The sequence below is a fragment of the Streptomyces cinnamoneus genome (assembly GCF_002939475.1).
GTDB classification, from domain to species: domain Bacteria; phylum Actinomycetota; class Actinomycetes; order Streptomycetales; family Streptomycetaceae; genus Streptomyces; species Streptomyces cinnamoneus_A.
The window spans coordinates 166,329-223,029 of sequence record NZ_PKFQ01000001.1 but is presented as its reverse complement, the minus strand read 5'-3'; the positions used below and the strand labels follow the sequence as shown (position 1 = coordinate 223,029).

At 71.7% G+C, this 56,701-nt stretch carries 50 protein-coding genes and 2 pseudogenes (2 of these 52 only partly in view); 31 read left to right on the top strand and 21 right to left on the bottom strand.

Annotated elements, in window-relative coordinates:
• Both CYQ11_RS01185 and CYQ11_RS01180 read left to right on the top strand, forming a co-directional pair.
• Positions 1–862 carry the 3' portion of an outer membrane protein assembly factor BamB family protein gene (locus tag CYQ11_RS01185; RefSeq protein WP_099199220.1) on the top strand. The gene continues 458 nt to the left of window position 1, outside the view, so only the last 862 of its 1,320 coding nucleotides appear in the window; the start codon falls outside the window, past its left edge; the stop codon is at positions 860–862.
• A gap of 147 nt (positions 863–1,009) precedes the next feature.
• Positions 1,010–2,173 carry an AAA family ATPase gene (locus CYQ11_RS01180; protein ID WP_099199219.1) on the top strand — a complete coding sequence of 388 codons (1,164 nt, stop codon included), beginning with the start codon at positions 1,010–1,012 and terminating at the stop codon, positions 2,171–2,173.
• Between the two features lie 96 nt (positions 2,174–2,269).
• Here CYQ11_RS01180 and CYQ11_RS01175 read toward each other — a convergent pair whose 3' ends face one another.
• The 5 genes from CYQ11_RS01175 to CYQ11_RS01160 form a co-directional block, all read right to left on the bottom strand.
• On the bottom strand, positions 2,270–3,496 hold the full coding sequence (locus CYQ11_RS01175; protein WP_099199218.1) for a cytochrome P450: 1,227 nt from the start codon (positions 3,494–3,496) through the stop codon (positions 2,270–2,272).
• Positions 3,493–3,615, bottom strand: a complete 123-nt coding sequence (locus tag CYQ11_RS30585) for a hypothetical protein (RefSeq protein ID WP_275666391.1) — start codon at positions 3,613–3,615, stop codon at positions 3,493–3,495. Before CYQ11_RS30585 ends, CYQ11_RS01175 begins: the two co-directional genes overlap by 4 nt.
• A complete protein-coding gene (locus CYQ11_RS01170) occupies positions 3,612–4,826 on the bottom strand; it encodes a cytochrome P450 family protein (RefSeq protein WP_099199217.1) in 1,215 nt (404 codons plus the stop codon). The genes CYQ11_RS30585 and CYQ11_RS01170 overlap by 4 nt, the downstream gene beginning before the upstream one ends.
• The gene (locus tag CYQ11_RS01165) at positions 4,823–8,017 is read right to left on the bottom strand and encodes an amino acid adenylation domain-containing protein (protein ID WP_099199216.1); all 3,195 of its coding nucleotides are present in this window, start codon (positions 8,015–8,017) and stop codon (positions 4,823–4,825) included. The genes CYQ11_RS01170 and CYQ11_RS01165 overlap by 4 nt, the downstream gene beginning before the upstream one ends.
• A 72-nt stretch (positions 8,018–8,089) precedes the next feature.
• Positions 8,090–8,578: a pyridoxamine 5'-phosphate oxidase family protein gene (locus CYQ11_RS01160; RefSeq protein WP_099199215.1), complete on the bottom strand. Its 489-nt coding sequence runs from the start codon at positions 8,576–8,578 to the stop codon at positions 8,090–8,092.
• Between the two features lie 346 nt (positions 8,579–8,924).
• Between CYQ11_RS01160 and CYQ11_RS01155 the strand changes: the two genes are divergently transcribed.
• Positions 8,925–10,751, top strand: a complete 1,827-nt coding sequence (locus tag CYQ11_RS01155; RefSeq protein WP_099199214.1) for a hypothetical protein — start codon at positions 8,925–8,927, stop codon at positions 10,749–10,751.
• 259 nt (positions 10,752–11,010) lie between these two features.
• Positions 11,011–11,850 (top strand): class I SAM-dependent methyltransferase, encoded by an 840-nt coding sequence (locus CYQ11_RS01150; RefSeq protein ID WP_240003396.1) that lies wholly within the window; start codon positions 11,011–11,013, stop codon positions 11,848–11,850.
• Positions 11,851–11,982: 132 nt separating this feature from the next.
• Here CYQ11_RS01150 and CYQ11_RS01145 read toward each other — a convergent pair whose 3' ends face one another.
• Positions 11,983–12,993: a DUF4232 domain-containing protein gene (locus CYQ11_RS01145; RefSeq protein ID WP_099199213.1), complete on the bottom strand. Its 1,011-nt coding sequence runs from the start codon at positions 12,991–12,993 to the stop codon at positions 11,983–11,985.
• Between the two features lie 182 nt (positions 12,994–13,175).
• Positions 13,176–14,300 (bottom strand): alkene reductase, encoded by a 1,125-nt coding sequence (locus CYQ11_RS01140; RefSeq protein ID WP_099199212.1) that lies wholly within the window; start codon positions 14,298–14,300, stop codon positions 13,176–13,178.
• A gap of 85 nt (positions 14,301–14,385) precedes the next feature.
• On the opposite strand from CYQ11_RS01140, the gene CYQ11_RS01135 reads away from it, so the two are divergent.
• On the top strand, positions 14,386–14,766 hold the full coding sequence (locus tag CYQ11_RS01135) for a MerR family transcriptional regulator (protein WP_099199211.1): 381 nt from the start codon (positions 14,386–14,388) through the stop codon (positions 14,764–14,766).
• Between the two features lie 158 nt (positions 14,767–14,924).
• On the opposite strand, the gene CYQ11_RS01130 is transcribed toward CYQ11_RS01135, so the two are convergent.
• Complete coding sequence (locus CYQ11_RS01130) at positions 14,925–16,337, bottom strand: L-lactate permease (RefSeq protein WP_181143532.1); 1,413 nt, start codon at positions 16,335–16,337, stop codon at positions 14,925–14,927.
• A 141-nt stretch (positions 16,338–16,478) separates the two neighbouring features.
• Positions 16,479–17,315 (bottom strand): AraC family transcriptional regulator, encoded by an 837-nt coding sequence (locus CYQ11_RS01125; protein ID WP_099198187.1) that lies wholly within the window; start codon positions 17,313–17,315, stop codon positions 16,479–16,481.
• Positions 17,316–17,513: 198 nt separating this feature from the next.
• Here CYQ11_RS01125 and CYQ11_RS01120 point away from each other — a divergent pair, with 198 nt between their 5' ends.
• From CYQ11_RS01120 to CYQ11_RS01110, 3 genes are all read left to right on the top strand, one after another.
• Positions 17,514–18,461 carry a glycosyltransferase gene (locus CYQ11_RS01120; protein WP_181143531.1) on the top strand — a complete coding sequence of 316 codons (948 nt, stop codon included), beginning with the start codon at positions 17,514–17,516 and terminating at the stop codon, positions 18,459–18,461.
• 165 nt (positions 18,462–18,626) lie between these two features.
• Complete coding sequence (locus CYQ11_RS01115) at positions 18,627–19,088, top strand: SRPBCC family protein (RefSeq protein ID WP_099199208.1); 462 nt, start codon at positions 18,627–18,629, stop codon at positions 19,086–19,088.
• Positions 19,089–19,416: 328 nt separating this feature from the next.
• Positions 19,417–20,637 carry a serine hydrolase domain-containing protein gene (locus CYQ11_RS01110; protein ID WP_181143530.1) on the top strand — a complete coding sequence of 407 codons (1,221 nt, stop codon included), beginning with the start codon at positions 19,417–19,419 and terminating at the stop codon, positions 20,635–20,637.
• A gap of 131 nt (positions 20,638–20,768) precedes the next feature.
• Here CYQ11_RS01110 and CYQ11_RS01105 read toward each other — a convergent pair whose 3' ends face one another.
• Entirely contained in the window at positions 20,769–21,383 is a 615-nt protein-coding gene (locus CYQ11_RS01105; protein WP_205041805.1) for a TetR/AcrR family transcriptional regulator, read from the bottom strand.
• A 307-nt stretch (positions 21,384–21,690) separates the two neighbouring features.
• On the opposite strand from CYQ11_RS01105, the gene CYQ11_RS01100 reads away from it, so the two are divergent.
• Genes CYQ11_RS01100 through CYQ11_RS01085 form a run of 4 tightly spaced genes read left to right on the top strand, consistent with a single transcriptional unit; the run spans position 21,691 to position 26,543 of the window.
• Positions 21,691–22,248, top strand: coding sequence for a 2Fe-2S iron-sulfur cluster-binding protein (locus CYQ11_RS01100; RefSeq protein ID WP_099199206.1), 558 nt, complete (start codon positions 21,691–21,693; stop codon positions 22,246–22,248).
• Positions 22,245–23,237, top strand: coding sequence for an FAD binding domain-containing protein (locus CYQ11_RS01095; protein WP_099199205.1), 993 nt, complete (start codon positions 22,245–22,247; stop codon positions 23,235–23,237). Before CYQ11_RS01100 ends, CYQ11_RS01095 begins: the two co-directional genes overlap by 4 nt.
• Positions 23,234–25,390: a xanthine dehydrogenase family protein molybdopterin-binding subunit gene (locus tag CYQ11_RS01090; RefSeq protein ID WP_099199204.1), complete on the top strand. Its 2,157-nt coding sequence runs from the start codon at positions 23,234–23,236 to the stop codon at positions 25,388–25,390. The genes CYQ11_RS01095 and CYQ11_RS01090 overlap by 4 nt, the downstream gene beginning before the upstream one ends.
• A complete protein-coding gene (locus tag CYQ11_RS01085) occupies positions 25,374–26,543 on the top strand; it encodes an XdhC family protein (protein WP_099199203.1) in 1,170 nt (389 codons plus the stop codon). Before CYQ11_RS01090 ends, CYQ11_RS01085 begins: the two co-directional genes overlap by 17 nt.
• Here CYQ11_RS01085 and CYQ11_RS01080 read toward each other — a convergent pair.
• Entirely contained in the window at positions 26,445–27,455 is a 1,011-nt protein-coding gene (locus tag CYQ11_RS01080; protein ID WP_099199202.1) for an NAD(P)-dependent oxidoreductase, read from the bottom strand. The two genes, CYQ11_RS01085 and CYQ11_RS01080, sit on opposite strands and share 99 nt — an antisense overlap.
• Before the next feature lie 273 nt (positions 27,456–27,728).
• Here CYQ11_RS01080 and CYQ11_RS01075 point away from each other — a divergent pair, with 273 nt between their 5' ends.
• From CYQ11_RS01075 to CYQ11_RS01055, 5 genes are all read left to right on the top strand, one after another.
• Entirely contained in the window at positions 27,729–28,574 is an 846-nt protein-coding gene (locus tag CYQ11_RS01075) for an MmyB family transcriptional regulator (protein ID WP_099199201.1), read from the top strand.
• A 467-nt stretch (positions 28,575–29,041) separates the two neighbouring features.
• Entirely contained in the window at positions 29,042–30,295 is a 1,254-nt protein-coding gene (locus CYQ11_RS01070; RefSeq protein WP_240003394.1) for an MFS transporter, read from the top strand.
• A 131-nt stretch (positions 30,296–30,426) separates the two neighbouring features.
• Entirely contained in the window at positions 30,427–31,062 is a 636-nt protein-coding gene (locus tag CYQ11_RS01065; RefSeq protein WP_099199249.1) for a hypothetical protein, read from the top strand.
• Positions 31,063–31,139: 77 nt separating this feature from the next.
• Positions 31,140–31,790 (top strand): hypothetical protein, encoded by a 651-nt coding sequence (locus tag CYQ11_RS01060; protein ID WP_099199199.1) that lies wholly within the window; start codon positions 31,140–31,142, stop codon positions 31,788–31,790.
• Positions 31,791–32,014: 224 nt separating this feature from the next.
• Entirely contained in the window at positions 32,015–32,398 is a 384-nt protein-coding gene (locus CYQ11_RS01055; protein WP_099199198.1) for a hypothetical protein, read from the top strand.
• Positions 32,399–32,799: 401 nt separating this feature from the next.
• Here CYQ11_RS01055 and CYQ11_RS01050 read toward each other — a convergent pair whose 3' ends face one another.
• Complete coding sequence (locus tag CYQ11_RS01050) at positions 32,800–33,402, bottom strand: short chain dehydrogenase (RefSeq protein WP_099199197.1); 603 nt, start codon at positions 33,400–33,402, stop codon at positions 32,800–32,802.
• Positions 33,403–33,556: 154 nt separating this feature from the next.
• Between CYQ11_RS01050 and CYQ11_RS01045 the strand changes: the two genes are divergently transcribed.
• Both CYQ11_RS01045 and CYQ11_RS01040 read left to right on the top strand, forming a co-directional pair.
• Positions 33,557–34,423, top strand: coding sequence for a LysR family transcriptional regulator (locus CYQ11_RS01045; protein WP_099199196.1), 867 nt, complete (start codon positions 33,557–33,559; stop codon positions 34,421–34,423).
• A gap of 195 nt (positions 34,424–34,618) precedes the next feature.
• Positions 34,619–35,158, top strand: coding sequence for a flagellar hook-length control protein (locus tag CYQ11_RS01040; protein WP_099199195.1), 540 nt, complete (start codon positions 34,619–34,621; stop codon positions 35,156–35,158).
• 48 nt (positions 35,159–35,206) lie between these two features.
• Here CYQ11_RS01040 and CYQ11_RS01035 read toward each other — a convergent pair whose 3' ends face one another.
• Positions 35,207–36,220 (bottom strand): YdcF family protein, encoded by a 1,014-nt coding sequence (locus CYQ11_RS01035; RefSeq protein WP_099199194.1) that lies wholly within the window; start codon positions 36,218–36,220, stop codon positions 35,207–35,209.
• Between the two features lie 583 nt (positions 36,221–36,803).
• Here CYQ11_RS01035 and CYQ11_RS01030 point away from each other — a divergent pair.
• On the top strand, positions 36,804–37,901 hold the full coding sequence (locus CYQ11_RS01030) for a mechanosensitive ion channel family protein (protein ID WP_099199193.1): 1,098 nt from the start codon (positions 36,804–36,806) through the stop codon (positions 37,899–37,901).
• Positions 37,902–38,049: 148 nt separating this feature from the next.
• On the opposite strand, the gene CYQ11_RS01025 is transcribed toward CYQ11_RS01030, so the two are convergent.
• On the bottom strand, positions 38,050–38,616 hold the full coding sequence (locus CYQ11_RS01025) for a YbaK/EbsC family protein (protein WP_181143890.1): 567 nt from the start codon (positions 38,614–38,616) through the stop codon (positions 38,050–38,052).
• Between the two features lie 216 nt (positions 38,617–38,832).
• On the opposite strand from CYQ11_RS01025, the gene CYQ11_RS29325 reads away from it, so the two are divergent.
• From CYQ11_RS29325 to CYQ11_RS01010, 3 genes are all read left to right on the top strand, one after another.
• Positions 38,833–39,312, top strand: coding sequence for a contact-dependent growth inhibition system immunity protein (locus tag CYQ11_RS29325; protein WP_240003393.1), 480 nt, complete (start codon positions 38,833–38,835; stop codon positions 39,310–39,312).
• A gap of 311 nt (positions 39,313–39,623) precedes the next feature.
• Positions 39,624–40,853: a PP2C family protein-serine/threonine phosphatase gene (locus CYQ11_RS01015; RefSeq protein WP_240003392.1), complete on the top strand. Its 1,230-nt coding sequence runs from the start codon at positions 39,624–39,626 to the stop codon at positions 40,851–40,853.
• Between the two features lie 317 nt (positions 40,854–41,170).
• Positions 41,171–42,160: a phage baseplate protein gene (locus CYQ11_RS01010; RefSeq protein WP_099199191.1), complete on the top strand. Its 990-nt coding sequence runs from the start codon at positions 41,171–41,173 to the stop codon at positions 42,158–42,160.
• A 50-nt stretch (positions 42,161–42,210) separates the two neighbouring features.
• Here the strand turns inward: CYQ11_RS01010 and CYQ11_RS01005 are convergent, their stop codons facing one another.
• Together CYQ11_RS01005 and CYQ11_RS01000 are read right to left on the bottom strand one after the other, a co-directional pair.
• A complete protein-coding gene (locus tag CYQ11_RS01005) occupies positions 42,211–42,729 on the bottom strand; it encodes a hypothetical protein (protein WP_398779663.1) in 519 nt (172 codons plus the stop codon).
• Between the two features lie 180 nt (positions 42,730–42,909).
• Positions 42,910–43,125, bottom strand: a complete 216-nt coding sequence (locus CYQ11_RS01000; RefSeq protein WP_099199190.1) for a superinfection immunity protein — start codon at positions 43,123–43,125, stop codon at positions 42,910–42,912.
• Between the two features lie 448 nt (positions 43,126–43,573).
• Here CYQ11_RS01000 and rox point away from each other — a divergent pair, with 448 nt between their 5' ends.
• The 4 genes and pseudogenes from rox (at position 43,574) to CYQ11_RS00980 (ending at position 47,828) form a co-directional block, all read left to right on the top strand.
• Entirely contained in the window at positions 43,574–45,031 is a 1,458-nt protein-coding gene (gene rox / locus CYQ11_RS00995; protein ID WP_099199189.1) for a rifampin monooxygenase, read from the top strand.
• Between the two features lie 636 nt (positions 45,032–45,667).
• Positions 45,668–46,126, top strand: coding sequence for a spore-associated protein A (locus CYQ11_RS00990; protein ID WP_240003391.1), 459 nt, complete (start codon positions 45,668–45,670; stop codon positions 46,124–46,126).
• Positions 46,127–46,383: 257 nt separating this feature from the next.
• Positions 46,384–46,833 (top strand): annotated as a pseudogene (locus CYQ11_RS00985) (alcohol dehydrogenase catalytic domain-containing protein); the annotation flags it as partial.
• 2 nt (positions 46,834–46,835) lie between these two features.
• Entirely contained in the window at positions 46,836–47,828 is a 993-nt protein-coding gene (locus CYQ11_RS00980; RefSeq protein WP_099199187.1) for an alpha/beta hydrolase family protein, read from the top strand.
• A 132-nt stretch (positions 47,829–47,960) separates the two neighbouring features.
• On the opposite strand, the gene CYQ11_RS00975 is transcribed toward CYQ11_RS00980, so the two are convergent.
• Positions 47,961–48,764: an alpha/beta fold hydrolase gene (locus CYQ11_RS00975; protein WP_099199186.1), complete on the bottom strand. Its 804-nt coding sequence runs from the start codon at positions 48,762–48,764 to the stop codon at positions 47,961–47,963.
• Positions 48,765–48,901: 137 nt separating this feature from the next.
• Here CYQ11_RS00975 and CYQ11_RS00970 point away from each other — a divergent pair.
• Positions 48,902–49,761, top strand: a pseudogene (locus CYQ11_RS00970) (helix-turn-helix transcriptional regulator).
• Between the two features lie 76 nt (positions 49,762–49,837).
• Here CYQ11_RS00970 and CYQ11_RS00965 read toward each other — a convergent pair.
• Positions 49,838–50,656 carry a methyltransferase domain-containing protein gene (locus CYQ11_RS00965; protein ID WP_099199185.1) on the bottom strand — a complete coding sequence of 273 codons (819 nt, stop codon included), beginning with the start codon at positions 50,654–50,656 and terminating at the stop codon, positions 49,838–49,840.
• 301 nt (positions 50,657–50,957) lie between these two features.
• On the opposite strand from CYQ11_RS00965, the gene CYQ11_RS00960 reads away from it, so the two are divergent.
• Both CYQ11_RS00960 and CYQ11_RS00955 read left to right on the top strand, forming a co-directional pair.
• Complete coding sequence (locus tag CYQ11_RS00960; protein ID WP_099199184.1) at positions 50,958–52,256, top strand: ricin-type beta-trefoil lectin domain protein; 1,299 nt, start codon at positions 50,958–50,960, stop codon at positions 52,254–52,256.
• Between the two features lie 117 nt (positions 52,257–52,373).
• The gene (locus CYQ11_RS00955; RefSeq protein WP_146104626.1) at positions 52,374–53,222 is read left to right on the top strand and encodes an alpha/beta fold hydrolase; all 849 of its coding nucleotides are present in this window, start codon (positions 52,374–52,376) and stop codon (positions 53,220–53,222) included.
• 445 nt (positions 53,223–53,667) lie between these two features.
• On the opposite strand, the gene CYQ11_RS00950 is transcribed toward CYQ11_RS00955, so the two are convergent.
• Together CYQ11_RS00950 and CYQ11_RS00945 are read right to left on the bottom strand one after the other, a co-directional pair.
• Positions 53,668–54,096 carry a VOC family protein gene (locus CYQ11_RS00950; RefSeq protein ID WP_099199182.1) on the bottom strand — a complete coding sequence of 143 codons (429 nt, stop codon included), beginning with the start codon at positions 54,094–54,096 and terminating at the stop codon, positions 53,668–53,670.
• A gap of 321 nt (positions 54,097–54,417) precedes the next feature.
• The gene (locus tag CYQ11_RS00945) at positions 54,418–55,332 is read right to left on the bottom strand and encodes a NucA/NucB deoxyribonuclease domain-containing protein (RefSeq protein WP_099199181.1); all 915 of its coding nucleotides are present in this window, start codon (positions 55,330–55,332) and stop codon (positions 54,418–54,420) included.
• A gap of 97 nt (positions 55,333–55,429) precedes the next feature.
• Between CYQ11_RS00945 and CYQ11_RS29320 the strand changes: the two genes are divergently transcribed.
• A complete protein-coding gene (locus CYQ11_RS29320; protein ID WP_181143528.1) occupies positions 55,430–55,567 on the top strand; it encodes a hypothetical protein in 138 nt (45 codons plus the stop codon).
• A gap of 479 nt (positions 55,568–56,046) precedes the next feature.
• On the opposite strand, the gene CYQ11_RS00940 is transcribed toward CYQ11_RS29320, so the two are convergent.
• A protein-coding gene (locus CYQ11_RS00940; RefSeq protein WP_099199180.1) for an SDR family oxidoreductase crosses the window boundary here: on the bottom strand, positions 56,047–56,701 show its 3' portion. 185 nt of this gene lie beyond the right edge of the window; only the last 655 of its 840 coding nucleotides appear in the window; its start codon lies off the right edge, out of view — the gene reads right to left on this strand; the stop codon is at positions 56,047–56,049.

The window sequence follows — 56,701 nt, the reverse complement described above, 5'->3', positions numbered from 1 at the left end:
TTCCACTCTCTGCGTCCAGCTGACCCGGTACGTCGACGACGAGGGGCCCGGCAAACCAGGGGCGCTGTGCGGCCTGGACTCCGCCACCGGGCGCGTGCGCTGGACAACACCGGCCTCCGGCATCTTCCAGCCGCTGCCCGGCCGGCAGCTCCTCTTCGCCCGTACCGGCGAGCTCACCGACGAGACACACGACGCCCGCCCCGTGGGCGCCGTCAACCCGCTCACCGGGGCGGTGGCCTGGGAGGCCCCGGCCTCCGCCGACGAGGAGACCATCGGTCTCTCCCCTGACGGCGACACCGTCTACCTGCTGGACGAGGAGCACCGGCTCTGCGCCTACGCCACCGGCACCGGCGAGCGGCGGTGGCGGGTGCCCGCCATGGACGGCGTGATCACCGTCACCGAGGACGGCGGCACCGTCTACGTGTGCACCTATCGGGGCGACCTCGCGTCCTACGACGCCCGCAGCGGTGAGCGGCGCTGGCGCCGGACGGTGGCCAAGGGCTACAGCCGCCCCGCCGTCGCCCACCGCGACGGCCGCGTCTTCATCACCTCAGGCGACGGGTACGGCTTCGACTCCTTCTTCGGCATGGGCGGCGAGCGCGGCTACGTACTGGCCCTGGCCGCCGACAGCGGCAAGGAGCTGTGGCGTGTGAACCGCATGGAGCCCTGCTCGTCGCCCCCCACGGCCGTCGGCGACGACGTCATCGTGACCCACTCGGCGGACTGGTGGGCCTACGACGCGAGGACCGGCAAGCCCCGCTGGCGGCTGGCCGCCGCCTCCTCCATCACGGCCGACCCCTATGTCGCCTCAGGTGTCCTGTACGGGCTGTGCGATGACGGGATACGGGCCGCACGGCTGTGACATGAGCCCACGGGCCCCGGCCGGCGGCCGGAGCGGTGCCGCACGTCCTCGTTGTCAGACCCCCTTGGCAGACTGAGAGGAAAGATCCACCGACCCACTGATCCGCCCCGGTTCCCTCCCGAACCACCGCTCGTACCGAAGGGCGCCATGCTCACCACCCTCGCCGTCGAGAACTACCGCTCCCTGCGCCGCCTGATCGTCCCGCTGGGCCGGCTCAACGTGATCACCGGCGCCAACGGCTCGGGCAAGTCCAGCCTCTACCGGGCCCTGCGCCTGCTGGCCGACTCGGCCAGGGGCGGCGCCGTCGCTGCGCTGGCGCGCGAGGGCGGTCTGCCGTCGACCCTGTGGGCGGGGACGAAACGCGGCGCCGGCAAGTCCCCGGCCGCCAGTCTGCGGCTCGGCTTCGCCGGGGACGAGTTCGGCTACGCGGTCGACTTCGGACACCCGGTCCCCACCTCGGGCCTGGGCGGCGCGCCCTCGATGTTCGCCCGTGACCCGGAGATCAAACGGGAGTGCACCTGGGCCGGCCCCGTCCTCCGCCCGTCCGCCCTGCTCTCCGACCGCTCCGGCCCCGCCGTGCGCACCCGCACCGCCGACGGCAGCTGGCACCAGTCGGTCAACGCCCTTCGCCCCTACGACAGCATGCTCGGCGAACTCGCCGACCCCCGGCTCGCCCCCGACCTGCTGCGCCTGCGCGAGCACATGCGCTCCTGGCGCTTCTACGACCACGTGCGCACCGATGCCCAGGCCCCCGCCCGCAGCGCCCGGACCGGCACCCGCACCCCCGTGCTCGGACACGACGGCGCCGACCTGGCGGCCGCGCTGCAGACGATCCGTGAAACCGGCGACCCCGGGGCGCTGGACGCCGCCGTCGACGCGGCGTTCCCCGCCAGCAGCGTGGAGATCACCAGCGAGGCAGGCCGCTTCGAGCTCTGGCTGCGCCAGCCCGGGCTGCTGCGCCCGCTCAGCGTGGCGGAGCTGTCCGACGGCACGCTGCGCTACCTCCTGTGGAGCGCGGCCCTGCTCACTCCCCGGCCGCCGGCGCTCCTGGTCCTCAACGAGCCGGAGTCCAGCCTCCACCCCGACCTGCTTCCCCCACTCGCCGACCTGATCCTCACCGCGGCCCGGGACACCCAGATCGTGGTGGTCACGCACGCGCCGGACCTGGTCGACGCCCTCACCGGGGCGGCCCCGGACCACCGGCTCGACGTCAACGCCGTCACCCTGGTCAAGGACTCACTCGGCCAGACGGACGTCGCAGGCCGCGACAGCATGCTGGACGAGCCGCTGTGGCACTGGCCCAAGCGCTGAGCCGGCGGACACCACGGGGACAGCGGACGCACAAGGGGGGCGCGGGCCCCGCGGACCGTGAGGCCCGCGAGCCAGGACCCGCCGGGCCCGCGCATCTCACCAGGTCACGGGAATCCCGGCCGGCATGATGGCCATGCGGTTCGGGTGCCAGGGGACCTCCGCCGGCGGCACGGCCAGACGGATGCCGGGCAGGCGGTCGAGCAGGACGCGGAAGGCGACGTCGGACTGGCGGCGGACCAGGTGGGCACCGGGGCAGTGGTGACGGCCGTAACCGAAGCGCAGGTGCGGGTTGGGGGAGCGGGCAGGGTCGAAGGTCTCCGGGTCGGAGAACGCGGCGGAGTCGTAGTTGACCGCGTCCAGGGAGAGCAGGATCATGTCACCCTCCTTCACCTGGGCCGACCCCAACTCCGTCTCCTTGGTGACGAAGCGGGGGATCGCGTTGCCCAGGACGACGCTGCACCGCAGCAGCTCTTCCACGCACTGCGGCATCGTCTCCGGCCGGGCGCGCACCGCGCTCATCACCTCGGGGTGCTGGAGCAGGTTGAAGGCCGCGACGCCCAGGAAGCTCGCGAAGTCCTCGTAACCGCTGACGAAGAGGACGGACACGATGTTCGACAGCTGTTGGTCCGTCAGCCCCTGGTGGGCGGCGTTGAGATCGGCGAGGCGGTCCGCGAGCCCGCGCGGCTCGCCGGGGCGGCGGGCGGCCATGTGCTCGTCCATGTACACCCGGATCTCCTCCCAGTTGCGGGCGAGTTCCTCATGGGTGGGTGTGACCATGGTCAGGTCCAGGTCGGCCCGTACGGCGAGCCACTCCCGGTCTTCGAAGGGCAGGCCGAGGAGCCGGCACATGCACTGGGCGGCGACCCACTCCGCGAAGTGGTGCTGGAGGTCGCCGGGGCCGCCTTCCCGGACCATCGCGTCCAGGCCCTCGCCGGTGACGGCCGCGACCCAGTCGGCGGGCAGTTCGGGCTGGTCCCGGCCGAGGGCCTTGAGCACCTCCTCGCGCAGCCCGGCCTTCTGGAGGTGGTTCATGGCGTCGAGGAGTTCGGGCGCGAGGATCGGGGCGTCCTGACCCGGGCTGTCCGCCTCGGCCAGCACGGAGCGGGCGAAGGAGCGGTCCCGCAGCACGTGCTGCGTGAGCTCGTAGCCGGTCACCAGCCATGCCTGGTCGCCGGAGTTGGTGCTGACCCGGGCGACGGGGCAGCGGCTGCGCAGTTCGCCGAGCTCGGGGGCGAGCCGGTCGCCCCGGGTGCTGAAGGGGTAGTGCGGGAGGGGCTGGTCGTGCGGTGCTTCCTCGGACGCGGGTGCGTGCGGTGCGGTCACGGGATGCGGGCCTCTTTCCTGATGGGGTCGCCGATGTCGTCGGCAGGGTCGTCCGCTGTGTCGTCGGCGGGCTCGCGGACGGGCCCGCCGACGGGGTGCCGGCTGAGCGGGGGCGTCACCAGCGCACCGGGAGCCGGGCCGGTGCGCGCAGCGGAGTGGACTCGTCCCAGGGGATGGTCTTGGCCGGAACGGCCAGTTCGACGCCGGGGAGCCGCTCCAGCAGCACCTGGATCGCGATGGCGAGCTGCATGCGGGTCAGATGCCCGCCGGTGCACGCATGGGGGCCGTGCCCGAACGCGACGTGCGCGTTGGGGGTCCGGGTCAGATCGAGGCGGTCGGGCTCGGCGAACGCCTCGGGGTCGCGGTTGGCGGACGCCGGCACGGGGACGACCGCGTCGCCGGCACGGATCCGCTGCCCGTGCAGGGTGAAGTCCTCCGTCGCCACGAGAATGTTGATGGCGTTCATCAGCGGCACGTACCGCAGCAGTTCCTCCACCGCGGTGGAGGTCCTCTCGGGCGCCTCGCGCAGCGTCCGCATCTGCTCGGGGTGCGTGAGCAGTGCGAGCAGCGCGTTGCCCGTGTGCTGGATGTTGGTCTTGTAGCCGGCCATGAGCATGGTGACGACGAAGCTGACGACGTCGTCCCGGGTCAGCTCGCTGCCCGGCCGGCGGGCCTCCGCCAGCAGCAGCCGGATGTAGTCCTCGCCCTCGCCGTCCTCCTTCTCCTTGCGGGAGATGAGCTCGCCGGCGTAGTCCTGCAGCGCGTACAGGGCCGCGAGCACCTCCTCCATCGTCAGCCCGGCCGCGCCGAGGAGGGCGAGGGTGTGCGGGAGGTAGACGTCGCGGTCCTCGTACGGCAGGCCCACGGTCTCGCACAGCACCCGCAGGGGCAGCGGCTCGGCGTAGGCGGCGACGAGGTCCGCCGTGCCGTCCTCGGCCCCGGCCACCATCGCGTCGACGAGCTCACCGGCCATCGCGCGGATCCGGGGCTCCATGAACTCCAGGCGGCGCCGGCCGAACATGGGCAGGACGGTGCGGCGGACGCGCTCGTGGTGCTCGCCGGTCATCTCCAGGAAGGTCGGCAGGCACGGCGGCGGGGCGTCGTCCCCCTCGCGGGGCGGCCAGGCCGACAGCAGGGGCCGTACGAGCCGGGGGTCGGCGAACGCGGCGCGCACGTCCTCGTAGCGGCTGAGCAGCCAGCCCGTCTCGCCGTTGGGAAGCTGTGCCTTGACGACGGGTGCTTCGGCCCGCAGGCGGGCGTAGGCGCACGGCGGTCCGGCGGTGCCGGGCTCGACTTCGGGGACCGGGATGAGGGCGTCGGGGTGGCTCATGCGCTGTGCTCCGATCCTGCCGCGGGCGAGGCCGGCGCGGAGGCGGGGCGCGCGATGTAGCCGGAGGTGAAGAAGTACTCCAGGTATCGGTCCAGCAGTGCGGCGTCGACCGGTGGACAGTGCAGCCCGCTGCCGGCCAGCGCCTTCTCGGCGTTGCGCCGCCCCAGGACCGGGAAGGTGCCCTGGAGGTACATCTCCTTGACGGACATGTCGGCGTTGCGGCTGCGGTCCACGCACAGGGAGACGAACGGCGCGGTGGCGCTCGTCGGGTGCTCGGCGACGTGGCGCACCAGCTCGCCGACCCACTGGTCGTACGGCAGCGTGCGGAGGGTGAAGCCCGCCGCGCGCATCCGGTCCAGGACGTCCGTCAGCATCGCCGGGCGGGGGTTGGTGAGGTGGTAGACCCGGCCGTCGGCCGGCTGGTGCGTGGCGATGTGCACCACGGACTCGGCGAGGTGGTCGACGGGGACGAAGTCCATGGGCAGGTCGATGCCGGGGGCCAGCCCCGTCTCGGCGATCGTCTTGAACAGCGAGCAGATGGCCGTCTCGGTGTTGCACGTGCCGTGCACCCCGTCGCCCGTCACCTCGTACGGCCGGTACACGGCCACCGGAAGGCCCTGCTCGGCCGCCCGCCGCAGCACGCCTTCGGCGACCCACTTGCTCTCGGCGTACCCCATGGTCAGCCCGTCGGCGTGGGACAGCGGCAGGTCCTCGTCCACCTCACGCACCCCGGCGGTGCCGAATCCGGCGACGACGGCGACGGTCGACACGAAGTGCACCGGCACCCGGCGGGGCGCCGCGATCCGGACGACCTCGCGGGTCCCGTCGACGTTCGCCGGGCGCAACTGCTCGTAGGGGTAGAGGAAGTTGACGTGGGCGCCGTTGTGCACGACGAGGTCCAGGCGGCGGGCCAGTTCCCCGGCGTGGCCGGCGTCGAGCCCCAGGCGGGGCTGGGTCAGATCGCCGGGGAAGCACTCCACGCGCTGACAGTCGGCCTCGTCGAGCCGCAGCCCGTAACGGGCGAGCGCGGTGCGGACCCGCTGCGCGGCGTGCGCCGGGCTCGTCGCCCGTACGGGGCAGTGGACGCGGGCGGCCGTCGAGCGCAGCAGACGGTGCAGCAGGAACGCGCCGACGAACCCCGACGCGCCCGTGAGCAGGACGTCTTTCGGTTCGTGCGGGCGCGGTGCCGGGCCTTCGGCGGGCGGGAGGGCGAAGCCGAGGTCGGTCTCGCGGTCGAAGTCGACGGCGGGTTGCCCGCCGGCCGCTCCGCCGAGGCCGCCCCGCGCCTCGCGGACGGCGGCGGTGAAGCCCTCCAGCGTGGGCGCGGCCAGCAGGGCCCTGATGAGGGTGGAGCCCAGGGCGGCGTCGAGGCCGAGCACGGCGAGGGTGCGGGTGACGGCCTCCGAGGCGAGCAGGGAGTCGCCGCCGAGGAGGAAGAAGTCGTCCTGGGGCGCGGGGCGTACGCGCAGCACCCGCTGCCACACCTCGGTGAGGACCCCGAGCAGGCCCTCGGCCTTCGGCTCGTCCGCGTCCCGCGCGGCCACCGCGGCGCTGTCCGGGCCGGGCCGTGGCGCGGCGGACTTCAGGCGGGTGCGGTCGACCTTGCCGCCGCTGGTCACCGGGAAGTGGTCCAGGGGTACCAGCGTCGGGACGGCCTGCGGGGGCAGCCACTCGGCGCAGTACGCGCGCAGGGCGGGCAGGGGCAGAAGACCTCCGGGCGCGGCGGCCGTGACGTAGGCGGTCAGGGAGCCCGCATCGACCTCGACGACGGCTTCGCCGACCTCGGGGTGGGCCCGTAATCGGGCCTCCACCTCGTCGAGTTCGACGCGTGCGCCGCGCAGCTTGACCTGGCGGTCGAGGCGCCCGCGGTACTCCAGCAGGCCGTCGGCGTGCCGTACGGCCCGGTCGCCGGTCCGGTACAGCGGGCCGCCCGGCTCCACCGCGGGCAGCGGGAGGAACCGCTCGGCGGTCAGTTTCGGGTCGCCGAGGTAGCCCAGGGCCAGCCCGTCGCCGCCGACGTACAGCTCCCCTTCCTCGCCCGGCCCGGCGACCGAGCCGTCGGCCCGCAGGACGTGGCAGGTGGAGGCGCCGAAGGGACGGCCCAGGGGGACGTGCGCGGCGTCTTCGGGAAGGGGGCTCAGCACGTGGGCGGTGGAGACCACGGCGTTCTCGGTCGGACCGTAGAAGTTGACCACCGTGGTGCCGGGGCAGGCCGCGAGGACGGCGTTCGCGAGGCGCGGATCCATCGCCTCCCCGCCGGCGGAGACGAAGCGCAGCGCGGCCAGGGCCTCGGGACGGGTCCGGGCGACGAGGTGGAAGACGCTCGTCGTCAGATAGGCCACGGTGACGCCGCCGGCATGGAACAGCCCCTCGAGAGCGGTGGGCGAGAGCAGTTCCTCCCGGTCGGCGATCACCAGGCAGGCGCCGGTGAGCAGCGCGCCCCAGATCTCGATCGTCGAGGCGTCGGAGGACAGGCCATAGGCGTGCAGGACCCCGTCACCCGGCGCGGGCGAGGGAAGCTCGGGGTCGGACAGCACGAGGCTGACCACGCCCCGGTGGGGTATCGCGACCGGCTTGGGGCGGCCGGTCGTACCGGAGGTGAAGACGACGTAGGCGCAGTCGGTGGCGGAGCCGGTACGGGAGGATCCGGTACGGGCGCCGGCGGACGGTGCCGGGGCGTCACCGGCGGCCTCGGCGAGGGGCCCGTCGACGCGCCCGTCGACAGGCTCGTCGAGGGAGCCGACCGCGACCGACGCGCGTAGACCGCGCATTCGGCGCGTACTGCCCGGCAAGGTGACCGCGGCACGCAGTCCCGCGTCCTCGGCCATGGCCCGCAACCGGGCCGGTGGAAGGTCCTCGTCGAGCGGTACGTACGCGCAGCCGGCCTTGAGGATGCCGAGCAGCGCCACCAGCGCCTCCAGCGAGCGGCTGCCGCACACGCCTATCAGATCGCCCGGCCGGACGCCGTGGGCGATCAGGCGTGCCGCCAAGGCGTCGGCGTGGGCGTCGAGTCGCCCGTAGGTCACGGTGCGCTCGCCGTGCCGGGCCGCCGGGGCGTGGGGCCGTGCGGCGGCCTGGGCCTCGAACAGCTCAGGGATGAGGCCGTCCCGGGGGTACCCGGGCACGGGCGTGCCGGCGACCTGGGCCTGAGGCCGGGGCAACGGGCGTGACGGAACGTAGATGTCGGTCATCAAGTCCTTCTCGTTCTTACGACTTTCGTGTGGTGCGGTGTGGTGCGGCGGCGCGGACGCGGGAGCGGGTGCTCAGTCCGTGCCGCCGCCCTCGCCGGCGCCGCCCTCGGCGAAGTCCGCCGCGAAGGCGGCGAAGTCGGCGCTGCGCCAGTGCTGCGGCCGCATGCGGAAGACGACGTCGTCCTTGAGCTGGTCCGAGGTCGCGGCCAGATACCCGCGCGCCTCCTCGGGGTCCAGGTACCGCTGGGCCAGGGCCTCGCGCACGGCCGGGTCCACCGGGTCCTCGATCGCCGTGACGGGCCCCTCGACGCTGACGTACCGGTAGGGCCGCCCCTCGTCCTGCACGCAGAGGCTGAACCGCCCGGCGGCGCGCAGGAGCTGTGCCTTGATGGTCTCCCGGCCCATCTCGACGACGACCTCGCCGCCGGGCTCGTAGGCGTACCAGACCGGCACGATCAGGGGCGCCCGGTCGCCGCCCCTGGAGTCGGTGACGCCCAGGACTCCGACGCGCGGTTCGGCGAGGAAGCGTTCACGGTCGGGGCGCGGCATGGCGGGCAGCATGGGTGGGGCTCCTGTCTCGGGGACTGTGGCTGGAGTGGTGCTGGCGCGGTGAAGCCACCGCGATGACAATCTTGAGAGCGAGTGATCAATCCCCGGCCGAATAGCTGCTAAACACATGCTTTAGGCGGTTTTGAGCCGCTTCTTGGGGGTCTGTCCGGCCATGAAGCGTGGGCGGGGAGGGCAACGGGCGGGCAGGTAGGCCCGGGTACGCCGGACTGCGGAACGCCGCCGCACCGTGACGACCGGAAGACCGGCCGGCGTCCCACGCCGTGAATTCCTTCGACAGATCGTGACGCGACTGGCAGGCTGCGCACATGACCTACGGAATCGAGTCCCACCCCACCCGGTGACCGCGCAGGAACAGCGCGACGCGCTGACCCGCCCGCTCGCCCTCCACGACCACATCCAGCGTCGGCTGCGCGACGCCCTCGGCGAGCTCCCGCCCCGGCGCGGCCATCCCCTCCCGGCGGAGCGGGAAGAGGCGGAGACCTCGCTGCCCCAGAGCGGGGCCAGGGCCGCCGTCGAGGAGGCGCTGAGCCCGTTGCCGGACGACCCGGCCGTGCTGCTCCGCCGCTTCGCCCGCCTCGGCATCCGCTCCCATCACTGCTTCACCATCCGGTCCGTCGTCGCGGACCTGCCGCTGCCGACCCGGGAGCAGCGGGAAGCAGCCCGTTCCCTGGGCCGGCAACTGACCCGCACCGGCACCACCGTTCCAGCCGTCACCACCGGCATCGCCCTGCTCGCCCGCCTCGGAGAGCCCGAAGACGTCCCGTACCTCTCCGCCCTCGGACTCCTCCGGCCGTTCCCCCGACAGGCCGTCAGAGCTCTCGACCCCCTCGACCGGCCGGCCGCCGCCCTCGTCTGGCTCGCCGCCGGCACCCGCTGCGAGGAACTCCTGCCACTCGTGCGCGCCCTGTGGGCACGGGACCGAGCGGCCATCCGCACGGAGCTGGTCGCCCTTCCCGCCTCAGCCCTGTTCATCGGCGCCGAGAACGCCCGGCGGATCATGGAAGCCACCCGCCTGCCCGCCCTGCTCGCCGACCATCCCTCCGACACGGCGCTGCTCGCCCGGGCCGGCAGGCTGCTCGTTCAGCTGGGCGCCTCCCGCGATCAGGGGAACAACCTCCTCTCCTACCCGGACGCGCTCACCCTCTACGAACATGTCGTCACGCGGGCCGGAATCCTGCCACCGGACCTGGACGACCACGCCACCTTGCTCTCGCTCGCCCTGGATCTGCGCAGCGGTCCCGCAGCACTGCTGGACTGGCCCGCCGGCCGGCGTGCGGCGCTGCTGGAGTCCCTGGGGCGGCTGCTGGCCCAGCCCCGCTGGGCGGCGGTGGCGGACTCCACCGAGGGCGGCGCGGAGCAGCGGTTGCGGGCCGGGTGGATCCGGCGCACGGGGCGGCGGCCCTTCACCGGCCCGGCCACGAAGGGCAGGCTGCGGATCGAGGTGGTCGCCGGTGACCTCGCGGACCGTGGGCCCGTCGAGACCCGCATCCTCATCGACGGGCTCCCCGTCGTGCCGGCGTTCTTCGCCCGTGGCCCCGCCGAGACTCCCGAGCACCTTCTGGACGGCGGCCTGCTCCGGGCCCGGCCGGCCCCCCACGAGGTGCGGCTCGCGGAAGCCTCCTGCACCGAAGGATGCTGCGGCGCGCTCTACGTCACCATCCGTCGCGACGGCGAGCAGGTGGTGTGGGACGACTGGCGAAGGCCGCTCACCATGCCTGGCGGCAGGGAACCCGCCCCCGAGCCGCCTGCCTACCGGTTCGACGCCGCCGCCTACGACGCGGAGGTGGCCCGCGCCGAGGCCGATCGCTCGTGGTCCTGGCCGGCCCGCACCGTCGCCCGCCTCATCAAGGCGGAGTTGACCGCGCGGCCCGGCCTGCTGGCCCGGTGGGACGCCCTACAGGGCTGGATCAGCAGCGGCTTCGACGATCCCGACACCACGGTCGTGACGTTCTCGTACGCGCCGGGACTTGCCGCCGGGAACGCGGACGGCATCCCCCTGCAGTTCCGCTGGGTCATCCCGGACGACGGCGGTCCGCCCGAGCGACAGGCCGCCGCCGCGCTGCGCCGGCTGGCCGAGGAGGACCCGAAGACCTACGGGACGGTGTGCGGCGGCAGCCGTGAACGTGCCGAGGAACTGGGGTTCTGCTGGCCTGACGGCTCCTGAGGAACGGCAGCGGCCGGCTGGGGGCGGTGCCGGGCAGGGATTCCCGGCCCGCCCGCCTCACCGGCCGGAGGCCGAGGCCGGGGGAAGGCCGGGCCGAACACAAGCCGAACAAGCCGAACAAGTGAGACGAGCTGAATCAGCGCTCCCGAACGGAGACGGTCGGCCGCGGCGAAACGGCTGGTTCCAGCCGACGGCCCCCTGGGTACGGCTGGGTGAGCGGGCCGCCGCGCGGCTCGCTCTTCCCACGGAGGTGGCTCGGATGACGCACTGCCCGGGGGCGGCCCCGCTCCCCATGCCGCCGGCGGTCCAGGAGACGTACGGGCCGGCCGACCTCGGCGCCACGCCCCTGTTCGGCGGGGGATTCATCAACTTCGGCCACTGGCAGGGCATCGACCTGGGCCCCGTCCTGACCGAGGAAGACCGGATCCGCAGCCAGCGGGCCCTGTACCGACACGTGCTCGCCGCCTTGGCGCCCACCGAGGGGCTGCGCGCCGTGGAGGTCGGCTGCGGGCTGGGCACGGGCTGCGCCATGGCGCTTGAGGAGTACGGCTTCGCGCAGGTCACCGGGATGGACATCCACCCGCAGCAGCTCGACCGGGCACGCCGCGCCCAGGCGGCCCTGCTGGCCGATCAGGCCGATCGGCTGCGCTTCGTCCAGGGCGCGGCGGAGAGCATGCCGTACGGCGACGCCGAGTTCGACCGCGTGTACAGCGTCGAAGCCGCCCAGCACTTCCGCGACCTGGACGCGTTCGCGAGGGAGACCGCCCGCGTCCTGAAGCCCGGCGGCCGTGCCGCCGTCACCAGCTTCTTCGTGCCCGACGCCGATCCGGCCCGGCCCGGCCAGCTGGCCGCCCTGCTCCACACCTTCGCCACCGGCCTGGACGTCGCCCACAGCATCCCGGAACTGACGGGGAGCCTTGAACGGTCCGGCCTGACCGACATCCGCGTCACGTCGATCGGCGCGGCGGTGTGGCACGGCTGGGACCGCTGGCTTTCGACCATGTGGCAGCCGGGCACGTGGCCCCGCAACTTCCTGCGGGCCTACGACGACGGCATCCTCGACTACTTCACGGTCACCGCCGCCCGCCCCGGGGCCTGACCCGCCCACGCCGACGACTCGCGCCGTGTCCGGCATGACGGCGAGGATCCGCGGCGGCGTCGGGGGAGCGGGTGGGATCGCCGACCCCGGCCGGAGGGGCGCGGCCCGCACCGTTCTCGTCGAGGTGCCGTCTCAGGGTCGTACGGGCCGAGCGGACCCGGACGGCGCTTCGGGGGAGTGCGCGCCAGCCGTGCCGCCCTGGCCCGGGGCGTTCGTGTCGTCCTTCTTCCAGGGGCCGACACCGAGCTTTCCCGTCGTGCCCAGGTCCAGTTCCGGGGTCACCGTCACCGGGACGGCGTCCGGCTTCGCCCACGCCCTCACGTAGGGGGCGTGCACGGGGTCGCCGACTCCGGCTTCGACGGTGTTCCGCCAGACGAGGGTGGCGCGGGCCCGTTCGCCGGGTTGCAAGGTCAGCGGCTGGGGCACGCCGTCGGCTCCGGTGCCGGTGGCGATGGAGTCGCCGCCTTGGAGGACCTTCACGCTGTCGACGGGTCTGTGGTCCTCGTCGAGGAGCTGAAGCTGGGGGTAGCCGTCGAGCCGGTCGGCGCGGGTGCCGCAGTTCTCCAGGTGGAGCCCTACGGCGCGGAGCCCCATGGCGGCGTCGCCGTCATCGGTGTACACACGAAGTCCCGAGGGCGGGCAGGGACCTCCCGGGGAGGGCGCTTCGCTGGTGGGCACGCTCCTCACCTTGGCGATCCGCACGCGTGCTGCTCCGCCTCGCACGCTGGACGGAGGCCGGCTCATGGTGACGGTGCGTCTGAGGGTCTCACCGGGCATGACGGAGGCCACGGTCTGCCCCGGATTCTCCAGCGCTTCCCCGGAACCGGACAGGAAGGCGAAAGTGATCGTGTAGCTGAAGGGCTCGGTCTGGTGATTGGTGACCTCGAACTCGGCGCAGCTCCGGCCGCCCCGGCTCAGTCCGACGATCTTGACTCCGTCCTTCTCCAGGCCGGACGCATCCCCCGGCGGAACCGCTGCACCGGACCCGGCCGCCGCGCCGGAGGGCGACTCCTCGCAGGAGGAACCGTCGCCCTTCACTCGCGCCGGGCGGTCGCTCCGTGAGTCGGACTGCTGTGGTCCGCAGGCCGTGAGCAGCAGGACACCGACGAGGAGGACGGGAGGGGTGAGGAGGACGCTGCGCATCTTGCCAAGATGATCAGGACGGGACGGCACCGGGCTATGACGGAAGCCACGTCTCCGGTCACGGTCCTGTCACAGGCGGACCGGACACCCTCCCGGCGAGACGCCTGGCGTCGGAGAAGGGGAGCGGCGCCGGGGGACGCGGGGTTCACCCGTCCTCGCGTCCCGGCGCCCCGTGTCCCGGTTCACGCGGAAAGGGCCATCGAGCGTTCGGCGCTCAGCGTGGGGTAGTCGGTGTAGCCCGTCGGGCCGCCCACGTACATCGTGTACTGGTCCCGCATCCGGTTGAGGGGAGCGTCGGCCTCCAGGCGCTCGACCAGGTCGGGGTTGGCGATGAAGGCGCGGCCCAGCGAGATCAGGTCGGCGCCCGCGGCCAGCAGGCGTTCCCCCGCGCTCCGACCGCCGTCGGCGGGCAGCGCGGCGGGCCAGCCCAGGTTGGGGTTGGCCATCAGCGTGCCGGGCCAGCTCTGCCGGATCCGGGCGAACAGCTCCGTCGCGGGATCGGCGAACTCAAGGTGCAGATAGGCAAGGCCGACGTCCGCGAGAGCCTCAAGGAGCGCGGTGTAGATGGCCTCGGTGTCGCCCTCCTCGATGCCGTTGACGGTGTTCTCCGGCGAGATCCGCAGGCCGACCCGCTCCGGGCCGATCGCCTCGGCCACGGCCCTGGTCACCTCCACCACGAAGCGGATGCGGCTGGACGCCGGCCCGCCGTAGGCGTCGGTGCGCCGGTTGGTGTTCTCCGCCAGGAACTGGTGCAGCAACTGACCGTTGGCGGCATGGACCTCGACCCCGTCGAAGCCCGCCTCGACGGCGTTGCGGGCGGCCTGGGCGAAGTCGGCGACGGTGGTGTGGATGTCCTGGACGGTCATGGGGAGGGGCACGACGGAGGGCTGGCGGCCGGTGGGCGTGTGGATCGTCTCCGGAAGCGGAACGGGGGAGGGGGCCATCGGCGTCAGTCCGCTGTTGTCCGGGTGCCCGACCCGGCCACCGTGCTGGAGCTGGAGGAACATCCTCCCTCCCGCTGCGCGCACCGCGTCGGTCACCCGCCGCCATCCCGCTATGTGCTCCGCACCGTGGATCGCGGGAATGTTGGGATAGGTCTGTCCCACGGCGTTCGGCGTGGTGCCCTCGGCGATGATCAGGCCGGCGGAGGCCCGCTGGGCGTAGTACTCGGCCATCAGCGATCCGGGCACGCCGTCGGCTCCGGCCCGGTTTCTGGTCAGCGGTGCCATGACCAGGCGGTTGGACAGGTGCAGCGGGCCGAGGCGGGTGGGGGCGAAGAGACCGTTGTTTACGGGTGCGTTCGTCATGCCCGTACCGTAGATCCTGACACCGGTGTCAGATTCAAGGCGGATCGACGCCGGCGGCGTGGTGCCGTCGCGGACAGGGGGATGCATGCGGATCGGGGAACTGGCCGAGCGTACGGGAGTGAGCGAACGCTCGCTGCGTTACTACGAGAAGCAGGGCCTGCTGGCCGCCGAACGGACTCCCGGCGGTCACCGTGCGTACGGCGAGTGGGCGGTCGACCGGGTCATCCGGATTCAGGCCCTGTTCGCCGCGGGCCTCAACAGCGCCAAGATCGCGGTGCTGCTGCCCTGCATGCGGGACGCGGACGGCGGCCCCTCCGCGCGGGCGACGGGCCGGCTGGTGGCCGAACTCACCGAGGAACGCAGGCGGATAGACGGGTTGATCACCGATCTGCTCCTCTCCCGCGACGTTCTGGACGAAGCGATCGGAGCGGCCTCCCTGTCGCGCCGTGAGCCCGTCGGGTCGTGACGGAAGCCGCACGGCCTCAGAGGCCCGTCGGCAGGCCGAAGCGTGTCGCGGGGCACCGGCGTGGCGCTTGCCCAGTGCCGACGTCAGCCCTCCGCCGGGCCTTCCGCGCCGCGCCCCCGCCGCGCCCCGTCGCGGACCTCCGGGGTCCGGCCCGACGCTCACGCGCAGGAGACCACGACCACCGCCGTCGCCGCCAGCACGGTGTAGATCGCGGCCGCCACCCCCAGGCCGAAGCGCAGCAGGGTGTGTTCCGAGACGTCCGTGGACTTCGCGCGGTCGCCGGCCACCGCCAGGATCAGCATGATCATCGGCAGTGAGGTGAAGACGGTGTGGCCCGCCGCGCTGTTCTGCAGGGCCGCGAACCAGGTGTCGAGCCCGTCGCCGCCCGGGGCGAGGCGTTCCTGGAGCGGCATCATCATCGCGTTGCCGCCGACGTTCGAGCCGGTGAGGAAACCGCTCAACATGCCGAGCGCGGGGGCGGCCAGCGCGGTGACCAGCGAAGGCGCCCCGGCGACCGCCGCGCCCAGCTCCGCGATCATGCCGCTGTCCGCCATGAGCCTGCCGAGGGTGACGAACCCCGTCAGCGCGAGCAGTGGCCGACCGGCGCGGGCGAGCGCGGCACGGGCGTCCGGGCCGTGCGGGCGGCCGCGGTCCAGCAGAAGGGCGGCGGCCAGCAGGGGCAGCCCCGGCGAGGACAGCAGCGCGAAGCCGGCGTTGCCCGCGTGCAGTGTCAGGGAGGGGACTCCGGCGGCCGTCGCCGCCCGGGTGAGGGCGATACCGCCGAGGACGAGGCCGTACGCCTGCAGGACCGCACGCGGTGGAAGCAACCGGCCGGCGGGCTCCGCGCCGTGGCGGGACCGGCGGACGGCACAGAACGCCAGCCCGATGCCCGTGGTGAGCAACCCGGCCAGGACGCCCGCCGGCTGGACCACGCCCGCCAGGTTGAGCGCCAGCAGCCCGAGCGAGAGCGCCGCGCCCGCGGCCGCGGCCACCGCGGCGGTACGGAACCGGCGTCGCGGGCGGGCCAGGAGCGCCGCCCACGTGGTCACGAGCGGGAAGACCAGGCTGCTGGTGACCGCTGTGGCGGTGCCCAGAACGGCCACCTCCTTGCCCGTGAGCGCGGCACCGATGACGGTGGCGAGACCGAGGGTGCCCCACGGCATGATGTTCATGCCGAGCATGGCCTGCCGCAGGGCGGTCGGAGGGGGTGCCAGGGCGAGCAGCACGGGCACGGTGACCAGCAGCGACACCCCGAAGCCGGTGAGCGCCTCCACCGTGGGGGCGATGCCCGCCACCACCAGGGCGATCTTCGCGGGCCCCGGCAGCGGCAGCCCGCGTACCCACTCCCGCAGCGACCGGTGCACCTCCCGGCGGGTGAGCACCTGGCTCAGGTAGACGCCGGGGAGCATCACCGCGGCGGCGTTGAGCACCAGCAGCCCGGCTCCGCCGGCCCCGGAGGTCAGCACGTCACCCGGCAGGGTGAAGTCCGGCAGCCACCAGATCAGCACCGCCGCCAACACGGCGCCGGCGACCGCCGCCCAGTGCGCCGGCCGGCGCAACCCCGTGATCATCCCCAGGACCATGACAAGCGGGGACACCGCTAGTACCCACACCATTTGCCCAAGCCGCCTTTCGTCTCTCGCTGCACGGCTACGGCCCAGCCTGGCGGCGGGGCCCGGCGGCGGTCTTGAACGAAAGTCGGGAAGCGGCCGTCAGACCCACGACGGGCCTCGGGGACGGATGGCCCCCGGCGTGACCCCGAAGTACCGCTTGCAGACGCGGGTCAGGTGCGCCTGGTCGGCGAAGCCCGTGGCGGCCGCCACCTCGGCCGGCCGCTGCCCGGCCAGCAGCAGGCGGCGGGCCCGGTTGGCGCGCAGCCGCAGGAGATACGCGTGCGGCGGCAACCCGTACGCCCGGCGGAAGGCGGCGATGAGCGAGGACCGCGGCATGCCCGCGGCGGCGCTGAGCTCCGCGACGGTGACGGGCTCGGTCCACCGGTCGTGCAGCAGCTGACGGGCCAGCTCCGGACCGCGGCCCGCGCCGCGCGGAGCCCCGGTCGCGGACGCCCGGCCGGTACGGGCGTGCCGGCGCAGCACCGCGCCGAGACCGTCGAGCAGCAGGGACTCGGCGGTGAGGGGATCGGTGGCGTTCTCCTGCTCCTGGTGGACGCGTCGCAGCCGGGCGAACAGCCCGGCGTCTCGCACGGCCGTCTCCTGGAACCAGGTGTTCCGGACACCCAGGTGCTCGTGGGCCAGCTCGTCGACCATCGCGGTGTCGAAGTAGAACATCCGGTACCGCCAGCCGGACTCCGCGGCGGCGAATCCGGTGTGCACCTGCCCGGGGTTGAGGATCACCAGGTGCCCGGCGGGGATCACGACCTTGCCGCCGGCCACGTGCAGACCTTCCGCGCCCTGCTCGATGACGCCGACGGAGAGCTGTTCGTGGCTGTGCCGGTCGAAGGTGAAGTGCTCGAAGCGGGCAGCCAGCAGCTCCACCTGCGGGCTGCCGGCCGCGGTCCACAGCCGTGCGTGCTCGCCTGCCGTCCTCATCAGCGCATGATCACAGACTGGCGTCGGCCGGCCTATGGCTCCGCTCACAGCACCGGCCGCACAGACGGGACCCGGGGGGTGTTCGCTCGTTCGGAGTAGTCCGAGGCGCGTGGCGCCGCGGAAAGGCTCATCTTGGTCCAGGAGTCGTGGCAGTGGCACGTGTCGTGGGTGCTCGTTCGAGGACGGGAGGGCCGAGCAGTGACGATCAAGACCTTCCTCGGTTCCCCCACGGACGGCCCCCAGGAACTGGCCGCCGTGAAACGGGCCTCCACGACGCCGCTCGGCGCCCTCGCCCGCGTGTCCGTGGTCATTCCGGCCCGGAACTGCTCCCGCACGATCCAGGGCGTGGTGACGCCGGTCGTCGAGGACCTGGTGGCTGCCGGAGCGGTTGACGAAGTCGTCGTCGTCGACCACGACTCCGTGGACGACACCGCTTCCCTGGCGGCCGGGGCCGGGGCGCGCGTGATCCGCTTCTCGGCCGCAGGGCCGATCGGGGAGATCCCGGACTCCGGCAAGGGCGCCGTCATGTGGAAGGGCATATGGGCCAGCGACGGTGACATCGTCGTGTTCGTCGACGGAGACCACCTGCGGTTCGACTCGTCGAAGGTCTCCCGGCTGGTCGGTCCCCTGCTGCGGGACCCCGCCCTGCACCACGTGCGCGCCTTCTACGACCAGTACGAAGGCGGCCGGACCACCGAGGCCATGGCCCGGCCTGTGCTCTCCCTGCTCCATCCGGAGCTCGCCGGACTGCGCCAGCCGCTCAGCGGTGAGCACGCCAGCCGGCGCGTCACTCTGGCGGGGCTCGTCTTCCCCGTCGGGTGGGGGACCGAATTCAGCATCCTCGACCAGATCAGCCGTCGTCACGGCGCCTCCGCCATCGGTCAGGTGGACCTCCAGTACAAGCAGCACACCAAGGGGGACTGGGCTCACATCTCCCTGCAGGCCTTCGAACTGCTCTATGTGGCTCTGCGCACGGAACTGCGGTCTCAGGGCCGGGAGCTTCCCGAACACTGGGGCAACGTGGTCATGACGCCGGGTGAACGCCCCGGCGAGGTCGTCCAGCGGGCCGCCCGGACGGCCGAGCTGCCGCCGTTGACGAGCCTGCCGGAATGGGCGGACCGAGAACGCGAACGCCTCCGGTCCTGAAGGCCCGCGCCGATCTCCCGGAACGACATGGAGGACATAGGGAGGGAATAGACGAAGTCTATGGTCGGGCTCGCGCGTAATCGAGCGTGATCGGGTACCCGTAGGGGTGTGCCGAGTGCGGCGGGTACGCCGTCGTGCTGCCGTCACGAGAGCAAGGAGTCCCTGATGAGTACGGTGAAAGAGGCTGTAGAGGTCGACGTGCCCCTCCACACCGCCTACAACCAGTGGACGCAGTTCGAGGAATTCCCGAACTTCATGGAGGGCGTCGAGGAGGTCCGACAGGTCGACGACCGCCATAACCACTGGACCACCAAGATCGGTGGTGTGCGACGGGAATTCGACACCGAGATCGTGGACCAGCTGCCCGACGAGCGGATCACTTGGCGGACTGTCGACGGTGAGACGAAACAGAAGGGCACGGTCAGTTTCCACCGCGTGGACGACATGCACACGCGCGTGGAACTGGTGATGAACGTCGAACCGGGCGGGGTCGCGGAGAAGGCCGCCGACCTGACCGGAACGATCGGCCGACGTGTCAAGGGTGACATGCACCGGTTCAAGGACTACATCGAACACCGCGGCGGTGAGACGGGGGCCTGGCGCGGTCGGATCAGCCCTGGCGGCTGACGCCGGCAAGCACAGCCGTCCCACTCGGGAGTCGAGCCGGGTCGGGTAGCCGTCAGCGCGCCCGACTCCTCTGCCCGCCCGGGGTGCCTGCGCACAGCGGGTTCACCCCGGGCGCTGCTGTGCGCGTACGAAGGACTCGCTGAGGGGAGGACCGTGGACCGGCCGGAAACCGTACGGCCGGCGCGCCCGGCTGGGGCATTTCCACCCTGCATTCGATCTTGACTGTGGATAGGTTCGGCAGTGGCCTGTCGTCACGGTGAATGCGAGGGAACGCATGAGCAGACGAAGGAACTTACGCGACACGTCCGGTGTCCGATGGATGGGACCGGTGGCTGTCGCGGCGGTCATGACGCTGGTCGCCGGGGCGGCCACCGCGGCATCCGCCGAGCCGGCGCCGGCCGTGCCGGACGCGTCGGGCGTGCGCGCCGCCCTCCAGCGGACCATGGAGGCAGGGGCACCGGGTGCGTTCGCGGTGATCAGGAACCATGACGGCCGGGGCGGCGACCAGACGGTGGCCCTGGGCGCCGCAGACCTGGACGGCAGACCCATGGACGCCGGCCTGCGGTTCCGAGTGGGCAGCAACAGCAAGGCGTTCGCCTCGGTCCTCGTGATGCGCCTGGCTGAGCAAGGCCGCATCGACCTGGACGAGCCACTGCGCGATTTCCTGCCGGAGGGGACGCTGCCGCTCGACTGGCAGATGACCGGACGTCAGGTCATGCAGCACCGGGCGGGAGTCTACGACCACACCGACGACCTCCTCGAGCACACGGGGGAGGAGACCACGGCCGCCTTCGAGCAACGCATCCGCGACAACGTCTACGAGCCCGCCGACCTCGTGGCGATGTCCGTCAAGCACGGCCCGCAGTCCACGCCCGGGGCGCGGTACGCGTACTCCAACACCGACTACGTCCTCATGGGCCTGGCGGTCGAGCACCTGACCGGACGCCCGTACGCCGACGTGCTGCGCGAGTGGATCATCGAGCCGCTGCGACTGCGTCAGACGTCCTTCGTCGTACCGCGGAAAGCCATCGACGGCCCGCACGCCACCGGCTACCTGACCAACGACGACCGCTCCAAGCCCCTGCTGGACTCCACCGAGCAGACCGCGTCGTGGATCTGGAGCGCGGGAGCGGTCATCTCCACGGCCGAGGACCTCGACCGCTTCCTGACCGCCCTGCTCGCCGGAAGCGCCGGCGGCCTGGTCTCCGACGGCTCACTGCGGCAGATGCCCCGCGTGCTGCCGACTCCGACAGCGAAGATCAGCTACGGGCTGGGCGTCCGGGAGATCTCCCTTTCCTGCGGCAAGGTGCTCGGCCACGGCGGAATCGTCCAGGGCTACCAGACCCAGTCGTTCTCCACGCCGCACGGCGAGCGGACAGTGGTCGTCTTCGCCAACGCCTCCAACAACGGAGCCGTCACCCAGGGCCTGATGGGCGCGCTGGAACCCGCCTTCTGCGGCAAGCACACCCGTGGCCCGGGCCGGCCGTTCACCGAGGACACGGACAGGAACGACACCACGGTCCCCGTCGTGGAGGACACCCGTGTCTGACGCACCGCGCCTCGCGCGATGACGAACTCAGGGGCGACGCGGCTGCCGTGGAGCGCGTCGCCCGCTGGTTCCCCGCACCAGGGAGCCCAGCGGCCTGGCCGCCACACGCCGGCGCAGGCCGCCGCGCGAGGTCAGCCGTTCTCGTCGTGACGGGCTCCGGGGGCTCCTGCCCGCAGCCCGTCCGTGACGAGGTCGAACAGGCGCTGGGCGCGCTCGTGCGCGTCGTCGCGCGTGCCGATCTGCCACAGTCCGGCGATGGCGAGCAGGAAGTCGTCGGGGGTCACCCCGGGGCGGATGGTGCCGGCCTCCTCGTTGGCCTCCAGGAGGAGTTCGATGGCGGCTGTGACCGGTGCGTGGCCCCACCGTGCCGGCGTGGCGGGTGCGCGGGTGGCCTCGCGCATCGCGTCGGCCAGTCCGGCCTTGGCCGACGCGTACTGGGCGAGGCGGTCCAGCCACTCCCGCAGGGCCTGCTCGGGCGGCCGGACGTCGATCAGGTGGCGGGCGGCCTCGAAGACCTGCTGGACCTCGAAGCGGTAGACCTCCAGGATGAGCGACTCCCGGTCGGGGAAGTTCCGGTAGAAGGTCCCCTGTCCGACGCCCGCCTTCTTCGCGATCGTGCTGAGCGCGACGGCGGGCGAGTGCGTCAGCTCCGCCAGCGCCACTTCCAGGATGCGCTCGCGGTTGCGCCGGGCGTCCGAGCGCCGGGTCGGGGGCTCGTCGTCCTGCTGGGGCACCCTCGTCTGCACTGCGTCCTCGCCCTCTGGCCGTTCCCGGTACCCGGCACCCTTGCTAAGCGGACAACTGTCCGATAGGTTCAGGGTATCCGGACAACTGTCCGGTGTCTTTCCGGACAGCTATCCGTTTATAGCTCACTCTCACTGGCAGCCGGGACCACGAGGACGGCCGACGGTGAACCGGGGCCGGCCGTCACCCCGCTTCCCGTCGTTCCCCCGGCAACTGCCCGATAACCAGCAGCACCTTGCCAACCGCCTGTGGAGCACGCCCAGTCAGGCGCCGCCGCAGTGCGAAACCGTCATGCCGAAGAGGGCCATCATGACCACATCGACGTCCAGCGTCGTCACCTTGAAGATCAACGGAGAATCGCACACCCTCACCGTCGACCACCGCACCACCCTGCTCGACGCGCTGCGCGAGCGTCTCGACCTGACCGGCACCAAGAAGGGCTGCGACCAGGGCCAGTGCGGCGCCTGCACCGTGTTGCTCGACGGCCGCCGCGCCGTGGCCTGCTTACAACTCGCGGTCGCGGCCGAGGGGCGCGCGATCACCACCATCGAAGGTGTCGCCGAGGGCGACCGGCTGCATCCGGTGCAGCAGGCGTTCCTCGAACTCGACGGCTATCAGTGCGGCTACTGCACCCCGGGACAGATCTGCTCGGCCCTCGCGGTCCTTGAGGAGCACGCGGCGGGCTGGCCGAGCGCCGCCACCGCCGACGTCCGCCCCGAGGCGGGCGCGCCCGCCCTCACCGACGAGGAGATCCGGGAGCGGATGAGCGGCAACCTGTGCCGCTGCGGCGCGTACACGGCGATCGTCCGAGCCGTCGCGCGGGCCGCGGGGGAGCAGTCCGGGGAGTCCGGGACGGTGGCGGCGTGAGGGAGTTCCGCTACCACCGCGCCGCGGACATGGCCGGCGCGCTCGCCCTGCTCGAAACCGACCCCGACGCCCGCCCGCTGGGCGGCGGCACCAACCTGGTCGACCTGATGAAGACCGGCGTCGAGCGGCCCGCGCTCCTGGTCGACCTGCGGGACCTTCCCCTCGACCGGATCGAGACCACCACCGACGGCGGACTGCGCATCGGCGCGACGGTCACCAACAGCGATCTGGCCGCCCACCCCCATGTGCGCCGCCACTTCCCGGCGTTGGCGCAGGCCGTCCTGGCCGGCGCCTCGGGGCAGCTGCGCAACATGGCCACAGTCGGCGGGAACCTGCTGCAGCGCACCCGTTGCGGCTATTTCACCGGAGCGGTCGCGCCGTGCAACAAGCGTGCCCCGGGCAGCGGCTGCGCCGCGCTCACGGGTGAGCACCGCAACCACGCCGTCCTCGGTGCCTCCCCGCACTGCGTGGCCGTACATCCCTCCGACATGGCGGTGGCCCTGGCCGCCTTCGACGCGATCGTCACGTACGAAACCGTGGACGGGCCGGGTGAGTTGCCGCTCGCCGAGTTCTACCGGCCGGTGGGAAACGCCCCACAGCTGGAGACCGCGTTGCCGCAAGGGGCGCTGATCACCGGCGTCCGTCTGCCGCCGGCGCCGATCGCCGCCGCCTCCCGCTACCGCAAGGTGCGCGAGCGCGCGTCGTACGCCTTCGCGATCGGCTCGCTCGCAGCCGCTCTCGACGTCCAGGAAGGCGTCGTGCGCGAGGTGCGTCTCGCGTTCGGCGCGGTCGCCTCCCGTCCGTGGCGGGCCCGGCTGGCCGAGCGCGCGCTGACCGGGCAGCCGGCCGACGCCGCGGCGTTCGCGGCCGCCGCCGACGCCGAACTGGCCGCCGCCCGGCCCCTGCCGCACAACGGCTACAAGCTGCCGTTGATGCGCAACCTGGTCGCCGACGTCCTGACCGAACTCGCCGAGGAGGCCACCCGATGACCACGGCAACGACCACCGGACCCGTGACCAGCGCCGTCGGCACCTCGTACGTCCGGCTGGAAGGCCGCGACAAGGTCACCGGCACTGCCCGCTACGCGGCCGACTTCCCCGCCGGCGCACTCGCCCACGGCTGGATCGTGGTGTCCACGGTGGCCCGCGGCCGCATCCGCTCCGTGGACGACGGCCCCGTCCTGAAGATGCCCGGCGTGCTCGCGGTCCTGCATCACGGCAACGCCCCCCGCCTGCAGGAGGACTTCTCCGGCACCTTCGGGCCCGACGCCACCACACAGGTCCTCCAGCACGACCGCGTGCCCTACGCGGGATGGCCGGTCGCCTTCGTCGTGGCCGAGACCCCCGAACAGGCCAGAGAGGCCGCGCAGGCGCTCGTCGTCACCTACGACACCGAACCGCACGACGTGGGCTTCCGCTTCGGGCACCCCGAGGCATACACCCCGGAGTCGACGGCCGTAGGGCCGGCGCGCACGGACAAGGGCGACGTGGAGGCCGAACTCGCCGCTTCCGAGGTGGTCGTCGACTCCCGGTACAGCACCGCCGAGGAGCACCACAACCCGATGGAGCCGCACGCGGCCATGGCGCGCTGGCACGCCGGGCGGCTCGAAGTCGTCGACTCCACCCAGGGCGCGTACGCGACCGCGCGGGACCTGGCCCGGCTCTTCGGCCTCGACCCCGCCTCGGTGCACCTGCGGTCGGAGCACGTCGGCGGCGGCTTCGGCTGCAAGGCCCAGGTCCGCCCGCACCTCATCCTCGCCGTCATGGCCACGACGCTGCTCGGACGGCCCGTCCGCGTCGCGCTCACCCGGCCCCAGATGTTCTCGCTCATCGGCCACCGCAGCGCGACCGCCCAGCGCGTCCGGCTGGGCGCCGACGCCGACGGCAGGCTGCGCGCCCTGGAACACACGGCACTCAGCGCCACCTCCACGGTCCGCGAGTTCGTCGAACCCAGTGCCGCGTACGCGCGTTCCATGTACGACGCGAGCGGCCACCGCACCGTCAACAACGTGGTACGTCTCGACGTCCCCGCTCCGACCTACATGCGCGCGCCGGGCGAGGCCCCCGGATCGTTCGCGGTGGAGTGCGCGCTCGACGAACTGGCCGAGCGGTGCGGTCTTGACCCCATCGCCCTGCGCGCCCGCAACGAACCCGCCGCCGGCCCCGTCTCCGGGCTTCCCTTCGCCGGACGCCGCCTGCTCGACTGCTTCACCGAAGGGGCCCGCAGGTTCGGGTGGGCCGGCCGTGATCCGCGGCCCGGCGTGCGCCGCGACGGCCGTTGGCTCGTCGGCACCGGCACGGCGGCGTCCACCTTCTTCACGGGCACCTTCCCGGCGACCTCCGCCGTGACGGCGTGCGCGGACGGCACGTTCACGGTGCGCATCACCGCGGCGGACATCGGGACGGGGGCGCGCACCGCCCTGACCCAGCTGGCCGCGGACGCCCTCGACGTGACGTTGGACCGGGTGCGGGTGCTCATCGCCGACAGCGACTTCGGCAACGCCTGGCTGGCCGGCGGGTCCATGGGCACCCGCTCCTGGGGCTGGGCGGTCACGCTCGCGGCACGCGAGCTGCGCGAGCGCCTCGCCCTCGGCGCCGTCGTCCCGCCGGACGGCATCACCGTGCGTTCCGACACGCAGCAGGCGGTCAGCTCCCTCACCGCGTACGAACGCCACGCGTACGGCGCGCAGTTCGCCGAGGTCGCCGTCGACCCGGGCACCGGCGAGATCCGCGTACGGCGCATGCTCGGCGTCTTCGCCGCCGGCCGGATCATCAATCCGCTGACCGCCCGCAGCCAGCTGACCGGCGGCATGATCTGGGGCCTGTCCATGGCCCTGCACGAGGAAGCCGTCCGGGACGCCGCCTCGGGCGGCCTGGCCAACGCCGACTTCGCGGGCTATCACATCGCGGCCCACGCGGACGTGCCCGCCATCGAGGCGGACTGGCTGGACGACCCGGACCCGGACGACCCGGTCGGGATCAAGGGCATCGGTGAGATCGGCGGGGTGGGGTCCGCGGCTGCGGTCGCCAACGCCGTCTGGCACGCGACCGGCGTACGCCACCGGGACCTGCCGATCCGGCCCGACCGCGTCCTGACGTCCACCGCCGCACCCATGGAGCGGGATCATGCTGGACATCGCTGAGGAACTGGCCCGGTGGGCCGCGCAGGGACGGGACTTCGCCGTCGCCACCGTCGTGGCCGTCAGCGGCAGCGCCCCGCGCGGCCCCGGCGCCGCCCTGGCCGTGGACGGCAGCGGCCAGGTCGTCGGATCAGTCTCCGGGGGCTGTGTGGAGGCGGCGGTGTACGACCTGTGCGTCGAGGCGCTCCAGGACGGGAAGGCGCGCAGGGAACGGTTCGGCTACAGCGACGACGACGCCTTCGCGGTGGGGTTGACCTGCGGCGGCACCATCGAGGTCGTGGCCGCTGCGTTTCCCGCGGCCGCACCGGGCCGGGAGGTGCTCGCCCAGGCGCTGACGGCTGCCGCCGACGGCGAGGCGGTGGCCCTGGCCCGGGTCGTGCGGGGCCCGGACGAACTGCTGGACGGGATCCTGCTCGTCCGGCCCGACGGGTCTCACGAGGGAGGCCTCGGCGGCCGGCCGGAGCTGGACCGCACGGCCGTGGCCGAGGCGCATGCGCTGCTCGGCGCGGGCCACACCGGCACCGTCGAGCTGTCGCAGGACGGAGCGCACTGCCCCGGCGGGGTGACGCTCCTGGTCGAGTCGGGCCTTGAGCCCCCACGGATGATCGTCTTCGGGGCGGTCGACTTCACGGCGGCGCTGGTGCGGGTCGGCAAGTTCCTCGGCTACCACGTCACCGTCTGCGACGCGCGCCCCGTCTTCGCCACGGCGGCCCGCTTCCCCGAGGCGGACGCCGTCGTGGCCGACTGGCCGGACCGCTACCTGCGCCACACCGCCACCGACGCGCGGACCGTGCTGTGCGTCCTCACCCACGACGCCAAGTTCGACGTGCCGCTGCTGCGGGTCGCCCTACGCCTTCCCGTCGCGTTCGTCGGCGCCATGGGCTCGCGCCGCACCCATGACGACCGCGTCCGGCGGTTGCGCGAAGCCGGCGTCAGCGACGTCGAACTGACCCGGCTGCGCGCCCCCATCGGCCTCGACCTGGGCGGCCGCACCCCACAGGAGACGGCCCTGTCCATCGCGGCGGAGATCGTCGCCGCACGGCACGGCGCCACGGGCCTACCGCTCACCGCGACCCGCACGGCGATCCACCACCCCGCCCCGGACACCCCGGCACGCGCAGGACGGAGGCTCACCTGCCCCGCCGTCGGCGGGTGAGCGCGCGGAGGAGGAGAGTGCCGCGTCCGGCCGGGACTCCGTCCGGACGAACTCCACCAGACGCGCGTAGCTGTCGGCGCCGTGGCCGGCCGCGACCGCCCGCTCGGTCAGCGCCGTGAAGAGTTCCGGGAGGCCGGTGTCCGCTCCCCGGAGCTCACTGGCGTCGGAGAGGATCCGCATGAGCATGCGGTGGAGGTCCAGCGGGAAGTCGCCACCGGGACACTGCCCCGAGTCGACCTGCCGCGCGTACGCGCTCATGAAGAACCGCACGGTGTCCATCCACCGGTTGGCGACCTCGGTGTACGTCGTCGCCGTGACACCACCGCCGGGTCCGTCGGCACCGACCAGTACGACGCTGTGCAGCCAGCCGGTGAGGGTGGCCCACATCTGGCACAGCAACGCCGTGTCGTACACCGAGGGCAGCGAGGGGTCGGTGCCGAGGTAGACGGGGTCCCCGAGAGCGGCGAGCGTGGCCCGGTGCGCGTCGAAGACCTCCGGCGGCCCGGCGTAGAGCTGCAGGAAGCCGGGGCTGCCGACGGCGGACGGAGTCGTCAGGATCACCCCGTCGAGATAGGCGGCGCCGCCGCGCTGCGCCCAGGCGGCCGTCTCCCGGGCGCACGGCGGCGACCCCGAGGTGAGATTGACCAGAGTGCGGCCCGCCAGCCCGTCGGCCAGGGGGTGGAGTACTTCCTGGACGGCCTCGTGGGTCGAGAGGACGACGACGGTCAGCGGACTCGCCGCCAGGGCCTCGCCGGCCGACGCTGCTTGCACGGCCCCCTTGGCGACCAGCGCGTCCGCCTTGCCGGGTGTGCGGTTCCACACGGTCGTCCGGCAGCCGGCGGCCACGAAGGCGTCTGCCAAAGCTGAGCCCATCGGTCCCAGACCGAGGACGGTCACATCAACGGACACCATTCCCCCCGGATTCATGGGGGCAGGAACTTACCACCCACGGTCTTATGTTTCTTCCGCTATGGGAATCTTCCAGTCATTTCGTGCGAGATGGTGGTGATGCCCTGGCTGATGTGCGGCACGGAATCAGGACCGGCGTGCGGGTTACCCTTGTGGAGGGAGCTGACCTGCGCTGATCGTTGCGACCACGCAGGCGCCGCCGTCGTTGCGGGCCCCACGCCGACCGCTCCCGCCCGAGCCGCGGCACAAGGAAGCAGCCGGAGCAGAGGTCCTTGCATGCAGCGCGCCAGTTCCACGGACCGGACCGTTCTCGGGCCGCTGCCGGACGAAGCGCTGGGGCTCGCGGTGCTCCTGAGGGCCTGGCGGGCGCGAGTGGGCCACCGGCTGGGCCTCGGCAAGCCGCTCCCGCAGGTGGAGGTCGCGGCGGGGATCGGCATGAGCGAGCGCTGGTACCGGGACCTCGAACGCGGGGCCGTGCCCCGGATGGACGCGCGAACCCTGGCCGCGCTGGCGGACGCGCTGCGGCTGTGCGCGGACGAACGGGCGACCCTCTTCCTCTACGCCGCCGGTGGCGAGCTCTTCCCCGCCGTGTCGCCCGACGACGTCGACCTGGCGCCGCTGCGGCGCCTTGTCGATCTACAGCCGACGCGGCCCGCCTATCTCACCGACAACGCGTGGAACGTGCTCGCCCACAACGAGGCCATGGCCGAGTGGTTCCCCTGGGTGCGGCTCCCCGGCGCGAACCTGATCCGCTGGGGGTTGACCGACCCCGAGGCCCGGGAGCAGATGGGCGACTGGCCGCGGCACGGTCGGGCGTACCTCGCGATGCTGCGCTACGCCATGGCGCAGTACCCGGGACATCCCGAACTCGGCGAGATCCTGCGGACGGCACTCGCCGACCCCGCATGCCGGCGGATCTGGGACGACGGCCCGGTCGTCATCGCCCACCGGGACGGACACACGTTTCACCTGACCATCCCTCGCTTCGCCCCGCACACCGTCGACGTGGTCGCCCAGGTGCTCAACCCTGTCGGCTATCCCGGACTCCGCCTCACCTTCCTCGACGTGCTGAGGGAGCCCTGCGCGGACGCGGGTCGCCCCCACCGGCCGTTGGACGGTTGAGCCCTCAACGCTTGCTGGTGCCGACGGCGCGTTCAACAGCCGTCGGCGGCAGAGAATTCCAGGTTCCAGCGACCGGCAGATTCCTGCCGGTCTGCATTCCGGCGGCCTGCCTTCTTCCGCGCTCACGCGACCGGCAGAACATTGCCGGTTGAATCCGTTGACATGCGCTGCGTGCAGTTGCGAATCTCTTGATCACCGGGCCCGTGGAAAGTCCTCCTGCTCGCGGAGCACACGGTGATGGACGATGGTCACACCCGTCTGTCCCGTTCCGCTTCGGTTACAGGCTCGGAACTCGAACCGACCGCGCATGACTTCGGGAGCGGCTGTGCATTCCTGCGTGAACATCAAGGGGACGACAGGGCTACGTAACGCCATTGCGTCGTACCCGCACCCCGGACCGGACTCTCGTCCGGCGAGAACGGGCATGGAGAACGCCGCCCGCCCGACCCATGTCCTGGGGAGCCAGAATGACTGACCAGACACTTTCTCCTTCCGGCGAGAAAAAGGCGACGGAAGAAGAGGAGGTCGCCATTCGTCGGGTCAACCGGCGCATCATGGCGCTCTCCTGTCTCTTGGTGTTCATGGCCCAGATGGCGACCACCATTTACCTGCCGTCGTTGCCCGTCGTAGCGGAGGACTTCGGAATGCCCCGCAGCTATGCGGCGCTGTCCATTTCGGTGTTCGTGATCGGCGCCGCGGCTCCGGTGGTCGTGTGGGGCGTGGCCGCGGACCGGTACGGCCGCCGGGGTCCGCTGCTGGCCTCGCTGGCGCTGTTCGTGCTCACCAGCGCTCTGACCGCCCTCATCCGGTCTCCTGAGGGGCTGCTGGTGCTGCGTGCGCTCCAGGGAGTCGGCGCCGGTGGCAGCGCGATCATCGCCCGCATACTGGTGCGTGACCGCTGGAGCGGTGATGAGCTGGCCCGTCGCCTTTCGGTGCTGTCGATCGCGTTCATCACGGCGATGGGCGGTGGCCAGTTCCTCGGCGGTCTCATCGGCAGGTACGCGCACTGGGAGACCGGCTTCGTCGTCCTCGCAGTGATCGGCGGGGCCGCGGCGGCGCTGACCTTCACGGTGCCGTTCGAGTCGAGCCGTGCCGTGCAGCGGCCGTCGGAGGTGCTGCGGACCTGCCTCACCATCAGCAGGCAGCGCGGGTTCCTGCTGCCGGCCCTGGCGGGCGGCGCGGGGTTCGCCACGATCGTGCTGCTGCAAGAGGTCGGCCCGTTCGTCTTCCAGCAGCACTTCGGGCTCGCCATGGACCAGTACGGAAGCCTCGGGCTGCTCCTCGGCGCGGCCTACTTCGCCGGGGCGCTGACCGTCAACCGCCTGGTGTCCACGGTGGGTTCCGGTCGGCTGATGACCGCCGGGGCGATCGTGATGACCGCGGCCGGCATCGCGATGATCGTGCTGTGGTCGGTGCCGGGCCTGCCGGACGGCGGCGCCCTGGTGGTCTTCGTCGCGCTGTACTGCGTGACCACGTTCGGGCAGTCGGTGCTGTTCCCCAACAGCATGGCCACCGCGGTGAGCAGCCAGCACCGCCACGGCGCCTCCGCGGTCTCCCTCTGCGGCTTCCTCCAGCAGTCCATGGCGGGCGTGGCCGCCGCCACCGCCGCGCTGCTGCACGCCGACCTCGCCTGGGCCACGGTGGTCGCCGCGCTGGGGGCCGCGGCCTGGCTCATGACCCGGATCACCGTCCCCTCGGCAGTCCCCGGGAAAGGGAAGTGACAAGGCGATGGTGCGTGCCCGCAACGAGGTGTCGCGGCACGGCGGTGGCGTGGGGGGAACGCGGGCGGGTCGGAGCGTCACGGCGCCGGCCGGGTCCGGCGCGGACCACTCCCTCGGTTAGGGTGACGGCCGTGAAGAGCAAGATCGTGTCAGTGCTGATAGCCGGTTCGATGTGCCTGGTGGCCACGGGATGCGGGGGCGGGAAGTCCAGCGGGGGCGGTGGCGGCGCCAAGCCCAAGCCGGCCGGCACCGTGCTGCCGCAAAGGCTGGACAAGCCGCCGACCATGCCGGACGGAGAGCTCAAGCCGTCCCCGGCCGCCGGTGCCTCGTTCAGCGAGAACCTCGCGTACGAGTTGCGCCGCAAGACCCAGGACATGGCCGGCGCACCGGGCGAGATCACCGCCGAGTGCCCCACCGACGTGGGCTCGAAGAGCGGAACCAAGGTGACCTGCAAGACCACCTACGAGGGCCTGGAGGTGGAGTGGGACGTGAGCATCGGCGACAAGTCCGCGTTCTCCGACAACCTGGTCCAGTACAAGGCCACGCCGCGCCAGGGGATCCTCACCCGCGACGGTGTCGCCCGCCTGCTCTACGGCAACTACCGCGACAGCATCGACTACGCCCTGTGCAACGACATCCCGAAGGCCGTGCTGGCGCCGCTGGGCACCCAGTCCACGTACGCCTGCGAAGTCGTTTTCAAGGGGCAGAAGCCGGTGGGCTTCCCCCAGCCCGTGCGGGCCACCGACTCGGGACCGCGGTACTACTGACCCATGCCTGGCTGACCTAGCGGGGTGCGTACCCGTCGCGGGTGCTGCCCGGCGGAGCGGCTGCGCAAGCAGCTAGGGTGCGGCTCGTCGGCATGCGTACTGTCTCGGGGATCGGGGTGGTGGAGCGCGATGAGGAAGAGACGTTTCTCTCAGAGGTTGTTCCGGTCCACGGCGCGCCCCTCGTTCTCGTAGCCCGGGGCAACGGGCCTCGTACGCCCGACGAGATGCTGGTGCTGGCCTCCGGGAGTGGGCAGGTGACCGCCCGGATACCCCTCGACGGTCCGCACGGAGATCTCGCCTTGTTCCCCTACGACTACGGGCCGGCGGACGACCGGCCCGTGACGGCCGTGGCGGATGTCCTGGTCGCTCGTACCCGCCTCTGGAGCATCTCGGCCGACCACCTGACCGCCTTCGCTCTCGACGGCGAAGGCATCCGGTGGACGTGGCGGTCGAAGGGAACCGTCGTCGGTGTCTTCCGGCACGACACGGATGTGGTCGCCGTGAGCAAGTACGTGGCGCCGGATGATGCGGGGTCAGGGCCTGACGGCACGGTTCACGTACACCTGCTGGAAGGCTCCACCGGGGCCGTGCGGGCGGTGCGGCGACTGCGCGGCTACCAAGCCGGCATGCGCGGCCGGTACCACCTCGACCGGGAGGGCCACCTGTTCCACACGAGTCACGAGGGACATCACCTCTGGAGCCCGGTCCAGATGTTCCGCCTGTGGTGAGCCGGGGTGGTGAGGGGGCCCGTCTTCCGGGGCGAACTGATCCGGGTCGGCAGCCGGGAGAAAGCCGGACGATGGCGCTCGACCTGTGTGCGACACGTCCTCCTCGCTGATGAATTCGCCGTGTCCTCCTCCACTGAGTCGGCACCATCGGGTTGGCGAGGCCGGCCGGCGGTAAGCCTCGCCACGTCGTGGGACCGGTGAACCAACTCAGGTCAGGAGAGAGCATGAAGAGACGGTCATGGGGCCGGGGTGCCGCCGCCACGGTCGGCGTGGCGGCCCTGTTCCTCACCATCGGTGGCTCGGTGACGGCGGCCGCACCGCCTGAGGCCGCTCCGGCGCCACACCCGCAGAGGGTCGCGGCCGTCGCCCCTCACCCCGTCTGGGACACCGGCATCGACATCCCTCCGAACACGACCTTCGGCACCATCGTCGCCTGCCCGGCGGGTGAAGTGATCTCCGGCGGAGGCGGCCGGGCCGACGTTCCCTACTCGCTCAGCGTGAGCGACTCCTACCAGGAGGAAGGGGCCAACTCCTGGGTCTGGGCGGGCAAGAACGTCAGCTCCCGGACCGTGAAGGTCAAAGCCCTGACCATCTGCACACGACCCTGATCGCGGCGGCTGTCGCCGGACAGCCCCGGGGCCTGTCTGAGGAAGTGGGCGAGGGCCTCCGCCCAGCCGGTCGCTGCTGTTCCGCGACCCGACGGCGATCTCTTCGCCTTCTTCGCCCCGTCACCCCGGCGGCCATCGAGGAGTTCGCACGGACGCCGCGCACAGCCGCCCACGCGGGAGCCCTGAGAACCGAGGGCTCCCGGTCAACGCATCCGCCTAGGGGTGTCCGATGGGTCGGTGCGGGTCCTGCGGTGTCCGCTGGGGGCACCTCCCAGCGGTAGCCGGGGGAGGATCGCACGGCGGAGCATCTGCCTCGGACCGGGCGTCCTCGGCTGATGCGACAGCGCAGCGAGGTGCCGTGCCGGGCTCCGCAGGGCCGGCACCGACCCGTCGGACACCCCCTAGTGCCCCACCCGCAACACCTGCCCCGTCGCCGCGCCCTCGATCGCCCGTACGTACGCCGTCGCCACCCGGGCCGCGGGCACCGGCTCCACGCCGGGGAAGACCTGCCCGTACGCGTCGGCGCTCTCCGCGACGAGGCCGGGGCTGACCGCGTTGACCCGTTGCGGTGCCAGCTCGATCGCCGCGGCCCGGACGAACGCCTCCACGGCCCCGTTCGCCGCTGCGGCCGCCGCCGCACCGGGCACGGGCTCATGGGTGAGCACTCCGGTGACCAGGGTGAACGAGCCGCGCGGCGCGACATGGCGCGTGCCCTGGCGCACGAGCTCCACCTGACTCAGCGCCTTGCCCCGCAGCGTGGCGGAGAAGTCGTCGTAGGTGAGCGCGTCCAGCGGCCCGAAGACGGCGTCGCCCGCCGCGACGGCTACCGCGTCCACCTGCCCGCACTGCTCGTAGAGCCGGCCGACGGCCTGCGGGTCGGACATGTCGAGGCGGACGTCACCGCTGGTGCGGCCGACGGTCACCACCTCGTGACCCCGTCCGGTGAGGGTGGTGTGCACGGCGCTGCCGATGGTGCCGCCGGCGCCGATGAGGAGGATCTTCACAAGGGTTCTCTTTCGTCGTGGTCACCACGGCGGCACGCTCCTCACCGCCCGGGACCCTGGGTGGATCGCGGCCGCAAGGGCCGTCACCCATGACCGTACGGACCCGGCCGCCCACCCGGAAATGCCTTCTGGGCAGGCACTATGCTTCGCACGCATGGATGTGGAACTGCGCCACCTCAAGGCTTTGGTGGCCATCGCCGACGAAGGCACCGTCACCGCGGCCGCCGCCCGCCTGCACCTCACCCAGCCGGCCCTCTCCCGGACCCTGGCCCAGTTGGAACAGCGCACCGGCGTCCGCCTGGTCGACCGCGGCCCCACGGGAGCGTCCCGCCGGACGGCACTCACGTCCGCCGGACGGACCCTGTACGACCACGCACGAGCCATCCTCGCCCGCGTCGACGCCGCCCTGGCGGACGCCGCGGCCGTCTCCCGGCCGCTGCGCCTGGGCTACAACTGCGCCCTGCTGGGCCGCTCCACGACTCCGCTGCTGCGGTCCTGGCAGCGCGAGCACCCGCACGTACCCCTCGAACTGCGCCGGCGTGACGAGAGCACGGCGGGACTGGCCACAGGGGACGTGGACGTCGCGGTGGTCCGCGCGGATCCCGGCGACCCACGGCTGCGCGCCGAAGCCCTCTACCGCGAGGACCGCTTCGCCGCGCTGCCCGACGACCATCCGCTGGCCGGACGACGGGAGATCGGCCTGGCCGAGCTCGCCGGCGAGACCCTGGTGACGTGGCGTGAGGTGAGCACCTCGGGCCCAGAGCTGTGGCGCCCCGAGGAGCGGCCCGCGAGCGGCACCGAGGTGCACGACGTCGACGAGTGGCTCAACGCCGTCGCCGTCGGAGGGACGGTCGGCATCGCCGCCGAGGGGACCGTGGAGTGCCGGACCCACCCGGGCGTGCGCTACGTCCGCGTCAGCGACGCACCAGCGGCCACCGTCTACCTGCTGCGCCCGGTACACCCCACGCACCCCGGCACGGAGGAGTTCGTGGCAGCCGTGAGGACCTTGGTGAGCCAGTGACGTGAAGTGAAGCCGAGACGTCTCTGGCCCGGTTCGCCGGGCGGCACATCGGTGGCGGGCGTCGACGCGTGGACGGTCGCGCTCGTTGTTGACCGGTTCCCGGCTGTGGAGGAGGCGTGAAGAGCGTACAGAATGCTCGCTCCGACACCAGGAACGAACGCCGGACGTCCCGTCATCCATCCGTGAGGATCCGCCATGCGTTCTGACAAGCTCGCCTCCCTGGCCGGCGCGGCCGCGCTGGCCGCGACCGCGCTCCTGCTGGCCCCCAGCCCCGCGCACGCCGCGCCTCCCGCGACCCACCCCGGGATGACCTGGGCCAAGATGGCCGACGGCCCCGACGGCACCGTGCAGGTCGGCGGCCCGGGCGGCAGCCCCAGCAATCCCTACCAGGGGGACACCCCGGCGAGCGCCGTGCTGCCGGTCCTGTGCCTGAAGGTCGACGGCAGCCCCGTTCCCGACGGCATCACCCCCGGCTTCTACACGGGCTGGGCGCAGGGCACCGTGGCGGCCAGCAGACCCGTGCGCGGCTCGCGCCTCAACAGCAGGAACGCCGCGGACAGCGTCTGCCAGGCGGAATTCGGCGCGGGCTGGCGGATGGCCGAATTCCACGACGGCCACTACGGCCCGGACCTCGCCTGGACCGGCGGCTGGACCTTCTGGGCGTACGGCTCGGTGCCCGCCGGCACCCGCATGTGGACCGCCATCAACGACCAGCGCGCCAACCCCTGGGACTGACCGGTCCGGGTGGGTCCGGGGGCCGCCCACCCACGCGGCGACGCGTGGTCAGCCCAGGCGCCAGGACAGCACGCCGAAGAGGGCGAGCAGCCCGCAGATCGTGAAGTTCACGAGCTTGTGGCTGAGGAAGACGGCCGCGAACTCCCGGATCGTCGCGCTCGGCCAGAAGTACGCGGCCGTCGGGGAACCCACGACCTGGCCGTTGACACCCGCCTTCCGGGCCGTCAGGGCGGCCCGGAAGGCGTGGAAGTTGTTGGTGACGATCAGACAGGAGTAGTCGGGCACGGCCGCCGCCATGATCGCCTTGCTGTACTCCAGGTTCTCCTCGGTCGTCCGGGACCTGTCCTCCCGCCGGATGTGCTCGGCGGGGAAGCCGCGGTCGGTGAGGTAGCCGGCCATGGCGTGGGCCTCGGGCAGCTTCTCGTCCGGGCCCTGGCCGCCGGACGTGATGAGGAGGGGCGGGTTGCCGCGCGCCGCCTGCGCCTCGTAGAGCCTGCGCCCGCGCTCCAGCCGGCTGGCGAGCAGCGGCGGCACCTTGGTCCCGCCGATCAGGCCGGAGCCCAGCACCACGACGAAGTCGACGTCGCGGCGCGGCCTCATCCAGCCGTACAGGAAGGCGTAGGCGATGAAGCAGAAGAAGAGGAACGACACATAACCGGCGATCATGAGGGTCGTACCGGTGGCGATCACCAGGCCTCGCGACCGCGTGCCGGCGGCCACCAGCGTCAGCGCCATGAGGCCGAAGAGGGCCAGGCCGGCGAGGAAGGAGAGCAGGTTCGCGGGCCTCCGCCCCTCCTTCCGGATCATCTTCACGCCGTTTATCAGCAGGAACACCGGGAGGGCCAGGGCGCCGAGGAAGGGGATCAGCAGGAGGGCCGCCACCAGCCACTCCAGGGCGTGGTGGCCGTGATCGCTGGACCGGTCGGCCACGTGAAGCAACCCGAACACCATGAATATGCAGGCGAGTCCGAGGTACACGGCGTTGCTGAAGCGCCGGCGGTCACGCAATATGCCGATGCCGAAGAGGACGAGGAAGAGGGCTGCTGGCGCGTAGGCGATCACATGTGCATCGTACGCGGGGTGCGGGTGCGTCCGGACAGGGCGGAACGCCGCGGGTGCGCGCGTGCGTTTCGGCTCTGGAGGCAGAGCGGGTAAGGGAGTTGGCGCCACTGCCCTACGGTCGTGGCGGCCCGGCAGCGTGCGCGCCCGCCGTGGCGCCGGGGACGACGCCCCTGAACCCCGGCCGGAGAGCGACGGGGAACGATCCCGGAGAACGGGCCGGACAGGCGAGGGGTCTCCTGCTCTTGTCTGCCCTTCATGAGGTTTGAGGGAAGATGTCCCTTCTGGTCATCAACGCCGGATGAGTGAAGCGGGACGGGCAGACGAGCAGAGGAGCAGGCGGGAGAGCGTGACGCCGGCCACCTGGACGGCCGGGGCGAGCCCGCCGGCTCCGAATGGTGAGGGCTCTGTGCGAGCCCGGTCGGGGTGTGGTGCAGGATGACTCCTCGCGCCGGATCACCTCGTGACCCCGGTGCGTTCGTGATCTCTGTGACAGGCAGGTATAAGTGACGAATCGTTACTGCGGGCTTCCGGCGGCGGCATGTGAGGCCGCGGCCCCGCTTTCCGGACGGGAGAGGGGACGCCGGTGAACCGCGATCTGACGGCCCACGACGTCATCGTCGCCGGCATCGCCCTGGCCTCCGGCCTGCTCGCGGCCCTCGTGCTGCGGGTCGTCCTGCGCTGGCTCGCCGAGCGTGCCCGCAGGACCAAGTGGGAGGGGGACGACATCATCGTCGACGTGCTGCGCACGCTCGCCCCCTGGTCCGCCGTGGCGGGCGGCGTCGGGGCGGCGGCCGCGGCCCTTCCCCTGACCCACTCGGTCGGACACGTCGTCAACGAGGTCCTGACGACGTTCGTCATCCTGACCGCGACGGTCACCGCCGCCCGGGTGATCGGCGGCCTGGTGCGGACCGTGGCGCAGTCCCGGTCCGGGGTGGCCGGATCGGCCACGATATTCGTCAACATCACGCGCATCGCGGTCATGGCGATGGGCTTCCTCGTGGTCCTTCAGACCCTCGGCATATCGATAGCGCCGCTGCTCACCGCCCTCGGCGTGGGTGGTCTCGCGATCGCCCTCGCTCTGAAGGACACGCTGGCCAACCTCTTCGCGGGTGTGCACATCCTCGTCTCGAGGACCGTGCAGCCCGGCGACTACATCCGGCTCAGCAGCGGGGAGGAGGGCTATGTCGTCGACGTCAACTGGCGCAACACGGTGGTGGAGCAGCTCAACAACAACCGCGTCATCCTCCCGAACGCCAAGCTCGCCGGCACGAACATGACCAACTTCACCCGGCCCGAGCAGAAGCTGTCGGTCACGGTGCAGGTGGGCGTCGCCTACGACAGCGACCTGGAGCAGGTCGAGCGGGTCACGGTCGAGGTCGCCGAAGGCGTGATGAAGGAGGTCGCCGGCGCGGTCCCCGACCACGAGCCGGCTGTCCGGTTCCACACCTTCGGGGAGTCGCGGATCGGCTTCACCGTGATCCTCGGGGTCGGCGAGTTCAGCGACAAGTGGCGCATCAAGCACGAGTTCGTCAAGCGTCTGCACCGCCGGTACCGCGCCGAGGGCATCCGGATCCCGGTGCCGGAACGGACCGTCTCGCTGCGGCAGGGCGGAGAGGCCGTCATCCCGCACCCGCGCGTGCCCCTCGACGCCGTGCAGGAACACTCCGGCCCCACGGTCTGACCCTCCTGAACGGCCGTCACCCGCTCCGGCAGGCGCCCGGCCGCCTCTGAAGGGCGGCGGCCGGCCGCGGTCGGGCCTCCCCGCCGTCCCCGGCCGGACCGCCGAGGCGGTTGGCGAACCGCACGAAGGGCCGGCGAACCGATCGTCGTCAGCGGGCCAGTCCGGCGGCGACCTCGGCGTTCGGCAGCTGGCCCAGGAACGCACCGGGGAGGATCAGCTTGCTCCTGCGTCTGCCGCTGCCGACGAGGACGTACGGCGCGGAGGCGACGGCCTCGTCGACGAGGAGGGGCCAGTCCTTCGGCAGCCCGACGGGGGTGATCCCGCCGTACTCCATACCGGTCTCCGCCACGGCCGTGTCCATCGGGGCGAACGACGCCTTGCGGGCACCGAGGCGCTTGCGCACCGCCGAATTGACGTCGACGCGGGTGGTCGCGAGGGCCACGCACGCCGCGTACGTCACCTCCTGACCGCGTTTGGCGGCGATGACGACACAGTTCGCGGAGACGTCCAGGGGCACGTCGTACGCCGCGCTGAAGGCCGCCGTGTCGGCCACCTCCGGGTCGGTGTCGACGACCAGCACGGACTCGACCGGTCCGGCACCGACCCACTGCCCGAGCGCCGCGGCCACGGGCTCCGCGAGGAGCTCGGGGCGGTTCACCGCCGGCCAGGACTCGTCGAAGCGGCCGAAGGGAGCAGCCTGCGGAGAACGGATCACGCAGTCATGGTAGGCCGCGGCCCGGCCGGTGTGTCCCGCAGCGGACCCCCGGCCCGCCGGCGCCGGCGGGCCGGGAGTGACCGCACCCGACAGGACGGCGGCGTGGGCCAGGGCTTCCCCTCGCCGTTCCCTGGGCCGCATGGCCTCCCGGGTGGTCGCCCGTCACGGACGTCGCCTGGCCGTCACCGCGAGCAGTCGTCAGCGTCACGCGACAGCGTGGGCACTGCGACGGACGAGTGCCGGTCCAGAGCGGGAGAGAATGAGCCCCATGGATCATCTCTGCACCTCGACCGCACCCTCGACGAACTGGACCCTCCTCGCTGGGCGGCGCCGGCCGCCGAGGCGACCCACCTGGTCCGCAAGGTGCACGAGCTGCGGCGCCGGCCGCTGAGCGGCCTTGGTCCGGCGGATCTGCGCACGCTCATCTCGCAGGAGGTGGCCCTGCCGTACGTCCTCCCCCTCGCAGTCCGTCTCCTCCTTGAGGAGCCACTGCTGGACGCGTACTTCCACGAGGGCGACCTGCTGCTCGCGGCCGTCGGGGCCCCGGCCTCCGCCTGGGCAGCGCTGCCGGACCCCGCCGCGCGGCTGCGCACCGTGATCACGGCTCTGCCGGAGGCGGCGGTCGCCGGCCTGCCGCGCGGCGCCGCCGAGGAACTCACCCGCTTCGTCGCGCGGCCCGGATCATCACGTAGCTGACCTGACGACCGTCCCGCCGGCCTGCGGGACACACCCGCGAGGCGGCCCCGCGCCCTGGGCCACCTGACCTCGGCGGGCGTGGCGTGACCGGCGCGTCGGCGCGGTGCCGCCGCGCCGGAGGCTCGGCGTGCGGCACGCGTCGGCCAGGCGCAAGCTGGGGGAGTGCTGAAAGCGCAGCGCCTGGAGACGGGCGCGCCCGGCGCCGTCGGCCGTACCGGTGCCACGGTGGCCTGGGCGCGGCTCGCGTCGGCGGGGGGACTCGTAGGCAGTGGCTGAGGCCATGCGACGTGCCCCGGGGCCCGTGGGAAGAGGTGATCTCCGTGTCCGACCGGCCCCCCGCGCCCTCCACGGGCCCCGCCGAGCTGCACGCCGGAATCGACGACAAACAGCTGCAGGAGCTGATCTCGTCGGCGCACACCGCCATGCCGGTGGAACTCTCCGCACTGGTGCGCCGGTGCGCCACGGCGCTCGGCATGGACACGGCACTGATCTACCTCGTCGACCTGCAACAAAGACTTCTCGTTCCGCTCGACGAGCGGCATGAGCCGCTCCCGGTGGACGGATCGTCGGCCGGCTGGGCGTACCGTACGGTGTCACTGCGAGTGGCCGACGTGGACGACGGCGTGATCGTCTGGGTGCCGCTCGTCGACGGTGCCGAACGGCTGGGAGTGCTCGCCGTACAGTCCGCGAACCTCGACGGTCCGCGGTTGCGCCGAAGCCGGATGCTGGCCGACCTGCTCGCGATGGCCATCACCTCCAAACGGGCCTACAGCGACTGGCTGGTGGCCCGCACGCGCATCGCCCCCATGCGACTGCACGCCGAGATGATGCGGGCCTTCCTGCCACCGCGCACCATCGGCAACAGCGAGTGCGTCTCGACCGCGGTGCTGGAACCGGCCTACGAGCTCGGCGGTGACGCGTTCGACCACTCGGTGGTCAAGAACGTGCTGCACACCGCGATCTTCGACGCGATGGGCCACAACCTCGCCTCGGGCCTGACCACCTCGGTCGCCCTCGCGGGCGCGCGCAACGCCCGTCGCAGTGGTGCCGATCTGCCCGAACTGGTCGACACCATCGACCAGACGCTCGCCCAGTGGCTTCCGGACCAGTTCTGCACCGGTGTCCTGTGTGAACTCGACGTGTCCAACGGGGCCTTGCGCTGGATCAACTGCGGTCACCCGCCACCGCTGCTGATCCGTGACGAGCGGGTCATCGATCACGCCCTGGCCAACACCTCGCAGCCGCCGATGGGGCTGCCCTTCCAGCTCGCACCGGTCACCCGGGAGGTGCACGAGACGGCACTCGAACCCGGTGACCGGGTCCTGCTCTACACCGACGGTGTCACGGAAGCGCGCAGCGAAGGGGGCATGGAGTTCGGACTCGACCGGTTCACCGACTTCATCATCCGCTCCACTGCCTCCGGCCAGCGTCCGGCTGAAGTGCTGAGGCTGCTCATCCACGCGATCCTCGACCACGAGCGCAACGACCTGCGGGACGATGCGACCATCCTGCTCTTCGAATGGCGGCCGCAGAAGCGCTGAGGGGCTGACGCGGACGGCGGGGACAGCGTCCGTGCACGTCCGCCACGGCGGGACCGTATTCCGGGCGACATACGACGCGCTCTGCCAGACAGGCACGATCTGCGCGTACAGGTCGTCGGCCGGTCCCCGGTTGTGGGGTGCCCAGGACGGTGTCGTAAAGTCCTGCCACTCGCCCCCCGGGGACCACCCCTGGCCTGGGGTACGGCGCCTCCACGCAGGATCGTTCCCCCGGCCTCCGCTCTCCCACCGGACAGGACCGCTCCCGATCCGCCCGGGGCGTCACCATCCCCCGACATCCCGGCAGAAGAAGGAGACACATGTCCCGCATCGCTGGCTTCAGCCGCCGCTCCCTGCTCCGCGCCGGATCCGGACTGGGCCTGGCCGCGTTCGGCCTGGGCACGGCTGCTTCTCCCGCGTCCGCGGCCGTCCCCGCCTCGCAGCGCTTCGACCTGACCCAGGCGTCCACCGACCTGTACCGAGGCAAGCCGCTCCACGACGTGACGGTCCAGCAGGGCTTCGCCTTCGACAACGTCAACCGGCGCCTGTTCGTGGCACAGCGGCGCAACGGATCGGCGGACGCGGCCGGAGACCTGTGCGTCACCCAGCTCGACTTCGCGGGCAACTACGTCGGGTACATGCACCTGACCGGCTTCGGCCACGGCGTTGCCTTCGGTGCGCAGGGCGTGGGCAGCTCCACGTACCTGTGGACGGAGGTGGACGCGGACAACGGCTACGGTCAGCGCCTCGCCCGTTTCAAGTTCACCAGCGGCACGACGCTGTCCCACACGTCCTCCGCGCTGACGAAGTACACACCTGTCGCCGCGGCCACCGAGCACACCTGCTCCATCGACCCGGTGAACAACCGCCTCATCGTCCGCTACCAGCTCGGGGACGGCAAGCACATAGCCGTCTACGACCTGGCCGCGGCCACGAACGGCGACTTCAGCAACCCGCTCGCCGACTTCAAGCAGCCCACGCTCCCCACCGCGTCGTCCAAGTTCCAGGGATACGCCGCCTACGGCCAGTACCTGTACGTCATGACGGGCGACGACTACGAGACCAACGGCAAGGACTCCGACGGCAACTGGATCGTCGATTCCGAAATCACCAGCATCGACATGAACACCGGCACCATCAAGCAAGGCCCCGTCCTGACCAAGGCCGGTTCCACCCTCGACTTCCGTGAGCCGGAGGGCCTGGCCGTCTACCAGACGGTCGCCGGCGACGTCCGCCTCTTCCTCGGCTTCGCCTCGGGCCTTGAGAACGACCGCCGCTCCAACCTCTTCTACAAGGACGTCCTGGTCTAGGGCCCCGGCGGGGGCGCGGCCTTCGACGCGGGAAGCACGCGAATCAGGCGTCAGACCGCCACCCCCGTCACTCGCTCCTTGACCGTCGGAGAGCCACGTACGCGGCGAGACGGCCTGAAGCGCGGTGAGCGCCTGGTGGAAGGCCGGGCGACACCCCTACGGCCCCGAGGGCCCGGCGTCCCGGCTCGCGCGGCGGCCGCCGCCTCCAGCAGCGTCCAGCCGTCGACCTCCACCGCCCGCCGTTCCCCCGGCTGCCACCCGCGGGCCGTCGCCGCGTCGAGCAGGGCCCGGACGGCGCCCGGTTCGTGCAGGTTCAGGGAATCGCCGCGGGTGTACCCCACATCCCCGGAGCCCAGAGGGGCCCCGCCCGGGACGTACCGCTCCGGGCCCGCGGCGAAGACGATGCGCAGCGGGCCGCCGGCGCCGGCCGGCTGCGGGTACAACGTGAGGGTCTCGCGGCAGTGCGCGGACCGGCCGCCGTCCAGCACGCGGTGGCTGTGACGGAGCGTCCACAGGTACGCGCGCCCGTCGGCGACCAGTCGGCGGGGTTTCTTCGGGTGGCGGGGCACGGAGCCGAGGGTACGCGGCCTGATCCACAAGGCGCCCCTGGATTGTGTCCGCCGGGTCGGACGAGGCAGCCGTGCTCGTGCCGTGCGGGCCGCGCCCGCCCCCGCACACGGCCGGCCGGGAGCTGCCCGCCACCTGAGAGGTCGTGTCATCGACGAGGCGATCTCATCGACGAGGCGCCGTCAGGCGGGCTGGCTGCGGGCCGGGGCGGAGCGGGTCGCGAGGTGGAGGGCGACGGCCCAGCCCACGAGGGTGCAGCCGAAAACGAGGTTGACCGCCAGGACGAGCAGACGCTGGGGATGCCTGCGGCGGAACGCGATGACCGACGGCACGACGTATAAGGCCATGATGACGACGCCGAGGGCGACTGCCTCGAACGGTCCTATGTTGCTGAACATCGTCTCAGCCTATCCCGGTGCTCCCGTTTTACGACCCCGGGCGCTCTTGACGCCGATCCGTTCCCGCAGCTGTGTGCGGCTCTTGGGAAAAGCGGACCGTCACTGGCTTCGCCGTGTAGCCCGTCGGTGCCGCCGCACGCCGCCTACCGCGGTGCGGCGCCCGGTCCTCGGGGACTTCCTGGACCGTGAGGTGGGCCGCCGTCGCACCGTCCACCACGGCGAGGAGGAGCTGACCGCAAGGGACAGGAGTCGCTTCCCACACGGGGGCGCGGCCTTTGCCGCGCCGTCACACCAGGGCGAACTGCGGCAGGAACAAAAGGCAAAGGCAAGGAGGTCGTCCACTCCTCGCCACTCTTAACGTATAGCGCACTGGGGGGCTTGTGGCAAGGCCCGGGGTGTGCCGCAGAATCGTCGGCCGAGGCCAGGAACTGCGGAAACAGGGTTTTTCATGATTGACGTGATCATTGCCGGCGGCGGACCGACCGGCTTGATGTTGGCGAGCGAGTTGCGACTGCACGGTGTGCGCGTGGTCGTGCTGGAGAAACTGACCGAGCCGACAGCGCAGTCCCGTGGCCAGGGGCTGCACGCGCGCAGCGTCGAGATGATGGACCAGCGCGGTCTGTTGGACCGGTTCCTCGCGACCAGTGAGAAGTTCAGCGTCGGTGGTCTCTTCGGCGGCATCGTGAAGCCGTGGCCGGACCGGTTGGACACCGCGCACCCGTACGGCGTCGCCACCCCGCAGCCGGTCACCGAGCGGTTGCTCAACGAGCGCGCCCTCGAACTCGGTGCCGAGATCCGGCGCGGCTGCGAAGTGGTCGGGCTGAGCCAGGACGAGGACGGGGTGACCGTCGAGCTGGCGGGGGATGGGGGCGTAGCCGGCGGGGGAGGGGCACTGGTGCGCTCGCGCTATCTCGTCGGGTGCGACGGCGGTCGCAGCACGGTGCGCAAGCTGCTCGGGGTCGGTTTCCCCGGCGAGCCCGCCAAGGTCGAGACGCTGGTGGGCCAGATGGAGGTGACCGAGGATCCGGCGACGATCGCCGTTGTCGTCAAGGAAGTCAACAGGACCCAGCTGCGGTTCGGCGTCACTGCCCCCGACGCGGACGGCGTGGTCCGTGTCGTCGCGCCCGCCGACGGGGTCGCCGAGGACCGTGCGACCGAGCCGACGCTGGACGAGTTCAAGCAGCAGCTGCGGGCGTACGCGGGCACCGACTTCGGTGTGCACTCGCCGCGCTGGCTGTCCCGGTTCGGCGACGCCACCCGGCAGGCCGAGCGCTACCGGGTCGGGCGGGTGTTCCTGGCCGGCGATGCGGCGCACGTCCACCCGCCGACGGGCGGGCAGGGACTGAACCTCGGTGTGCAGGACGCGTTCAACCTCGGCTGGAAGCTGGCCGCCGCGGTCAACGGCTGGGCGCCGGAGGGGCTCCTCGACAGCTACCACACCGAACGGCACCCGGTGGGCGCGGCCGTGCTGGACAATACCCGGGCGCAGATCACGCTGATGGGAACCGAGCCGGGTCCGACGGCACTGCGGGAGCTGTTCTCGAAGCTGATGGACTTCGAGGAGGTGAACCGGTACGTGACCGGGATGATCACCGCCGTCGAGATCCGCTACGACTTCGGCGAGGGCCACGAACTGCTCGGCCGGCGGCTTCGCGACGTGACGTTGAAGCAGGGTCGGCGCCTGTACGAGCTGATGCACGGCGGCCGCGGGCTGCTGCTCGACCAGACCGGCCGGCTCTCGGTCGAGGGTTGGGCGGATCGAGTCGACCACGTCGTCGACGTCAGTGACGAACTGGAGGCGTCCGCCGTGCTGTTGCGACCGGACGGTCACGTGGCGTGGGTCGGTGACGACCAGCAGGACCTGCTCGGCCAGTTGCCCAAGTGGTTCGGCGCCGCCGTCAGCTGAGCGCACGCTTGGCGGCTCGTCAAGGGTTGGGGCGCTCACCGGGTGGGGCGCCCCGCGTCCGTCCCGCGAAGCATGAGAAAGGGCGTTGTCGGGATGACGACGGTAGAGCTCAGGCAGCGCACCGAAAACCGGGTGCCCGGCGCCCTATGAACTGGGAGGCCGATCTCCTGGACTGAGCCAGTCCAGCAGACGATGTGGAGCAGGTAGTCGTTCTGGAGGCGTGCACACACCGAGGGTCGGCGGTTTCCGACCCACGCTGGCGCGTGAGGAGCAACGCTCGGGGTTCGACTCCCCAATGAACAATGCAGCTCAGCACCGCGTACAGGTAACAGTGCACCACACACAGCACATCACCGCGTGCAGATCCAGGATGGCGAGGGCGGGTTCGGGGTTTCCACATCACAGCAGATGAGAGCAGCACGTCAGGCCTGCACAGGTGGCGTCTTCCGCCCTGGATACCGGGTCGATGACCCGGACGGCCAGGGGCTCGGGCCGTGTGGCCGGTTCTGAGTTGTGGGGTGAGGGGGGCGTGCAACCTCTTTGGGATGTGGGGTGTCTGTGTGGGCACGGAGACGGCCGTCCCGCGTACGTCCATCAACCGGCACCATGCGACTTGCGACTTCTTCGGAGGACACAGTGAAGTGTGCTGTAAGTACCCGCGTTGCGGGAGCTGCGCTGCTCGCCGCCGCCACGACCGTCACCGCCCTGGCGGCGGGCACCGGGACATCCGTCGCCGCCCCGGCACGCGCCGCCGCGTACAACCGTGAGTGCGGCACGGGGTACACGCAGGTCAACCAGATCCCGATCCCGGGTCGGGGGACGGTCTTCCTGACCTACAACGCCGCCACCGGCAAGAACTGCGTGGTCACCAAGCGGAACAGCTCGACCGGCTCACCGCTGTGGATGGGCTCCTGGCTCCAGCGCAACACTGAACTGAAGTCGAAGCAGGAACAGTACGGCTCCTTCACCTCGTACTCGGGCCCGGTCTACCTGGACGCAAAGGGCAAGTGCGTCGACTGGGGCGGCGAGATCGACGGCTATGTCGTGGCCCGGTACAAGACAAACTGCGCCACTCTCGCCCAGACCGAGCGGTAGGCCCGCTGCCCCGGAAGCCGGCCGGTGAGCGGAGCGGCGGGCGGCGGGACGTACGGCCCTGCCTGTCGCGCCGCTCGCCCCTGCCCCGAGCGTCCCGGCCGCCCGCCCCAAGCACAGTTCCTCGGCGGCACGTACGACGGCACGTGCCTGCGCCACGTCGCAATCCATTGCTCCCACCCCAGGCGACAACCAAAAGTTGTCGGCCTTGCCTGTCCGTTGTTGGCACGCGGGGTGGCCGCGGCGGTTGCATCGTCGGCATGCAAACACTGATTCCCACGGGGGATGCGGGGTGCCTGGTCGCCTTCGCCGAAGCGCCACAGCCCGTTCCGGAGCCCGGTGAGGCACTGATCAAGGTGGAGGCGTTCGCGCCGAACCGGGGCGAGACGTTCCTCCTCGAAGGCCCCCGCCCGGGGCCGCCGCCCGGCAAGGGCATTGCTGGGCTCGTCGTGCAGGCCGCCGCAAACGCCTCAGGCCCCGGCACCGGCACCCGCGTGGTCGGGCATCCGGCACATGGCGGCTGGGCCGAGTACGCCGCCGTACCCACGCACTCCCTCGCGGTGCTCCCGGACAGCGTCGACAGTGTCCGGGCGGCGGCCCTGCCCCTGGCCGGAGTCACCGCCTTACGCCTGCTGCGTACGGCCGGTTCCTTTGCCGGCCGGCGGGAGCTGCGTATCCGCGGCAAGGCCGTCCTGCTGACAGGAGGAACCCGATGAACGCCGTCGAATTCGCCGCCGCCCAGTGGACACGCGCCACCGGCGCGGGCGTCGATCCCCACGAGTACCGTCGCGTCACCGACGATCTCACCTCTGTCGCCGACTGGGGACCGTCGTTCCTGCGCACCGGACACGGCTACCTCCAGCGCGCGCAGGCGGCGCGGTCGTCCGTCTCGGCCGGTGAGTACCTGCTGATGGCAGCCCGCTGGTTCCACCTCGCCACGCTCGCGCCGTACGAAAGGGCACACCTGGCCGCCACCGAGGCGGACCACGCCTTGAGCAGGGCGCTCACGGTGCTGGAACCCGAAGCCCGGCGCGTGAGCGGGGAGGGGTTCACCGGCTGGCTGCGCGGCCCCGCCGACGCGCCCGGCACCGTGGTCGTCGTCCCCGGCCTGGACTCCACCAAGGAGGAGTTCCTCGATCTGGTGTCCGCGCTGCTGGCCAGGGGGCTGGCGGTGTTCGCCATGGACGGCCCCGGGCAGGGCGTGCTCGCGGCCACCACGACTCTCCGGCCGGAGTACGAGCAGGTCGTGGGCCGGGTCATCGACGCCCTCGGCGTCGCCCGCATCGGACTCGTCGGCCTCAGCCTGGGCGGGTATTTCGCGGCCCGGACCGCCGCGCTGGAACCGCGTGTGGCGGCGGTCGCCACCGTTAGCGGCCCGTTCCGCCTCGACTGGCGGGAACTGCCGCCGCCGGTGAAGGACATCATGGCCCGGCGCACGGGAGGGGCCGACGAGGCTCGCGCGTTCGCCGACCAGGTGGATCTCGCCGACCTGGCGTCCCGCATAGCGGCCCCGCTGCTGGTCGTGGATGGTGAGCGGGACGTCATTCCCGGCGTGACGAACGGTGAGAGGCTGGCCGGTCTGGCACCGCACGGCACCTATCTGTCGGTCCCGCACGGCGACCATCTTCTCGGTAACGCGCGACCCGACTGGTTGCCCCACGTCAGCGACCACATCACGCACACGCTGAGGGGCACACCGGCATGAACCACTTCACTGGGAAGACGGTCCGGGCCAGCCGGCGCCGTGCCGCCTTCCCTGGCTTGATCTCCATGGGGGAAGTGTGTGACAAGCCAGGGGCGCGCGTGCTCCGCCCGTAGCACCACCCGTGGTGGCCGGTCACATCGCGGGGGAGGCGTGGTCGTCGATGAAGTCGGTCACGAGCTTGACGAACGTGTCCTCCTGCTCGAAGAACATCACATGGCCCGCGTCGATCTCCGCGTAGGTGCTGTTCGGGATCGCGGCGTGAAGAGCGCGGCTGTGCTCGACGGGGACAGTGATGTCCTGGGTGCCACCGAGGACGAGGGTGGGGGCTTCGATGCGGGGCAGCAGGTGGCGGATGTCGACCCGCAGGTCGTAGGCGATGTGGCGCAGGGTGCCCACCGTGGGCGGCATGTTGGGGATCAGGGCCTCGAACGCGTCGCGGCCGATGCTGTTGAGGAAGCCACGGCTGAAGCCGGTCATCGCTACGGCGCGGCCGAAGGACTCGGGGTCGTTGGTGCCGAGGTTCTGCCAGAGCGTGAAGAAGCTGCGCAGGTATTCGTCACCGTCGGTGTGGGCCCAGCCCGCCGTCAGGATCAGACGTCGTACGAGGTCGGGGCGCAGGGCGGCCACGGTCGCGGAGACAGTGGCTCCCATGGAGAAGCCGAGCAGATCGACCGGTCCGTCTGCCGCGGCCTCGATGACCGCGATGACCTGGGCGGCGAGCCCCTCGGCGGTCAGCGGGGCGCCGTCGTCGACGGTGGCCTCCGTGCCCGACAGGTCGGGGGTGATCACGGTGCGGTGCCCGGTGAACCGGGGCGCCGTCTGCCCCCAGTTGACGGCTGCCCCCGACGACCCGGTGCCGTGGACCAGGACGAGCGCGGGGCCGGTGCCGGTCTTCTCGTAGTGGACCCGTGCGCCGTCGACGGTGATGGTGGCCATGGAACGCTACCTGTCTGATGTGCCGGGGCCCCGTGCTCCGGCCCGACTCACTCTGCCGCCCCGGCAAGGGGGCCGGGAGAGACCTCTTCACCCTGGGACCGGGAGTCCCTGGTTGAGCCGGCGACGCGCGTCGCAAGATGATCACCATGACGATCGACCGTGCCGCACTCGCCGACTTCCTGCGCCGCTCCCGCGATCGCGTGCGCCCGCAGGACGTGGGCCTTCCCCTCGGCCCACGGCGGCGCACCCCGGGGCTTCGCCGCGAGGAGGTCGCCCAGCTCGCCGGGATGTCGGCCGACTACTACATCCGCCTCGAACAGGGCCGCGGCCCGCAGCCGTCCCCGGAGATGCTCGCCGCGCTGGCCCGCGCCCTGCGCCTTTCCGAGGACGAACGCGATCACCTCCACCTGCTCGCCGGCCGGCGCCCGCCCGCCGGCCGGACATCCGGCGACCACGTCAACCCTGGACTGCTGCACCTCCTGGACCAACTGCCCGGCACCCCGGCGCAGGTCGTCGGCGACCTGGGTGACGTCCTGGCCCAGAACGCCATGGCCGAGGCGTTGCTCGGCGGGGTGTGCACGGTGTCCGAGCACGGCCGTAACATCATCTGGCGCTGGTTCGCCGATCCCGCCCAGCGCGCCGCCTACCCGGCCGACGAGCACGACTACTACAGCCGCCTGCACGTCGCCGACCTGCGGGCGTCCGTCGGCCGCCGGGCGGGTGACCCCGCGGCGACGCTCTGGTGGAGCGGCTGCGGGGGGCCAGCGAGGAGTTCAGCGCCCTGTGGGAGCTGCACGAGGTCGCCGTGCGCCGGGCGACGCGCATGCGGGTGTTGCACCCGCTGATCGGCCCGGTCGACCTCGACTGCCAGATGCTGCTCGCCCCGCAGGGAGACCAGCGGGTGATCTTGTACACCCCGCCGGTCGGCAGCGACACCGCCGACCGCCTCGCCTTGCTCAAGGTCGTGGGCACCGGCCAGTTCACGGAGAGCGTGTGACAAGCGGATTCCGCCGGGGACGTCCTGCCGACGCGCCCCGCCCGGCCGGGCATGCCGGGATGGGGGACCTGAGCCTCTACCGCTGTGTACGGACGGTGGGCACGGTGGCGGAGGTGAGGAAGTAGGTGACGGCGTAGAGAAAACGGTTGCCTTCGACCGCGTCGTCGAGGAGTGCGTTGAATCGGCGGGCCTCGGAGCGGTCGAGATGGCCGCGGTCGGCGAAGACGTCGGCCCAGTCGCGGATGCCCATCGTGCCGTCGACGGCACGCTTGTCGCGGATGACGAGGGTGTGAGGTTCCACCTCGACGTCGAGCAGACCGCGTGCGGTGAGGAGGCCGGGTACGCGCCGGGCGAAGGTGCCGTGACGGATGCTGACGGACTGGCGCAGGCCGAGGACCTTGGAAGCCAGGCGGTGGTCGTCGATGTCGAGAGCCTGGGTCGCGGTGTCCGGGTCACAGACGACGATGCGGCCTCCAGGGCGGGTGACGCGCACCATCTCGTCCAGAGTCCGGGCGGGACTCTCGACGTGCTGAAGGACGCGGTCCGCCCATACCCCGTCAAATCCCGCGTCCTGGAACGGCAGACAGTGACTGTCGGCCACGACCACCTGCTCCAGGCCCGCCCTCTTCATCTCGGCGCACATGGTCTGGGAAAGGTCGCAGGCGATGGTCTCGGCGCCCGTCTCGGCTGCGAGTTCCCGGGCGGCGTCTCCGGTCCCGGCCCCGACGTCGAGGAACCGCTGACCGGGCTGGGCCTGGAGCAGCTGGCGTAAGCGCCGTTTGTAGGAGGCGAAGAACGGTTCGGCTCTCAGGCGGTACAGCGCGTCGACCAGCCGTACGGGATTCGGGTGCGCGTCGATGTGGGAGAAGGCATGTGGCACGTAACGGTCGCCCATGGCCGGACCCTACGTCCTGCGTGCCCGCTGCGTCGGCCGAACCGCACGGCTCGGCCCACGCACACAGGAGGTGACACGGGGCGATCGGCTCTCTGTGCCGATGCGACCGCTCCGCGGACGTGGTCTTCACCCCGCAGTCCGGAAGCCCTCGTCCCGGCCGGCTATGCCCGGCCCCCGGCTCGCATGGATCCCTGCGTGATCGTTTGTCGGGTCGACGGCCTAGGATCACACCGGCCCGGGCCGCTGGAACGGCGGCGCCGGGAAGGAAACAGTAGGTCAACGGGGAAAGGCCAACGGGGACATGCGACTCAAGGGCAAGCGTCGAATAGCGGTCGTCACGGCGGGGGCCGTGGCGGCGATCGGGGTGACGGTGCAGCTGATGCCCAGCGCGTTCGGTACCGGCGACACCCAGACGGGCGCCGCGGGGCCGGCGAGCGCCGGGGCGATGGACGAGCCGTCCGGCTCTGCGGACTCCGGCGTCTCCGCATCCGACGGGACGGTCTTCCAGAACGGTGTCATGTCGCTGGGCGCGGCACCCGCGCACATGAGGGCGGCGGTGGCCGCGGCGCCCCAGGGCGAGGGCTGGAAGCTGGCCAACGGCATGACCAAGTCCCTCTCGACCGGCTACACGATCAAGTTCTACGACCAGAAATCCGTGGACTGGCTGGGCCGCTACGTGAAGGCGTCCGCCGCCGACCTCAAGCGCATCACCAACCTGCCCGTCACTGTCGACACCACCCCTGTGGGCTGGGACTACGTCAGGCCCAAGGGCGTGATCGTCATCGGTGTGCTCAAGCGCCCGTGCGTGCCGCCGGCGGAGGGCGGCCAGAGCGGCTGGAAGGTCGTGCGCGACGGCTCGGGCACCCCCAACCTGAGCTGCGGGCTCATCTCCTCGTCCCTCCCCGGCACGGTGACCAGTGGCCATGCCTACATCGACAGCGAGTTCTTCACCTCGGACGGCAAGCCCGCACCCTCCTGGGGTGAGACGTTCATGCGGAACCACATCAGCCACGAACTCGGCCACACCATGGGGCTGACGCACGCGGACCGCAGCGCGAAGCGGGGCGACTGCGCGCAGGGAAGCGACTCCGGCGAGAAGCCGGTGATGTGCACCGCGAACCACGGCTACCAGGACGACCGTGTGGGCACCTATGTCCAGCAGTTCGACCTTCAGGGCCTGCGCGTCCTCGCCGCCGGTGGCGGCGCGGCCCTTTCGCCGCAGGGCAAGGTGACGGGACTCGGCGGCAAGTGCCTGGACGTCAAGGGCGGGAAGGCGGCCAACGGCACCCAGATCCAGCTCTACACCTGCAACGGCAGCGCGGCGCAGTCGTGGATCCTGGAGAAGGACGGCACGTTCCGTGCGCTGGGCAAGTGCCTGGACAACGCACGTAACGCCGGCACGGACGGCAGCAAGATCGACCTCTACGACTGCAACGGCAAGCCGTCACAGCGCTGGTCGGTCAACGCGAAGGGCCAGATCGTGCACGTCGCGTCGGGCAAGGTCCTCGACGTGACCGGCGGCAGCACCGCTGACGGCACCAAGATCCAGCTGCACGCGGCGAACACCTACAAGCGCCAGCTCTGGACCGTCCCGAAGTAGCCCCGAGAGGACCCCCGGCGGGCCTCCACGGCCCCCGGGGGGGGACCCCTGGTGAGAGCGTCCCAGAGCTGCCCGGTCACTGTCCGCAGCACAGAATGTAGGAGGCATGTAGGTGTGATGTCGGCCGTCACGTACAAGATGGTGCGCATGACCGAACTTCTCGCATCATCTGACGACGTCCGCCCCCTCACCGCTCTCGACGACGGATCCGGGCCCAACCTGCTGGTGGTCCACCCGGGCGGCGGAGACGCGACAGCCTGGGACGGTGTCACCCGCCGCCTGACCGATGACTTCCGCGTCGTCAGGATCAACCGACGGATCTACGCTCCCGGAGCAGACATCGCACTACCCCACTCGATGGCCGTCGAGGCAGCCGACATCCTCCGCGTCGCGGAACTCCTCGACGCCCCGGTGCTTCTTGTGGGTCATTCCTCGGGCGCCGTCGCCGCGCTGGAAGCCGCACTGCTCGACCCGTCGGCGTTCGCCGGGCTGTTCCTCTATGAACCGCCCATGCCCACCCGTGAGTTGATAGCCGGGGCCGCGGGAGTGCGTGCCCGGGCCGCGCTGGACACGGGCGACCCCGTCGAGGCGATGCGGATCCACATGCGCGACATCGTCCGCATGCCCGTAAGCACGGTCGATGCGATGTTCGCCGACCAGGAACTGCGAGCGATGTGCTGCGCCCACGCGACGGCGCAGATCGCCGACGACGAGGCGATCGACGCGCTCGGCGTCGGTATCGAGCGTTTCGCCGACCTCAAAACGCCGACGACCCTGATCGAGGGAGACCTCAGCCCCGCCCACTTGCGTGAGCGCCTGTCCGACCTCGCGGCAACCCTGCCGAACGCGAGGATCGTCACGCTCACCGGCCATGGACACGCCGCCCACTTCACCGCTCCCGACGCACTGGCCGACGCCATCCGGGACATGGCGGAACAAGTCCTTCAGGCGGGAGGCAACCGGTAGTACCCCGACGGGTGAGGCGCTCGGTCTTCGCCGCCCCCGAGGCGTGGTCGCCGCTTGGCCAGGAGAGGACCTGCGCTCCGCCCCGGTCATCGGCAAGGTCGCCGAGCGGCTCGGCCGGACACCCGCGCAGGTCGTACTTGCGCTGACACCTCCAGCTCGGCAACGCCCTCATCCCCAAGTCCCTGACGCCCTCCCGCCTCCGGGAGAACACAGACGACTTCGCCTTCGAGCCGGACGAGAAGGACATGGCCGCGAACGGCGCCCTCGACACCGGCAGCCCCTGGAACCGGATCCGGACGAGTGGACCTCTGAGCCGCGGGGGAGGGCGGGCCCGGTGTTGCAAGGTCAACATCGTGGTGGTCGACGTGGGCCTGCCGGACGACGAGCCGGCGGAGGTCGCATGCCTTGCAGGCCGTGCCTCCTGTGGAGGGCAGGCGTCTGCCCCTCAGTCGAGGCAGAACTCGTTGCCTTCGATGTCCAGCATCGGGATGCACGCGTCATTGCCGTCATACAGCGTGCGCACATGTACCGCGCCGAGCGGGACCAGTCGTGCGCACTCGGCCTCAAGCGCGGCGAGGCGCTCTTCACCCACGAGTCCGGTGCCGACCCGCACGTCCAGATGCAGCCGGTTCTTGGCGGCCTTCCCTTCGGGGACGCGCTGGAAGTACAGTCGCGGACCCACGCCTGAGGGGTCGACGCAGGCAAACCATGCGTCCTGCTGCTCAGGTGGCTGCGAGCGCTTGAAATCGTCCCACGTGGCAAAGCCCTCGGGTGGCGGCGGTACGACGTATCCCAACACCTCGCACCAGAAGCGGGCGAGGCGCTCAGGTTCTGCGCAGTCGAAGGTGACTTGGAACTTCTTGATCGACATCACCGGGCCACCGTATGGGCACGTGCTTTTCAGCGAAACCCCCAGGGTGCCATGTAGTCGCTGTGAAACTGCGCTCCCGGCGTGCCGACAGGCACCCAGCTGCCGGCCCAGGTCCGTGCGTACTCGGTGCCGATGCCGGTGGCCAGGTACAGGGTTCCCGGGGCGGTCACTCAGTCCTCCCTTGAGCGCAGCACGACGCACAGGCAGACGTCGTGCGGGCGGCCGGGGCTGGTCTTCCGGCGCCCCGCGCCCCCGTAAGGGAACGCGGGGCAGTTGCGTGGTGCGGCTCCGCCGCATGGGCGCGGCCGGCGGGCCGGGTGCTTGTCAGGCGGGGATGGACACGATGAACGGATCCATGTCCAGGATGCGGTCAGTCTTGACCAGGCTGCCGTACGCTCCACCAGCCGCTTCGTTTTGCTTCAAGGGGACGTGGCCGCGAACGCAGGGTTCTCGATAGGTCACGGGGCGCCTGGGGTCGGCGTCGTAGACGACCCACTGGTTGTTCTCGAGAGTCGGGATGATCTCCGCGCACTGCGCCGCGTACTTGCCGCCCTGGAAGCTGCGGGCGAACGGGTATTCGTCGCAGGAGTCGTCCGGTACGACAGGAATGGGCACGAAGGGAGTGGTGCCGGTTCTCCCGCAGGTCCGCCGGTACCTTTCTTCGCGCTCCTTGTCGCTGATGTCGATTCTCCAGAGCGGGTTCCTCGGAGTTCCCCAGGCGTCGGGCAGCTTCGTCTCCGCGAACAAGTAGGTGACCGCCGCCGTTCCGTAGACGGACATGGGCAGCACCAGGTCGGGCTTCTTCTGCGGGGCCACGCAGCCGGCGGTCGACAGTTCGGCGTCGCAGCGGACCTCCACCTGGCTCGTCCACCTGACGGTGTGGTCACCCGGGGCGTCCTCTTCGACGGCGTAGAAGTCCGCGTGATAGCTCGGGTATATCGAGGTTCTGCCCTGGGTCACGCCGCTGTGGAATGTGACGTCGCCTTCCTTCTTCGCCCCTTCGCGGCCGAGCAGCGCGTGGCCGTCCCAGGGCTTGGCCTTGTTCATCGTGCAGTTGCCGGAACAGGAGGCATCGAAGGCGACGACGAGACCACGCACCCAGCCCGTGAACCGGGTGGCTTCGACGACTATGTGCTCGTCCCAGGAGGTATTCGTCGCGTTGAGGGTGGCGTTGGTGCTGATGCTGATTTCCCCGGTGCCTCGTACTGTGGTCGCGTCCTGACCGTAGAGGGTGTACATCTGTTTCTTGCTGTTAAGGCAGTAGTCGTGACGCGTGAAGCTGTAGCTGCCCGGTTCGGCGGGGCAGGGTGACGCTGTCGTCTGTACGGCTCCGGCCGTGGTGTCACTGGTGGGCGTTCCGGCCACGGTGGGCACGGTCTCCACACAGGCGAAGAACCCTCCGGCCGCGCGTGCCTTCGACCCGGGGGCGGTCGGAGCGCACTTCTTCTCGGAGGTGGAGGGGGAGGGCACCTGATTCCATCGGGGCTGCTGTTGGCCCGGAGCCTGAGGCGACAGGACGGCAAGGCGCTTGCCGTGTGCGGGTTTCAGCGGCCCGGGCGGTGCGGCTGAGGCGGTTTCGGCGAGGACTGTGGCGGCGAGAGCAAGCGACGCTATGGCCGCCAGACGACGTCTGGCACGTTTCACTGAGTCCCTTCCCGTTGTATGGGCGATTTCCCGTCCTCATGGTTCATAGGGCTGTTCGCACTCACGCGCAAACAGCTGAGTACCAGGGGCCTCCGGAGGCGCTTGGATTCGGAAGGCGCGCTTTGGCTGGATGTCGCTGCTGCCTTGACGGCAATGGGTCGCACCGGCCGGAAGCCCGGCGGATGGAGACGGAACGGATGCGTCGGTGCATGACCGGATGCCGAGCCGAAGCTACTGGTCACGCGTCCGAAGGCAGAGGCGGCCCCCACCAAGAATTCTGTCGAGCTGCTACAGCAGCGATGACCACTCTCAGCGAAATGCGGTGACGTTGCGGGTGGCCCAGCCGGCGAAGGAACGAGGGGCGCGGCCGAGGATTCGCTGCACGTCCGGGCTGACGCGCAGTTCGGCCGGGTTCGGGGAGCCGAGGATGTCCAGGGTGTCATCGGCGAGTTCCGCCGGCATGCTCTCGGTCATGGCGGCCTTGGCCTCGTCGCGGGTGAGCTCGTGGAAACGTACGGGTGCGCCCAGAGCGGCGGCGATGGCCTCCGTCTGCTGGCGCGGCGTGATCACCTGCGGGCCGGTCAGTTCGTACACGCCGCCCGTGTGCTGGTCGTCCAGGAGGCAGGCGGCCGCGACCTCGGCGATGTCCGCCGGGTCGATGACCGGCACCCCGATGTCGCCGAAGGGCGCGGGGACGACCCGGTGCGCGCGGACGGACTCGGCCCACCACAGGGCGTTGGAGGCGAAGCCGCCCGGCCGCAGGATGACCCAGTCCAGACCGGACTCCCGCAGCGCGTCCTCCAGTTCACGCATCGCGAGACGCGTCGTGCCGAAGGGCCTGCTCGCCACACCCAGCGAGGAGAGCAGGACGCCCCGGCGGACTCCGCTGGCCGCGGCTTTGCCGATGATGTCGGTCGGGCTGGCACCGGCGGCGTGCAGGTCGCCGGACAGCAGCAGGAACAAC

Bases quoted from the DNA above. Each gene is read 5' to 3' on its own strand.
- CYQ11_RS01180 (WP_099199219.1), top strand. From the start codon at position 1,010: ATGCTCACCACCCTCGCCGTCGAGAACTACCGCTCCCTGCGCCGCCTG.
- CYQ11_RS01170 (WP_099199217.1), bottom strand. From the start codon at position 4,826: ATGAGCCACCCCGACGCCCTCATCCCGGTCCCCGAAGTCGAGCCCGGC.
- CYQ11_RS01165 (WP_099199216.1), bottom strand. From the start codon at position 8,017: ATGACCGACATCTACGTTCCGTCACGCCCGTTGCCCCGGCCTCAGGCC.
- CYQ11_RS01160 (WP_099199215.1), bottom strand. From the start codon at position 8,578: ATGCTGCCCGCCATGCCGCGCCCCGACCGTGAACGCTTCCTCGCCGAA.
- CYQ11_RS01150 (WP_240003396.1), top strand. From the start codon at position 11,011: ATGACGCACTGCCCGGGGGCGGCCCCGCTCCCCATGCCGCCGGCGGTC.
- CYQ11_RS01145 (WP_099199213.1), bottom strand. From the start codon at position 12,993: ATGCGCAGCGTCCTCCTCACCCCTCCCGTCCTCCTCGTCGGTGTCCTG.
- CYQ11_RS01140 (WP_099199212.1), bottom strand. From the start codon at position 14,300: ATGACGAACGCACCCGTAAACAACGGTCTCTTCGCCCCCACCCGCCTC.
- CYQ11_RS01135 (WP_099199211.1), top strand. From the start codon at position 14,386: ATGCGGATCGGGGAACTGGCCGAGCGTACGGGAGTGAGCGAACGCTCG.
- CYQ11_RS01130 (WP_181143532.1), bottom strand. From the start codon at position 16,337: ATGATCACGGGGTTGCGCCGGCCGGCGCACTGGGCGGCGGTCGCCGGC.
- CYQ11_RS01125 (WP_099198187.1), bottom strand. From the start codon at position 17,315: ATGAGGACGGCAGGCGAGCACGCACGGCTGTGGACCGCGGCCGGCAGC.
- CYQ11_RS01115 (WP_099199208.1), top strand. From the start codon at position 18,627: ATGAGTACGGTGAAAGAGGCTGTAGAGGTCGACGTGCCCCTCCACACC.
- CYQ11_RS01100 (WP_099199206.1), top strand. From the start codon at position 21,691: ATGACCACATCGACGTCCAGCGTCGTCACCTTGAAGATCAACGGAGAA.
- CYQ11_RS01090 (WP_099199204.1), top strand. From the start codon at position 23,234: ATGACCACGGCAACGACCACCGGACCCGTGACCAGCGCCGTCGGCACC.
- CYQ11_RS01085 (WP_099199203.1), top strand. From the start codon at position 25,374: ATGCTGGACATCGCTGAGGAACTGGCCCGGTGGGCCGCGCAGGGACGG.
- CYQ11_RS01080 (WP_099199202.1), bottom strand. From the start codon at position 27,455: ATGGTGTCCGTTGATGTGACCGTCCTCGGTCTGGGACCGATGGGCTCA.
- CYQ11_RS01075 (WP_099199201.1), top strand. From the start codon at position 27,729: ATGCAGCGCGCCAGTTCCACGGACCGGACCGTTCTCGGGCCGCTGCCG.
- CYQ11_RS01070 (WP_240003394.1), top strand. From the start codon at position 29,042: ATGACTGACCAGACACTTTCTCCTTCCGGCGAGAAAAAGGCGACGGAA.
- CYQ11_RS01055 (WP_099199198.1), top strand. From the start codon at position 32,015: ATGAAGAGACGGTCATGGGGCCGGGGTGCCGCCGCCACGGTCGGCGTG.
- CYQ11_RS01045 (WP_099199196.1), top strand. From the start codon at position 33,557: ATGGATGTGGAACTGCGCCACCTCAAGGCTTTGGTGGCCATCGCCGAC.
- CYQ11_RS01040 (WP_099199195.1), top strand. From the start codon at position 34,619: ATGCGTTCTGACAAGCTCGCCTCCCTGGCCGGCGCGGCCGCGCTGGCC.
- CYQ11_RS01010 (WP_099199191.1), top strand. From the start codon at position 41,171: ATGTCCCGCATCGCTGGCTTCAGCCGCCGCTCCCTGCTCCGCGCCGGA.
- CYQ11_RS01000 (WP_099199190.1), bottom strand. From the start codon at position 43,125: ATGTTCAGCAACATAGGACCGTTCGAGGCAGTCGCCCTCGGCGTCGTC.
- rox (WP_099199189.1), top strand. From the start codon at position 43,574: ATGATTGACGTGATCATTGCCGGCGGCGGACCGACCGGCTTGATGTTG.
- CYQ11_RS00980 (WP_099199187.1), top strand. From the start codon at position 46,836: ATGAACGCCGTCGAATTCGCCGCCGCCCAGTGGACACGCGCCACCGGC.
- CYQ11_RS00975 (WP_099199186.1), bottom strand. From the start codon at position 48,764: ATGGCCACCATCACCGTCGACGGCGCACGGGTCCACTACGAGAAGACC.
- CYQ11_RS00965 (WP_099199185.1), bottom strand. From the start codon at position 50,656: ATGGGCGACCGTTACGTGCCACATGCCTTCTCCCACATCGACGCGCAC.
- CYQ11_RS00960 (WP_099199184.1), top strand. From the start codon at position 50,958: ATGCGACTCAAGGGCAAGCGTCGAATAGCGGTCGTCACGGCGGGGGCC.
- CYQ11_RS00955 (WP_146104626.1), top strand. From the start codon at position 52,374: ATGTCGGCCGTCACGTACAAGATGGTGCGCATGACCGAACTTCTCGCA.
- CYQ11_RS00945 (WP_099199181.1), bottom strand. From the start codon at position 55,332: ATGTACACCCTCTACGGTCAGGACGCGACCACAGTACGAGGCACCGGG.